A 57,671-nucleotide genomic window follows, 5' to 3' on the forward strand; every position below is an offset into this window, starting at 1 on the left:
GTTGTTACAGTCTTTTTGCTTTCTTGCTTCTTCTCTGTTTCACTATCAGTGATTTTAGTTTCATTATCTACTTCATTAGATTGTTCTACTGCTTTTGTTTCAGTATTATTCTCTTCTGGCTGTTTTTGCTCTTTTACTTCAGTATCTTTAGTTTCTTCTTCAGCCGTTTTTTCAGTTTTTTCTGTAGTTTTTTCCTTTGTTTCTTGATTATTACCAGCTGCTTTAGTTTCTGATTTTTCCTCAGGCATAGATTCTTTTTGTTCTTGTTCTTCGTTTTGTTCTTCTTCAGTCTTCTCTTTATTCTTTTCTTCTTCTTTATTTTCCTCTTTTGCAGTATCTTGCTGTGGTTCAACAACCTGAGTTTCTTCTTTTTCCTCTTGATTCTTATCATCTAAAGTTTCTTTATCCAATTCAACTAACTGAATTCTGCGTTGTTGAGCATTAGAAGAGGTTTTAAATCCAAATTGCCCTTTTGTAAATAAGGATAAAGAATATAAAATCACAATATGGATTAACGCAGACACAAGTATAAACTTAATTAATCCCGCATCAGAGTCATCTTTATCATTAGCAATGATTTTTCTCATAATTATCACCTAATTTAATTCATCTTTATTAGCTGCCAAAGTTAATCTGTAGCCCCCAGCTTGACGAACTAAGTCCATTACATTTATCACTTGTTTATATTCGACTTTTTCATCAGCCTTGATTACAAACACAGTTTCCGTGGATTCATTAACTGAAGTAGCTATATTTTCTTTTAATTCATCTATAGTAGTCAACTTAGAATTCATAAATATTTTCCCATCATATGCAATATTAATCTTAACCGTCTTATCTTCTTGCTGTTGTTCTACACTTTTAGCCTGCGGCAAGTTGATTTCTAAGCCGCTAGGAGTAGTTTTGAAAGTAGTAAACAACATAAAGAAAACTAATAAGAAAAAAACAACATCAATCATGGGTAAAATTTTAATATCAATTTGGTCTTTCAAATTTGACTCAAACATTTTTACCACCCTGACCTAACACTTCTACTACATCAGCAAACCAACGATTCATTTCTGAAGTTCGCTTATCTACTAGACCTGTTAAATAAGAGTACATTAACATAGTGGGAATAGCTACTATCAATCCGACAGCCGTACTAATTAGTGCTTGAGCAATTCCTACACTCAATGCCCCAGGATTAGCAACTCCTTGAGCAGCAGCTAAAATATTAAAACTATCAATTATTCCTAATACAGTTCCTAACAATCCAAGTAATGGAGATACGCTTGCTATAAAATTTAAAGCTTTTAGCCTCTTCTCTAATTTCTTAACTTGATTACTACCTATTAACTCTAAATTCTTTCTCAATTCTTCTTTTCCCTGCCCAATATAATTCAAACCTTCTAATAACATTCCAGCTACCGGCGCCTGTTTATCTTCTAAAATTGATTTGACTTCTTTAACTTTATCATCATTTAGCTTAACCCGCACTTTGTTAATTAAATTATAATTATTTGTTTTAGCCTTTTTCAAATAAATAATTCTTTCAATACTAATTGCTAAACTAATAACTGAAAAAATAATTAGCGGTATAATTGTAACTCCACCTTGCTTTAAAACATTTAACATTTTATAGTTTCCTCCTTATAGCAACACATTTCTTTCTTTTAATTTTTTTAATTTTGCATAGGATACTTTAACTGCCCCTAACAAGACTCCTTCTTTTCTTCTTGGCCCATGACAATCAGAACCACCAGTAATTAATAAATTGTGTTCCTTGGCAAATTTTAAATATTTTTCTTCTTTTTCCTTATTATGCTCAGTATGATAAACTTCAATACCTTCAGCACCCCACTTTATAAACTTTTTTAATAATTCATCATTATTAATTAAAGCAGGATGAGCTATCACTGGAATACCATTAGCCTGTTTAATTAAATCTATAGCTCCTTTAACATCTAATCTCTCTCGTTCTACATATGCTGGCGCTTTACGACCAATATATTTATCAAAAACTTCTCCCCACTGGTCTACATAGCCTTTTTCTAAAATGATTTGAGCAATATGAGATCTTCCAACAGCTGCTCCATCAGCTAAATTTAAAACTTCATCAAAATTAATCTCTATTCCTAAATCATTTAATTTATCAACTATCTTTTCCGCTCTAAAATAACGCGCTTTTTTTAATTCTTTAAGTTTATTTAATAAAACTTTATTTTCATAATCAATATAATATCCTAACACATGAACTTCTGTATCAGCATAATCAGTATTGATTTCAATCCCTGGAACTACTTCTAGGTCTAACTTTACTCCTTCTCTTAAAGCAGGCTTAATACCTTCTATTGTATCGTGATCAGTTATTGCAATAGCATTAAACCCTAATTGATCAGCTTTAGCTACAACTTCTTCTGGACTAAAATTACCATCAGAAGCAGTTGTGTGTAAATGTAAATCAATATAATTTTCTTGCACTATATTTCTCACTCCTGTTTACAATATTAATACTTAAACTCAATTTATTAATTACTGGCTTCCAACTTTATATATTCAATATTAGACTAAAAAATCCTGCTTTTTAATTGAATACTAACTGACAAATAAAAATAGCAGCAAAAAAACCAACTATATCAGCAATTAAACCTGCTAAAATTGTATGACGCGTATTCTTTATTTTTACTGCTCCAAAATAAACAGTTGCCACATAAAAAGTAGTTTCTGTACTTCCCTGCATAGTTGAAGCCAGTTTTCCAATAAATGAATCCGGACCAAACCTATTAATTATATCAGCTACTAATCCTAATGAACCAGTTCCTGATAAAGGTCTAATCAATCCTAAAGGAATAATTTCTTTTGGTACTCCTATTTTTTGCAAAGGAGCAGCTACTAATCCTAATAACAAATCTAAAGCACCAGAACTTCTAAAAACACTAATAGCCATCAACATTGCTATTAGACATGGTAGAATTTTTATTCCAATTGAAACTCCTTCCATTGCACCAGTAGTAAAAACATCATAAACATCAACATCTTTATATAATGCTAATAATATTATAAATACTATAAGAGCTGGTATAGCAGATTGTGATATTAAATTAATAATATTAACCATAATTATTCAACTCAAACTTCAACAAAACTTTATTAACTAAAATTCCTGCTATAGTAGAACAACAAGTCGCAAATAAAGTAGTACCAATTATTGCAGTTACTTCATTAGAATTTGCACTAACCCGCAACGCTAAAATAGTTGTAGGTATTAAGGTTAAACTAGAAGTGTTAATCACTAAAAAAGTACACATAGCATCAGAAGCAGTTCTCGAGTTTTGATTTAACTCTTGTAATTGATGCATAGCTTTAATACCTAATGGAGTAGCTGAATTTCCTAGTCCCAATAAATTAGCACTAAAATTCATCATAATAGCACCAAGGACTGGATGGTCAGCTGGTATCTTAGGAAATAAAAATTTAGCTAACGGTTTAAACAACCGAGCTAAAATATTTACTAGGCCTGCTTCTTCAGCCAACTTCATAATCCCCAACCATAAAGACATGGGACCAATAAGTTTAAGCACTGTCATAACACTTTCTTCCCCTGACTCTAAAATAGCAGTTGATAATTCTGTCATTCTACCGTTAATCACTGCTACAACAAAGCCGGTAATTACCATAGTTGCCCAAATGAAATTAAGCATATTATCCCTCCCTGATTAAAATTTATGCTTTATCAGGAAGGATATGAAAAAATAAACTCAAAACAAAGTCCTGACTATTAATAGTCAGGACTTGTTAAAACTACTTATTTAGTCAAAAAGTTCATCTAATTCATCACCGATTAAGTCACCAATTTTAGTACCTTTTTCTTTCTCTTTTTTCTTTTTCTTCGGTTTTTGTGACTTAGTATCTTTTTTCTTGGTTTTACTTTTATTTTTAGATTTTGGTTTAGATTCTAATTCTTTAATACTTAATCCAATCTTTCTATCATCAGCATTAATATTAATTACTTTAGCCTCAACTTCATCTCCCTCAGTAACAACTTCTTCTACAGTTTCTACATGGTCATGGGATAACTGAGAAATATGAATTAAACCTTCTACCCCAGGCTTAACTTCCATAAAGGCACCAAAATCAACTGTTTTAGTAATATTACCTTCAATTACATCTCCAACTTCATACTCATTAATAAATTCTTCCCAAGGATCTGGTTGAATTTGTTTTAAACCAAGAGAAATTCTCTTTTCATCTTTATCTACACCTAAAATCTTAACCTCAATTTCTTCTCCTTCTTCTAATACATCTTCAGGGTGATCAATACGCCCCCAAGAAATTTCAGAAATATGAAGTAGTCCTTCAATTCCGCCTAAATCAACAAAAGCTCCAAAGTCTACTAGCTTAGTAACAGTTCCTTCTACTACTGAATCTTCTTCCAAAGAATCTAAAATTTCTTCTTCTTTCTCTTCTTTTTCTTCTTCTAATAGAACTTTTCTTGATAATACAACATTATTATTTTCTCTTTCAGCTTCAATAACTTTTAATTTTAGAGTTTCTCCGACAAATTGACTCAGATCTTCAATATAGTCAATTGCTACATGAGAAGCAGGTACAAAACCTCTTAGTCCTACATCAACTACTAATCCACCTTTAACTTCTTTAGTAACTTCTGCTTCAATAATTTCTTCATTTTTCTTTGCTTCTTTAATATTTTCCCAAGCTTGCTCTTGCTCTACTTTCTTTTTAGACAAAATAGCATGTCCATCTTCGCCTTCAGGATTCAATACAGAAACTTCAATTTCTTCTCCTTCTTCTACTACTTCTTCTGGTTTAGAATTAGAATATGTTAATTCATCTGCAGGTACAAATCCTTCAGTTTTAGCACCTACATCAACATAAACTCCTTGTGCTGATATTTGTGAAACTGTTCCTTTTACTACATCACCTTTATTCAGCTCAGTAGCAGAGAAATTTTCCTCTTCTTCCATTTGTGTTTCTTCAGCAGTTTCCTCAACTGCTTCTTCATCCTTTGCTGTTGTTACATTTTCTTCTTGTTCTAATTCTTCTGTTTTTTCTTCACCTTCTGTTGTTTCTACTTGATTTTTCTCTTCATTAATCTCTTCCATTCTTTTCACAGCCTCCTTAATTATCCAGTTAGGGGTTGAAGCCCCAGCAGTAATACCTACCTTTTTAATATTAGTAAACCAATCTGTTTGCAGTTCTTCTGCTGTTTCTACATGGTGAGTATTAACACCATTCTCACAGCATATTTCTGCTAACCGATTGGTATTAGCACTATTATAACCACCAAGAACTATCATTAAATCTACTTTTTCAGCTAATTGAGCTGCTTCCTCTTGTCGTTGACTAGTAGTGGTACAAATAGTGTTATGAACTTTTAAATCTTTCACTTTTGGTAATAAATAATTGACTAAATTTTGCAGGTGGGAAATTGATTGTGTTGTTTGAGTTATAACACCAATTTTATCAGTATTGGGAACTTTAGAAAAATCTGATTCATCTTCAATCACTATAGCTTGCTCATTAGTAAAACCTAAAATCCCTGCAACTTCAGGGTGATTTTTATCACCACTAATTAAGACTTGATATCCATCTTCTTTTAATTTCTTAGCTTTTTCTTGAGCTTTCTTAACAAAAGGGCAAGTAGCATTAATAACTTCTAGCCCCTTTTTCTCAGCTTTCTCAATAACTTCAGGCGCTACACCATGAGAACGAATAATGATCGTTCCCTCTTCAACATCATTTATATCTTCAGCTAATCCAACTCCTACTTTATTCAATTTACCTACTGCCTGTGGATTATGTATTAATGGTCCTAATGTATAAACTTCATCAGTTTTGCTTTCTCCAGCCTCAAAAGCAATTTCCATCGCTCTGTCGACTCCAAAGCAAAAGCCAGCATAATCGCCTACCAAAATTTCCAACTTGATTACCCCTTCCTTAAGTCAACAAAAAATACAATTTTTCTTTATTATTATATCCAAGTATTTTTAAATTATTAAACAAGGATTCAAATAAACTCAAAATATAATTCATTAGTTTAGTTTAACAACAATTACCTTGACTATAATTATTATAACAAAAACATACTGGAAATAAAAGAAGTTTTGTATTTTTTCCTATTTAATCAGCTCCAATTAAAAAATCAAATTAAAGCAAGGAAATAATAGGCGTGATTAATCCCAATAAAAAACCTAATACAGCTCCAAACCAAGTGATTGCATTTAATTCAGTTTCAATTACATCTAGTAGTAGTCTTTCTACTTCTAAAACATCAAAAGAATTAATTTTGTCTTTAACTAACTTTTCGAAATCTAATGTTGCAAAAATAGTCCCTAAATGATGTTCCATAATATATTCAATCACATTTACTATTCCATTTTCTAAACGTTGTATTAAATCTTTATCCAATTTTTCAAAGTAATTAGATAAAGGAGTAACAAATAATTCTTCGACTTTAAAATCAACTATATCTGCTATAACCATCCTTATTAAATTATTATGCACTATTTTATCAACTATTACTTCTAAAAAATTATTTCCTTGTTCAGACTTTAATTTCTCTATAATTTTATTTTCAAATTTATCAAATAATTGATTGATATTTTCTTCTTTTACTAATTGGTCGACTATTTTCTTAGCAATCTGTTCTAAATCTTCTTCATCTAATCTTTCAATAATAGAAACACAAGAAGTATCCAATAAAGAATCAAGCAATCTATCAATTTCTTGCATAATTTGGACTTGATTTTCTTCTTCTTCAACATAAGAAATTAAATAATTTAAAAATTTTTCTACTATTTTGTCCTTGAATCCAGATAGCATAGATAGCATTGGATTATTATCAAAAAAGTTTTCTACTTTAGATTCAATTTGTTGCTTTAATTCTTCTGATTCCAAAAAAGAAATTAAATGATTGATCACTTCAGGTTTTTGCTCTTCTAACCACGCTTTACCAGATTGAATTAAAGAATCAGGTATTATTTCTCTCACCGTTTTATCTTCTTCGATATTATTTAATTCTGCTTTTAAATAAGTAACTACTTGCTCTTGCAGCCCCTCTACCATAGATTCTTCTTGGATTAATGCTATGATTTCAGTTTTTAGCTCATAATACTCTCTAGAATTTAGATAACTATTAATTTTTTTTATTGTTTGCTCAGAATTAAACTGAGACTTAATTAATTCTGTTACTTGGTCGCTAGATAATGATTCCTCTATGTTTTCATTAATCACTTTTTTCAAAAGTTCTTTTAGAGTTTCAACTTCTTTATCATCAGAGAAAATTTCGGTTAATATTTCTTCTAAATTTCTGTTTTCATTTTCTAAATTTTTAATTTTTTCTTTAATAAACTCTTGCACCTTAGTTTTCATATTAGGTCCTTGTAAAATCTTTTCAAAAGCATCAGGCGTTAATAATTTCTTTCCTACAGCCCCCCCAATACTTTCAGCTAACTCAGTTCTCCTCCGGGGAATAACTCCTGGAGTAAAAGGAATTTCAAAACCAAATATCTCTTTTTTAGTTAATGGTCTAAATAGCATTTTTATTGCTAACCAATTAGTCCAATAACCAATTAATGAACCTACTAAAGGACTAATAATAAATACTGAATCCACGACTAAATCACCCTCCTAAATTTAGTAGTTAATAAGTTATTAAATAAATTTTAATCCTTCAAGAATAAGTTAGCAGCTTTACGTCCTTTTCTAACATGGTAGAATGCTTTAAATAAGTTACCTTGCTTATAATAATTAACGCCTAATAAAAAGTGAGTATACTCATCATCTTTAATATCTAAAGATTTCTCTAAGCTTTCTTTAGCCTTACTATATTTCTTTAATTCATGCTGCGTTACAGCTAAATAATTATAGCTCCAAATATTCTCAGGATCTAAAGAAACTATCTCTTTAAATAACTTGTTAGCCTGCTTATAATTATCAGCAGTATAATGAGCAAAAGCTAAAAAATTAATTTCTCTTATATCATATTCTGAGTTTTGTAAATCACCTTTATAATTTTGGATTAACTCTTCTAACTTCTGATCTCGATTTTTAACTTTTTTTAAATCTTTAAATAGTTTAGTAGCTTTTTTTATTTCGCCCAAATTAGAGTATGCTACAGCTAATTCATATTTGATAATATAATCATTAGGTTTTTCCTCTAGCTTTTGCTTTCTTTTGTGTATTACATTTTTCCATTCAGCTTTATATTTACTTTCCCCTAATACAGTTTGAACATTCAATAACAAAATAATCAACATAAATAAAAGTAATATTCTTTTCATAAATATGGGCCATTATGTCTCAAATAAACAATGAGAAAACGACCTTCTCCCTACCTTTCTTTTAGTATTATTTACAGCTTAAGCACTTCCTTTATTTAAAATTAAACAAAAAACAACTAAATCCTCTATTGACATTACTTTCTTAGATTTTTAATAATTAAGTCGATATCTAAAACAAAAGAAATAAGAATTATAACTATGAATAGTTATCATTTTAGCTTGAGGAGGTGCGGCAGAACTAAAAGCAAAATTATAATCATTATTTAAGAACTTTGGCCCACCAGCATAAATACCCGCCTGATTCCAAAAAAGCTCATCCAAAAATTGATTTTGCATTAAATAATGAGCATAACTAGGAGTTTCAACCATTATTCTATCTAATCCTGCTTCTTTTAAACTATTAAATAATATTTTTTCATTTAATTCATAAGCATCTCCAGTGGCTAATACAATTACCTTATCTTTCTTAATATTTGTCCTGATTTGCTTTATGATATTAGATTCAGACTGTAAATTTATTAATTGATAAGGATAGTCAAGATTTTCAGTTACAACTTGAGACCCCTGCGGAGATGTAGCAATAATTATTGGGACCTCTTCTTCAGTAAAAATACGATGTTGATAAGGAATAGAGTCTCCTGTTTGGGAGACTATTATATTATATGGTACTGCTGATTTAGATAACAATTCAGTTCTAGCCTTAACTAGTTCTTGATCAAAAATATGACCTGTTAAATTAGGCTCAGCTGCTAAAGTTTTAGGGCCTAATATAATACCATCAGCAATTGTTCTTAATAAATTCAATATCCATAAATCAGATTTACCAGCCCCATTATCCAAATTATTATTACGAGCAATTTGTCCTGATTTAGGATTATCTTTAAAAGCAATAGTACCATCAATTGAAGCTACAAAGCAGGCAAATAAGAAAGGACGCTCTTTTTTTAGCTGCGGAAACTTTAGCTCACCATAAATTTGATCTATCTTTTCAAAATTAAGCTTAGTAACTTCATAATCAGAATCAAAATCAGAATAAATCTTATTTAATTTTATCTCATCTACTAAAAATTCTTTACTGACCAAAGACATCCTATTGCTCCTTTCTACTTGACCTTATCTTATAACCAATTTATTTTTCTTTACTATTTGCTTGCAAATTTTCATCTTGCAAATTATTATCTTCAGTAGATTCTGAACCATCCTCTTTTTGCTCACCGTTTTTTTCTTCATAAGTAGCATCTAATGCTTGTTTAGTTGAATTTAATAAAATCCTTTCAATTTTAAAAATATTTTCTTCTCCTACTTTATCTACTATTCCAGAGTTTTCAAGAACTTTATATAGTTTTTTATTAACGCCAGCAAATTTAACCAAACCATTCTTCTTATGGACTTTAGCAATAAATCCTTTTAGTTCTCGAATAATGGTTAAATCTATTCGTTCTATATTACGCATTCTAATTACAAAATTTTCACCAGTAGGCAATAATCGTTCTAATTCTTCTTTTAGATTATCTACTGAACTGAAATGTAAATTACCACTTAAATCAACTACAATACAATCTTTTTCTTCCCCTTTTTTATCTTCTTCTAAATCTTCTGCTAATTCATCAACATTCTCAGTTTGTCTTAATTCACCTTTTTTAGGATCTTCTTCATAATGAACCGGTTTAATATTTACTTTACTACTTTCTCTTAAGACCACAATTACTGATACTAAAACTCCAAAATAAATTGCATAATCAATACTTGGAGCAGTAATAGTAGCTATAAAAGTACTAATAAAAATCAGAGCATCTCCTTTAGTAGTTTGAAATGCCTGCTTTAATTCCTCGACATCAATCATGCTAACTGCTACTACAATGACTAAACCTGCTAAAGCTACAATCGGAATATACTTAAATACGGGACTAAATAATAACATAAATATCATAATTGCTAATGCTACAAAAAATTCCGATAATCTAGTTTTAGCTCCCGCTTGGTAATTAGCAAAAGATTTAGCAAAAGAACCTGCTATAGCAAAACTACTAAACAATGAACAACCAATATTTATAATTCCCTGCCCAATAAATTCTTTATTAATATTAGCTTCTTCACCAGTTTTAGCAGCTAATGATTTAACTACTGCTAAAGTCTGAATTAAACCTAATAGAGCAATTGATAAACTTTTAGTTATTATCTCTCCTAAATAAGGTACTGAAAGCGAAACTAAATTAAATTCAGGAATCGAAGCAGGCAAATCACCAATTACTTCTATTTGATTCTCTAAATTAAAGGTAAATACTATCACAGTAATCACAATTAAAGTGATTAAGTAAGATGGCAATTTAGAATTAATCTTTTGAATTATGAGAATAGTAACAATAGTTAATATACCCAAATAAACAGTTAATAAATTAACTTGATCTAAATTTACTGCTATTTTATAAATATTAGTAAATAAATTAGGCCCACCAGCTAATGATAGCCCAAGAAAATTTTGTAACTGTCCAACTCCAATTAACAACGCGGCCCCTGTACTCAATCCAATAATCACTGGATGAGAAACATAGTTAACTAAATTCCCCAAGTTTAATAATCCAAAAACAAGTTGAAAAACACCTACTAATAATGTTAGCAAAAACAACACTGCTAAATAATTTTCTCCTGTTACAAATTTCAAACTACTTGCTATAGCCATAGCCATCATATTAGTAGGACCTACTATCATATAACTAGAAACCCCACCTAAAGTAGCTAAAACCATAGATATAATTGAAGTGTAAATTCCATAGATAGGATTAACACCAATAATTAACGCATATGCCATATTCTGAGGTAATGCTATAGCTGCTACTGATAGTCCAGCGAGAAGGTCTTGCTTCAAAAATTCTGACTTATAATTTTTCATCATTTTGATAAAATTAATCTCATTTAGTAAATCTAAAGCTTTATTTTTTTTCATAATTACCTCCTTTTAGAGGTCTAAACATATATATTAATTTTATTATTAAATTATTTTATTATTAATAATTAGAATTTACTATTTCTCTTGAATAAACAATTTCCTGCAAAAATAATATCAGTAATTCTAATTAATTACAAGGAAGTTTTGTAAATATTCTTGTTCATAGATACAAAACAAGGCGATGATATATATCATCGCCTTGTTTTACATATTAACTTACTAAAAATTAAATGTTCCAGAAGCACTAATATAATCTTCAGAATCCATAGTTAAATTAAAATCAACAAACGGTAAATTAAAGCCTACCCCACCAGTATAAACTGCATCTTCCATATTATCAGAATCATAAGTTCCAGCTCGTAATGAGAACATACCCATTGTCCCTTCAAAGCCAAATCTTCTAATATCTGCTCCATCTTCAGGCATCTCTAAATCAGCTGCAAGTCGGGTAGAAAAAGCCTCAATTACTGGAAACTTAAAAGTAGCTCCTGCTCCAATGGTAGTTGTTCTTTCTAAAGAGTCTGTTTCCATATCCATTGTATTGATTATATTTTTAACAGTAGCTCCAGCCTTTAGATTTAAAACATCAGTATCAGTTAAAGTAGCTAACATACCTACATCTGCTCCTATGCCATTATCATCTTCTTCTGTGTAATCTGTAGTTAATGTATTATTATTATTATCTACTACTGTTTCAGCTTTATCATGTCTAGCATATAAATATTTACCACTTACTCCTACTGATAAAGACCCAACTATTGGAGGATCAATAACCTTACTTCCTAAACCCAAAATACCTTGGCCCGTAAAGTAATTATCAGCTGTTCCCTGAGGTAATTTATAAGTTTTTCCTCCCTCAGTATAAGTCTTTTTCTTTCCTTCGTCGAAATTAAAGCGACTATTAAACACTCCTCCTAAACCCATTTTACCTAAATTCAAAGCTGCAATTCCATTAATATTGGCAGTCGTATCACTAGGCAGTTCTATATTTTCTAAGTCAGAAGCTGAAGGATTAGCTTTTAACTTTTCTACTGCATCAATAAAATCAGCTATTTCTTCTATATCTTCTTGGTCCATCTGTCCTCCACCACTAACTTGTAGACCAACTAAGCTATTTTGGGTTAAACCAGCTGGATTCCAATAGATCGCACTAGCATCATCAGCTATAGCAGTAAATGCTCCCCCCATACCATAAGCTTTAGTACCATATCTACTAGCAGCAGCCACAGGATTAGCAACTATAAATAATACTCCTAAAATCAAAATAGCGCTTAAATATTTTTTCATTTTAATTCCACCTTTCGTAGTATTACATCTTGTCTTATTATATCTTTTTTTCTGTCATCTATTTATACTTATTCAATATTAAACTATTGATTCCTTCTTTAATTTACAGGGAAACAGGATACTTTACAAAAGTTTTCAAACACATTAAAACAAGGGCGATAAAATCGCCCTTGTTTTAATGTTCTTCAATTAACTTATTTTTTATTCATAATCACCTGTGCTCCTTGATTAGTAGGAGTAGTCACAACATACTTAGCTTCAACATCTTCTTCAGCAAAGAAGTCTACCATTTTTCTCCCAATTTCTTCTTCATCTTCTAAAGTTAAAGCTATAACTGTAGGACCAGAACCACTGAGTACAATCCCCAATGCTTTAGACTCTAATTGCGTTCTTATTTTTTCAAATCCCGGTAAAATCTTTTCCCTATATGGTTGATGTAACCTATCTTTTAAACCTTCTTTAATAATTTTATAATCTTGCTTTAAGAATCCCGTCAATAACAGCCCCATATGACTAACATTAAATACTGCATCATCAAATTGAACCTGTTGCGGTAATACTTCTCTTGATTTACTAGTTGATAGCTCATAATCAGGAATACAGACTACAATCTTTAATTCAGGCACAGCTATTTTTTCATAAATCACGCGATTGTTTTTATAATTAGAAACAACTATCCCACCTAATAAAGCAGGAGAAACATTGTCAGGATGGCCCTCTATTTTAGTAGCTAAATTAACTAATTCCGAAATAGATAACTTATCCTCTACTAACTCATTAGCAGCTAATAGCCCACCTACAATAGCCGCTGCGCTACTCCCTAGTCCTCTAGCCAGCGGAATATTGTTAATAGCTTTAATGTATAAACCATCTGGTTTATAACCTACTTTAGTAAATAATTGCTTCATTGCTTGATAAATCAAATTATCTTTAGTAGTAGGTAACTGAGTCCTACCTTCTCCTTTAATTTCTATTTCTAAATCTGAAGCTGTTTCTTTGACCTGTACTTCATTATAAAAACTTAATCCCATTCCTAAAGTATCAAAACCTGGGCCAAGGTTAGCAGTGGTTGCCGGGACTTTAACATCAATCATTATTCTTCATCAAGCTCAAATTCATTATGAATAGCTTCTACTGCTTGATCTGCCTCATTTTCCTCAATCAAACAAGAAACTTTAATCTCAGAAGTACTAATCATCTCAATATTAACTTCTCCCCGGCCCAATGCTTCAAACATTCTAGCGGCTACGCCTGGATTAGTAGACATTCCAGCCCCTACAATAGACACTTTAGCTACATTAACATCAGAAATTAATTCTCTATAATTCAATTTATCCTTTAACTCTTCTAAGATAGAATGAGCTTGTTCAAAATCTTCATGGTCAATAGTAAATGTAATATCATTAACATCATTATAGTGAATATTTTGGATAATCATATCCACATTAATCCCAACCTCTGCTAACTCAGAAAAGACCTTTGAAGCAATCCCTGGCTTATCTGGTACTCCTAGCAATGTAAACTTAACCTCATCTTTATTACAAGTAACACCACTTACAACATTAACTTTTTCCAATTCACTTACCTCCTTAATATAAGTCCCCTTACTATCATTAAAGCTAGATCGTACTGCTAACTTAATATTATATTCTTTAGCGATTTCTACTGAACGAGGATGCAGCACTTCCGCTCCTAAACTAGCTAATTCTAACATTTCTCCATAAGAGATATCATTTAACTTTCTTGCATTCTCTACAATTCTTGGATCAGCTGTATAGACTCCATCTACATCAGTATAAATTTCACAAACCTCAGCATCAATGGCTTTAGCCAAGGCTACAGCAGTAGTATCAGAACCTCCACGACCTAAAGTAGTAATATCATTATCAATAGTCACACCTTGAAAACCAGCTACTATTACAATCTTATCTTTAGCTAACTCTTCTTCTAAACGATCTGACTCTATCTCTAAAATTTTAGCTTTACTATGTAAATCATCAGTTATAATACCAACTTGATGACCAGTTAATGAAATCACATCTTCTCCTAATTCATTAATTGCCATTGCTAATAAAGCTACAGAAACTTGTTCCCCAGTAGAAATTAACATATCATACTCACGTTTTGGTGGATTATCTGTAATTTCACCAGCAAGGTCAATTAATTCATCAGTAGTATCTCCCATTGCTGAAACAACACTCACCACTTGGTCACCTGCTCTTTTACGCTCTACTATTCGCTGTGCAACATTCTTTATCCTTTCAGAGTCAGCTACTGAGCTGCCTCCATATTTTTGTACAACTAGTCCCATTCTAGTATCCTCCTTAAATAATTAACAATTTATAAACTTATTCTGTATTACTTCCTAGGTCTTCCCTCCGAGTTTTTTAGAGAACAAAAAACTCTCCGTGTCGCCCTAGGCACTCTGCTTCGAGCCAGTTAAGTGTCTCCGAGTTTTAACAAGCAAAACTCTTCGTGTAGCACAAAGCACTTAATTTTATTACTAATTACATCGCGCAATTAATATGCAGCACATTTTGCAAATTGCCTCTATCCCGCAATCTGTATGCAGTGTTTTATGCTAGTTGCTTACTCTTCTCACTACAAACAATAGCTTACTGCTTTATTATGCACTATCTCCTAGGTCTTCCCTCCGAGTTTTTTAGAGAACAAAAAAACTCTCCGTGTCGCCCTAGGCACTCTGCTTAGAGCTAATTAAGTGCGCAATCTGTATGCAGTGTTTTATGCTAGTTGCTTACTCTTCTACTCGAATCAGATTAGCTACTTCTTTCACAGGATCTAATTTGCTGATTTCTTCTAGAGCTGTGTTTATATCTCCTTCTTTCACCTTATGTGTAATTAATACTAATGGTACAGATTCATCACTTCTACCTTTTTGCATTACTGATTCCATACTTACATTATATTCGCCTAACAGATTAGTAATCTGCCCTAAAACACCTGGTTCATCTAATACTTCTAAACGAATATAATATCTCGTCTCTACTTCTGATGGTTCTTTCACTTTTTTATTTTCAAAACAAGTACAAGGTAATCTTCCTTGGGCACCAAGTTTTATATTACGAGCTACTTCAATAATATCACCAACTACTGCACTACCTGTCGGCATTTGCCCTGCCCCTGGACCATAGAACATTGTTTCTCCAATTGCATCTCCTTCAATAAAGATGGCATTAAAGACATCATTAACATTAGCTAGTGGATGATCTTCAGGGATTAAAGTTGGATGAACTCTAACTTCTACTCCGTCTTCTTCTTCTTTTCCAATAGCTAATAATTTAATTTTATAATCAAACTCTCGCGCATAAGAAATATCTTCTTTAGTAATTCCAGTAATTCCTTCAACATAAACCTTATCTATATCAATTCTTGACTCAAATCCAATTGATGATAAGATTGCCAATTTATAAGCAGCATCACAACCTTCAATATCAGAAGTAGGATCAGCTTCAGCATAGCCAAGCTCTTGGGCTTGTTTTAAAACAGAATCAAACTCTGCTCCTTCTTCATCCATTTTAGTTAAAATATAATTAGTCGTACCATTGACAATACCTAAGATTTTAGTTATCTTATTGCCAGCTAAACTACTTTTTAAAGGTTTAATAATTGGAATTCCACCGCCTACACTTGCTTCAAAATAAAAGTCAACATTATTCTCTTCTGCAGTTAATAAAATTTCTTCTCCATGTTTAGCTATTAATTCTTTATTTGCTGTAATAACACTTTTTCCATTCTTTAAAGACTGCAGAACAAATTCTCGAGCTGGATTAACTCCTCCAATCAATTCTACTACTATCTCAATTTCATCATCATTCAAAATATCTGTAAAATCTTCAGTTAATTCTTCATCGGGGACATCTACTGCTAATTCTTCATCTTTATCTTTAACCAAAACTTGTTTAACACTTAATTTAGCTCCTGCTTTATTAGTAATACTCTCTTCATTTTTATGCAATACTTTATAAACTCCTGAACCCACTGTTCCACAACCTAATAATCCAACTTGAATTTCATCTACTGACATAATTATCACTCCTGATTTATATTTTAAGTTCTCTCAACATAAAGAATTATAACTATATAATTACTTTTTGAAACTCTGCATTATTATTTCTACATTTCTAATACCTTCAATTGAGGCTAAATTATCTATTAACTGCTCTAAAGTTATAACTAAGTCATTAATCTCAATAGTTAAAGTAACATGAGCTACATCCTCCAAAGGAAGATCTTGATTGATTGTTAAAATATTTCCCTTATCCTGAGCAATCTCACCTAGTACTTGTGATAAAACACCTGACTTATCAATAGCTAATAAAGAAAGAGTAACTAGTTCTTCACGTTGTTCATCAGAAAAAAGAAAAATATAGTCTTTATATTTATAATAAGTACTACGACTTAATCCTACCCTTTCTACAGCTTCTTTAACCTGATTTTCAACTCCATTATTTAATAGCTCTTTAGCCTCGACTGTTTTTTTCATTGCCTCAGATAAAATTTCTTCAGAAACTATGTAAAACTTTTCTTCCATAATTTAACCCCTTTAATAGTGTTTCTGTTTCAGAAACATTTGTTCTTTATTTGTAGACACGAACTTCATTTTGAATTATAACACTGACTTTATTTTTTTGCAAGGAATTTTCAAAATAAAAAAGCACAACCTAATTTTGGTTGTGCTTAGAGCTTAATTTATTCATAAATTGGAGTTCCTGTGTTATTAGCTAAATCCCTAAATTTCTCAATTAATTGCTTAGTATAACCGCCTGGTTCTCCGGAACCAATTTGTCTATCATCAATTGTAACTACTGGTATAACTTCAGCAGCAGTTCCAGTTAAGAAACATTCATCAGCAGTATATAAATCATGTCTTGTAAATACTTCTTCGCTAACCTCTAATCCAAATTCAGGAGCTACTTCTAAAACAACTCCACGTTTAATCCCCTTTAGCGCTCCAACGTATGTAGGAGGAGTAATTAATTTATCATCCTTTATAATGAAAATATTATCTCCTGTACATTCAGCTACATATCCTTCATTGTTGAGCATAATCGCCTCTAAAACTCCAGCTTGATTAGCTTCAATTTTAGCTAAAATATTATTTAAGTAATTAAGTGATTTAATCCTTGGATTTAAAGCCTCAGGAATATTACGCCTTGTTGCTACAGTAGCTACCTCTAATCCATTTTCATAAAAATCTTCAGGATAAAGTTCTATATCACTAGCAATAATTAAAACAGTTGGCTCATCACATTTTTGAGGGTCTAATCCTAAATCTCCTACTCCTCTAGAAACTACTAATCTAATATAAGCATCTTCAAGTTCATTAGCTCTAATAGTCTCTAATACAGCTTCTTTCATTTCTGCTCTGTCTAAAGGAATATCAAGCTTAATTGCTTTAGCAGATTCATACAACCGTGTTAGATGCTCTTCAAATCGAAATACTCGCCCATTATAAGCTCTAATCCCTTCAAAAATACCATCACCATACAAAAAACCATGGTCAAAAACTGAAACTTTAGCTTCTTCTTTCTCAACTAATTCATCATTTAAAAATATTTTTTCACTACTCATACTACTCCCTGCTTATAAAAACCTATGCAAAACTATACACAGACCACAATCATACAGGATTAGATTGTGTTAGGTATAATCGCTTGATTATAATCTTCCCCACTGCCCTTAATATTTACAATATCAAGGTACTAGAAAGATACAGATGTTACCCGTCCCTAAATTTTACATTCTAAGCAAAGTCCTTTCTCTACGTGGTGCTTTACCCTATATAAGCTATTTGAAAATTGATTCTTCTTATCAGGTTATAATTATTAAGCAATTTCCAACAACCTTTCCCTGTATTTAGAATATGCATAGTCTTTGCTATAAGCAGGATTTTCACCACCTTCCTTTTTAATATTTTGGATTGATTTTTTATAGCTTTTAAAATATTTCATTCTATCACCTCCTAAATATAGGATGCCCTACATTTAGGCAATAAATTAAAATTTTTACCTTAATTTTAATAATTTTACATTACTATTTTGTAACTGCTTCAACCACCTTTCTGTTGACTATTATCTAATATTATAATTAAAAATTAAATTATTTTCAAATCAAAACTTAGTAATCCTATTCTACTAATATAAATATTCAATCAATTTATTCTTTTCATCTTTAGTTTTAAATTCAAAATGAATCCCATTAAAAAATTTATCTCTTTTTCTTTCCTTCCAAACAATCTTCCCCTGTAATTCATCAAGAGGAAAATTTAAAGAATTTGCATTTAAAATAATAGGATGTTTAGTATCTAAATCATGCTTAGTAATCAATTTAGCTCCTGAAGCACTTATATCTTCAATAATTCCTTTATAAAATTGTTGGATTCTATTTTCCACAACATAATACTCAATTTTCTTATTAATTGTAATCCGCTCATAATCTCTTCTTTCCACTAAACATAATACTTGTCCATCTTTTTTAACTTTACAAGTATAATCATTATTTTTTAAAAATTCTTTGACTATTACTGGAATATGATAAATTTCATTTTTTACTTTAAAAATTAAAATTAATTCTCTCTTTTTAGGAGTATACTTATTTAAACTAATTTTAATTTGATTACTACTTAATAATACAGTCTCATTAATTTCTACCATAGCTTGTCCTTTAGTTCTGATGTACTTTTTATAAATTTTATTTTGATTAAAGAAATCTCTAAAATTAAATTTATGTATTATTTTCACTTCAGACATCAAATTGCTAACTCCCTTCTTAATTAACTTACAACTATAAAATCTAATCTAATTATAACAAGCATTTATAAAAAAAGAAAACATTTAATACAAAAAAAGGAAGTTATAAAATAAAAATCAGAGAGGGTTACCCTCTCTGATCTAAAAAGTTATTTTACATTAACTTTTTCTTTTAGAGATTTACCAGCTTTAAATGCTGGAACAGTTCTAGCAGGAATCTGAATTTCCTCTCCAGTTTGAGGATTACGTCCCTTTCTAGCACTACGATCTCTTACTTCAAAACTACCAAATCCAATTAATTGGATTTTAGCTCTTTCATCTTCAGATTTTTTAGCTTCTGCCTCCAAATCTTCAGAAATAACGTCTAACATAGCATCAAGAGTTTCTTTAGTGTCTTTTTTAGTTTGACCAGTTTTGTCTGCAATCTGGTCTACTAGATCAGTTTTAGTAATATTGTTCGCCACAAAATTCACCCCCTATTAAGCCTTTGTTATTAGTATGCCACAGATAAATTTCTAGATACCCTCTATTATTCCTGCATTTTTTAATAATTTTTTTAAAAAAACCCAAAAAAAATAAAAACCCGGCCCACAAGACCGGAAAAAAATTACAATATAATACATATAAGTCCTCCGCTTCCTTCATTTACAATCTTTTGCAAAGTATCTCTTAATTTATCTTGAGCATTAACAGGCATCCTATATAACTTATTATTAATCCCATCTTTTACAAGTTCATGGAGGGAGCGCCCCAAAAAATCCGATTCCCAAACTGCTTCCGGATTTTCTTCAAATTCATTCTCAAAAAAAGCAATTAATTCTTCACATTGTTTTTCTGTACCTACAACAGGTGATACCTCCGTTTCTACATCAGCTCTTATCAAATGTAAAGAAGGAGCAGAAGCATGTAATTTAACTCCAAAATGACCTCCTCGATTAATCTTAGTTGGTTCATCAAATACCATATCTTCTAAATCTGGAGTAACAATCCCATATCCTTCTTGTTTAGCTTGATCTAAAGCCTCAGCAACTCTACTATATTCTTCTTTAACTTGGCTTAAATCTTGAATTAAATTAAATAAATGACGAGCATCATCAATTTGTAAATCAGTTTTCTCCTCCAGAATTTTATAAAATAAATTAGCTTCTAATTGATAATCAACTGTAGCAATACCATTCCCTAAATCTAAATCTATAACTTCAACCTCACCTGCATGTTCGTTTTCTCTTAAACTTCGTGCAAAATGATCTACATCTCGAATAGTATTGAGATTCACAATTGCTTCATTAAGTCCGTTATCAATTTCTTCATTCAACCAGTGGTCATTTTCTAATTCTTCTAACCAGATTGGTAATTCAATATTAACTTCTCTAAGGGGGAATTCATATAATACTTCACGTAGTAACTCATTAATATCTTTAGTCCTTAAATTAATACAGTCAACAGGAATTACTTTTTTATTATATTCCTCTTCTAATTCTGCAGCTAATTGCTGAGTTTTTTGACTTTCTGGCTGAGCAGAATTTAAAGCAATTATAAACGGCTTATCTATATTTTTTAATTCATTTATAACTCTTTTCTCTGCTGCCACATAATTATCACGTTCTAAATCAGTAATAGTACCATCAGTAGTTACTACTAAGGCAATTGTAGAATGATCATTTACAACTTTTTGAGTCCCAACTTCTGCAGCCTTTTGAAAGGAAATGGCTTCTTCAAACCAAGGCGTAGTTACTAATCGGGGACCAGATTCCTCTTCATAACCTAAAGCTCCTTCAACTTTATAACCAACGCAATCAACTAAGCGTACATTAAAATTAACATTTTCATCTAAAGCCACCTTAGTCGCCTGATTAGGCACAAATTTAGGTTCAGTGGTCATAATAGTTTTACCTTCCCCACTTTGGGGTAACTCATCTTGAGCTCTTTCCTTGTCATACTGATCATCCATATTAGGTAATACTAACGAATCCATGAATTTTTTAATAAAGGTCGATTTTCCCGTCCTAACAGGACCTACAACTCCAATATAAATATCACCATTTGTTCTATTTGCAATGTCTTGGTAAATATTAAATTTTCCCATTCTTTTTCCTCCTTTATACTACCACTTAGCGCTAATAACCTATCTAAGAAGTATCATTATATATATATGGCAGACAACTTAAAATATTACTTTATTATCTATATTTAGTTTCACCTAAGGGTGAAACTTAATAGTGATCAGTAATGAGAAAAGAGTGATGAGTAGAAAATCAAGAACAAAGTCAAAATCAAGTTCAAAACTTATTATCTTAGAGGTGTATATTTTTAAAGCGTTGATTTTATGGTTTTGACTCATTACTGATTACTATTTACTAGTTACTATAAAGTGTTACGACAGTGCCACTTCATATAAGTTTGGAGGAAAAAGAAAACGGAGCCCTTTTACAGGCTCCATTAAATAATTTACCAAGATTGTTCTTTGGCTACTTCTTCTATTTCATGTTTCTTTCCCCGCATCATCAAATCATTAACAGACTGACGAGGATCTTTATCATTAAATAATATATTATAAACCTGATTAGAAATTGGCATATCAATTCCATGTTTCTCTGCTACTTCATAAACAGCTTTAGCAGTTTTGACTCCTTCTGCTACCATTTTCATCTCATCTAAAGCTTCTTCCAAAGACTTACCGGCTCCGATTTTATAACCTAATCTTCTATTTCTACTGTGTTGACTAGTACAAGTAACAATTAGGTCTCCTAATCCAGTCAATCCAGCAAAAGTCATCGATTTAGCTCCCAGTTCTACTCCTAAACGCTTAATTTCAGTAATTCCTCGCGTTACCAAAGCTGCCAAGGCGTTATCTCCATAGCCTAAACCAGAAGCAATACCAGCACCAATAGCAATGATATTTTTTACAGCTGCACCTAACTCAACTCCTACTGCATCTGGATTAGTATAGACCCTTAGCTGGTCATTCATAAACATATCTTGAACCTGCTGGGCCATTTTTTTATCTTCATTAGCTGCTACAACTGTGGTTGGATGATTTTTAATTACTTCTTCGGCATGACTTGGTCCGCTTAAAACAGTAATTTTATCTTCAAACTCTGCTGGTAATTCTTGTGCTAATACTTCTGACATTCTTAAATATGTATTCTCTTCTAATCCTTTAGTAGCACTCACAACTAATGTATCTGTCTCTAATACCTCTGCTAAGTCTTTAGCAGCCTTGCGAACAGCATGAGACGGTACAACTACTACGACTGCTTCTGCTCCGTTCACAGCCTCTTTAAGATCCGTAGTAGCTTTTAATTGCTCAGGTAATTTAACATCAGGTAAATATGAATTTATATGGTCTTGATTTATTTCATCTACCTTTTCTTGTGATAAATCATAAATCTGAACTTGATAGTTATTATTATGCAGTACTTGGGCCAAAGCTGTACCCCAACTACCTCCTCCAATAACTGCAACTTTTTTGCTCATTAAAAAATCACTCCCAACTCATAATAGTTAAATATTGTCTATATAAAGTTTCACTTTCAGTGAAACTTTATAGCTAGAAGTAAGTAGCTAGGAGCTAGTAGTTAAAAACATAAAATTAAATTCAAAGCTGTGAACTGTTTTATGGTTTTGAATTTACTACTAGCTACTAGCTTTTATCTACTAGCTAGTGGCACGATAGTGCCACTTTATATAGATTAAAATTAATCATTCGGCCAGCTAATTTTATTTTCATTACCATTTAATAAACGATTGATATTGTCTTTATGACTATAAATTACAAAAGCCGAAATTAAAACCCCAAAAATGATTATAAAATTTGGTTTACCAAAAGCAAACATTAAAATAGGTAAAATTACTGCTCCTGTAATAGAACCTAATGAAACATATCGTGTTAACAAAATAATAGTAAACCAAATTGCTCCTACAATTAAAACTTCCACTGGAGCAAGACTTCCTAATACTCCTACTGAAGTAGCTACACCACGACCTCCATCAAATTTCAAGAAAATAGATAAATTGTGACCTACAATAGCCATAACTCCTGCTAATAAAATTAATAATTCAGATGATTGACCTAAAACCATTTGCGCTATTTTAACCGCCGCTACTCCTTTACCAATATCTAATAAAGCAACTAATAAGCCAAATCCTAACCCCATTAAACGATAAGCATTAGTAGCCCCAGTATTACCACTACCTTGATCACGAATATCTTTTCCGGTAACTAATTTACCTACTATTAAGCCAAAAGGAATAGAACCTAATAAATAAGCAACTGCTAGAACTAATAAAATCTTAATTTTAATCTCCCCCTCGTTTACCTATTTTTAAATTTCATGCGAATAGGTGTTCCTTCAAAACCAAAAGCCTCACGTAACTCATTTTCTAAATAACGTTTATAAGAAAAATGTACTAATTCTTTATCATTAACAAAGAAGACGAAAAATGGTGGTTTAACACTTGGCTGAGTAGCATAATAAATTTTTAATCTTTTCCCCTGCTTATTAGATGGTGGTTGATTCATTGCCACTGCTTCCTCTATTACATTATTTAAAACTTTTGTTTCTACTCTTTTAGCACATTGGTCCGCTACATAATCGATAATATCTAAAATTTCTATTACCCGCTGCCCAGTTAAAGCTGAAACAAAAGTTACTGGAGCATAATTTAGAAATCCTAATTCATATCTAAGACCTTCAATGTAGCGATCCATAGTTTTGTTATCTTTTTCAACTAAATCCCACTTATTAAAAACTACTATAACACCTTTCCCTTGCTCATGAGCATAACCTGCTACCTTTTTATCTTGGTGAGTAATCCCTTCATCAGCATCAATAACTACTAATGAAACATCAGAACGATCGATTGCTTTAAGAGCCCTTATTACACTATATTTTTCTACACCAGGTATTACTTTTCCTTTTTTTCTTATTCCCGCTGTATCAATAATTACATATTCATTATCTTGATCACGAAACGGTGTATCAATCGCATCTCTTGTGGTCCCTGAAACATCACTAACCACAACTCTATCTTCACCTAAAACCCTGTTCACTAAAGAAGACTTTCCTACATTAGGACGTCCAATCACAGAAAACTTCGTCTTATTTTCATCATAAGGGTCACTTTCTACATCAGAAAAATGACTAATTATTTTATCAAGCAAGTCACCTGTTCTCAATCCATGTTCTGCTGATACTAATTGTACATCTTCAAAACCTAATTCATAAAACTCATACTTATCCATTTCTGCTTGTTCATTATTTTCAGCCTTATTTGCAGTTAAAATAACCGGTTTTTCAGTCTGTCTTAAATAATTAGCAATTTCACGGTCATCATTAGTCAATCCCTCTCTAACATCTACTAAAAACAGAATAACATCTGCCTCTTCAATAGCAATTTCTGTTTGATAATGCATCTTATCTTTTAATTTTGTTTCTTTATTAAATTCAATGCCACCTGTATCAACTAACAAAAATGGTCTTCCTAACCATTCTGTCTCCTCATATAATCTATCTCTTGTGACATTAGGTGTATCCTCTACAATTGATCTACGTTCACCAATAATTCGATTAAACAAAGTTGATTTACCTACATTAGGTCGACCTACAATTGCTACTACTGGTTTTCTCATTTTAACCCCTCCTGCTTTCTAAAACTATTTCTACTAAATCTTGAGCAGTAGTATCTACTTTAATTACTTTTTGATCTATTTTTTCTTTAAACTGCTCCCAACTTAAATCATCTAAAAATAAATTATCATCATTTAATAAAATATCAGGTACTAACATTAAATCTCCCAAGTCACTTTCAGTTTCTTGAAGCTGCTTCAAAATATCTTGTCCTGTCAATAAACCTGTAACAGTTACTTGAGAACCAAAAAAATCATTTTCCATGACTAAGGCTTCTAATTCTAAATTATCTATTTTATTTAATTGATTAATAATCGGCTTTAGCGATTCAAATCCTAATTCACCTGTAAGTAAAGTTATTTTTCTCTCAGTTTCTATTTCTTCTGGAAGATTTTCTTTTAGTTCTTCAAACTCATTTCTTAATAATCTCACCATTCCTACCCCATTCTCTAACTGGGGAAAATCATCATAACGTTCTTCCTTAGGAATTTCTTCTCCTGCTAATAAATAAAATTCATCTGCTAAATAAACAAAACTACTACCAAACTCATCTTGAAATTGAGTTTGGTATTCTTCCACCATTGTAATTACTTCTTTTGCCTCTTCAGCAGTGAAAGAACGCAAGTCAGCTAAACCTTCTCTATATTTAGTTAAACCTACAGGTACAATAGCTAAAGACCTCACCTGAGGAGCAAATTCCCCTAAATCTTCAATTGTCTTTCTTAAATATTGTCCATCATTAACCCCAGGACAAAGTACAACTTGAGTATTGACTTCAATTCCTGCTGTCACTAATTCTTCGACCTGTTCTAAAATTTTCCCAGCATTTTTATTGTTTAGCATCTGCTTTCTTACTTCAGCATTAGTACTGTGCACAGAAATATTTATTGGGCTCAAATGCATTCGTTTAATTCTATTAAATTCTTCACTGGACAGATTAGTTAAAGTTGTATAACTACCTTTTAAAAAGGAAAAACGGTAATCATCATCTTTAATACTTAAAGTATTTCTACATTCATCTGGCATTTGGTCCACAAAACAAAAAATACAATTATTATGACAGGTTTTCAAACCATCAAAAACAATATCAGAAAATTCAATTCCTAATTCTTCATCAAAACCTTTTTCTACTTCTATAACCCAATATTCTCCACTTTCTTTGACTACTTCTAACTCCAAATAATTATCAGTTACTAAAAATTTATAATCAATATAATCACTTAATACTTGTCCATCAATTTTAACTAGTTTATCTCCTGCTTCTAAATCAATCTCGTCAGCAATACTATTTTCTTTTATTCCTTCTATTTCAATATAGCTATTTATTTCTTCTTGTTCCATCTTTCTCACCTCTAATTAATTCATATCCATTATTACATTATCTTATAATAATCGCTAATAGTCAAGGGATAAAGAGAAACTTTGTATTTAATCAATGTTTCTCAACTTGGCTTTAACTTGCGATACTAGATTATCATATTCTGGATATAACTTTTGTAATGTATAAGTTACTATTGGACGCCCTAAACTTACTAGTCCCAGCCGACGTGATAGAAAACCTCCTATTTTAGTAAAAGAACTAACATAAGGTAATGCTGCTACTAAAATTATTTCTTCCGTTTTAATATTAAATAACTTCAAATAATCTAGTAAAAACTCTTTAATTAATTCTCTTTTAGAACCTAATCCTAAAACATAAACTAAATTCCCAAATTCATCTGCTCCATAAAAAAAAGGACGCCCTAATTCTTTCTTAGAAATCTTATCATAAAGTGCTAAGTCATTAATCTGCTTTTTACTTGGCACTCCCTTGCTCACTAATTGACCAGTATGAATGGCAGCTGCTAAAACCGAAGAATGGGTTCCCCCATAACAATAATAAATGATTTTCATTAATCTATTTCTATCCTCTCTTTGATTTCTTCTACTAATTTGTTGATTTTAGATCTTTCAGCAATAATTCCTTTTTTAAGCAATAAAAATCCTAAACCTTGGAGTTTGAAATCAATTGCTTTTAAACCTAAATTAATAGATGAATTATAGATTGAATCAATATTTATCAAAATAACTTCTTCTTGAATAGAATATATATTATTTAAAGCAGTAATCAAATTAAGTATTATATTATTTTGTCCATAACATCCTAAAGCGATAACTTGACAATTATCAGAACTATTCCCTAAATAACAAAGATTATTCTTAAATAAATCATCATCTTCTAAAAATATATCCTCTATTTTTTTTGTTATCTGCTCTGAATTAATATAATTCAAATAACTGTAAGCAATCCATTTTGCTAATTTGTTGTCTCGACTACTATAAAAAATAATTTTCATTTTTTAAACTCCTAATGTTTAATTAAAATATAAACTCCATTACCTAAATCATGTACCATTGACATAGTTAAACGTGAAATCAACTGGGCAATATATTCTAATTCTTCTTGCTCATCAGCATAAAAAACAGGGGTAGAACCATTAGCAATTTTATCTTTATCTTCATTTGTAGTAACAATTGCTAAAATATAATTATTTATATCCATATTAATCCCTCTCTTAAATTAGTCAGCTGCTTCTTGTCCTACTTTTGACGCCAAAGGTCGACGTTTAACTCCTTCTAAAACTGGAGTATTATTAACTGCTTCTTTAATGCATGATGCATCTTTTTCAATAGGAATTACAATTATATATACTCGGCCGGTATTGAGATTTAATCGTGCCAGTGGTGTATAATCTTGCACACCAAGGTCTAATTGAACTCCTAATTGAGTCGTTACATCATGAATAATAGCTTGACGTTGACCTACATTTGCTAAAGTAGCCCGAGAATTATCATCTTTAGGAGCAATCACAATTCCTAAGCCATATTTCTTCCATTTTTCTAGTGATTCATTTAATCCTAAATTCATAATCACTACATTTTCTACTGCAATATTTTTATTCTCTGGTCCACAAAACTCTAATTCAACTACCTCAACTTCAGCAATATCGCCTATTGTTTTCTCTGACATTAATATATGCAATAAATAAGCTACTAATATTCCACTGCTTAAAGCACCTACTAATCTAAAAACTAAAGCATAATCTAATAAATCAAATACATAATAACCTAAAGTAGTAATAAATGAAGTAATCATAGCTAAATAGTTTCTAGCTTCAAAAACCTTAGAAATCCCTTCAATATACGCTTGCCCACGTTTTACTAGTTCCGTTTTTTCTAATTCTTGTAAAAAATCTCTTTCAGCTTCTCTAACAGCTCTAAATTGTTGAGCAGCAAGAGCTAAAAATGTTACTGCTACATAGCTTTCTTCTATTAAAGCTGGAATTACCAACCCGCCTAAAGCAGCAGCTATAAATCCCAAAGTTAAATGAATTATATATCCATGAGGATAACCAGGATATTGGCGATAATCAATTTTTAACATTATTAACCGAGCACAAGTTCCTACTACTACTGCCGCTATTATCATCTGCCAATGTTTCATAACTTACACCTCAATTTTTAATCATCTGAATCATCTATATTAGTAAGGTCTTCAATAGTTTCTTTTTTCTCTTCAATCCCCATTGAATCACTAAAACCTTTATCAATTACTCCCCTTTTATTTGCTATATATAAAAAACCACCTACTACAGAAACAACTAATAAAATAATAAAAATAGAACTAATAGAACTAGAATTTTGTTCCGATTTTGCTTTCTCACTATTTTTTCCATATAATAAATCATTAATAGTATCAGCTAAAAGATTAATACTGCTTACAGCCATATCTTGAGATATCACATGAGTTCCTGCTTCTATCAATAATGACCGGGGCGATAAATCCTGATTATACTTCCCTTTAGCATAAAAAATACCTTTAATTAAGCCAGGATATTTTTGATCTGTAACTGCTTTAACTTGTTTAGCAAATTTACTATTTACATTCAGCTGCGGATTTTGTCTTCCTATAACTAATCGTATTTTGGCTATTCTTTTCCCATTGATTTCAGTTACATATTCTTGTGGATTAGCTACCCCATCACGATGAATATCGAATAAGGCATCAGGTCTTTTTTTTATTAGTTTAACTGCTGTTCTTCTAGAGCGTTCATAAGCCCCTCCATCATGAGGATCATGTTTACTTTTATCTTGAATTACATTAACTCCCTTGTTTTCTAAAGCATTAGCAAAACTAGCTGCTATTTTATAAACATCTCCTCCCCCAGGTTCACTATGACTACCACTTGTAGGCTTATATGATTCATCACTATGAGTATTATAAATTGCTACTAACTTTTTAGCACCTTGAGCCAAAAGGCCTTGAGAAGAAGTTAATAATTTATCATCTTCCAACAGATCTACTTTAGCAATAAATTTGGCAATTCCTTTCTTTCCATTGACTTTAATTACTTTATATTTTTTATTTTCTTCATTGATATAGTAATCCCCCTTGCTGACTTCCATTGCTGTCTCAAATATAGTCTGCCCTTGTTTATCAACCACAGTAAAATGATTAACTTCTTCTGCTTGTAGTTTAGTTATTAATATTAAATTAAATAAAATAATAAAGATAACTACAATAATAATTTTTTTACTCTTCATTTTCTTCTTCCCTCCTGTTATCATCATCTTCTGTATTATTTTTTTCATCTTCTGTTAAACTTCCAAACTCCACATCTGGTCTTGTAAATTGCTGATTAAATTCTTGTTGCTTTTCTTGCTTGCGGTCAGAGATAAGCCGTTCAAAAATTTCTCCTACTACCTCACACAATAGTACTGCTAAAACTCCAGAAATAACAATCGAGTCAAAAATACCTGCTCCTCCAATTGCTGCTTGTCCAGGTACTCCTCCCAAAGTTATTTTAATTAAATGTATAATATCATAAATTAAAAATCCTAAAGTCCCAGCAATAAATGATGCTCTACGAGAATGCCCAATTAAATAAGCAGTTACTCCAGCAACAATAGGGAACAAATAATTACTATCAATAAAAGTATGCCCTTCTTCAAATTGATAAATTTGGGTTAAGGCATAAATAATACCACCTGTAATAATTACAGCAATTAAAGACCTTAAAATCTCTATATTATCATCTGCTTTAGATAATATATAAATTGCTAAAACTACTGGAACTATTGTACCACCAAGATTAATACTGATATCTGGGGTGGAACTAATAGGAATATCAATAAAACTTCCTACTATCATTAAGGTGAAAAATATTAATAATAGATTTTTACTTAGTCCTAATTTATTAATCACTCTTTCCGCCAAGCCAAAATAAATCAGTAATTCTAGTACAATTAAAATAATAATTCCTAATTCCATATTACCCCTCCATGATCTTCAATTTAAGTTACATCAATTATTATAAAACTATTCATCATAAATTATTCATGACTTTAAAATAAAAAAATGGGCTTGCACCCATCTAACTATTAAATATTAGTATTTAGCAAATCTCAAAGTTAACAACATAAAAAATCATCTGCATCTTTTTACGCAACATCAAAAAAATAAAAACACCCCCATTGGCTTGTGAGGGTGTTTTATGTACACATATTCAATTTACTTCCGTGGTTTCACAATTAACTTAATAGCCGTCCGCTCTTCTCCGTCAATCTCAATATCAGTAAAAGCGGGAATACAAATCAAGTCCATTCCACTAGGAGCAACATATCCTCGCGCAATCGCTACTGCTTTTATAGCTTGATTCAATGCTCCAGCACCTATTGACTGAAGTTCAGCTTCTCCTCTTTCTCTCAAAACTCCAGCTAAAGCTCCTGCTACAGATTTAGGTCTTGAATTGGATGATACTTTTAGTACTTCCATGTTAATACCTCCTCTTATTTTATAAATTATCCTGACTAATATACATATTTCAATATTTACAAAATAATTCCTGCTAAATAATTAAAAAAATTTAAATTTTTTTAATTATTATTGTGACATCGTTTTATGCGATTAATCAAACAGGCATCACCAGTCTCTTCATCGAACTCAATAATCACTCCCGAGAGTTCTGTATCCCCTGTTCCAACTTTAAATCTTTTTTTTATTTGAGTTAAAAATCCATTAATAGGTTCTTCGGCATCCATTCCTAAAATAGAATCTTGGGCTCCACTAAACCCTACATCTGTAATATAAGCTGTACCACCAGACAATATTTTTTCATCTGCTGTTTGAACATGAGTATGAGTCCCTACTACTGCCCCTGCTTTCCCATCTAAGTATCTGCCTAAAGCTTGTTTTTCAGAAGTTGCTTCAGCATGAAAATCTACTATAATTGCATCTACTTTATTATTTAGTTTTCTTATTATTTTATCAGCAACTTTAAAAGGACAATCATAATTTCCTAAATAAACTCGCCCAATCACATTCAAAACTCCTAATTTAAAATTATTCTTTTCTATAATCTTAAAACCTACTCCTGGAGTTGAAGAGGGATAATTATAGGGCCTGATCACATAATTACTCTCTTCAATAAAATCAAATATTTCTTTATTATCCCACACATGGTTACCAGTAGTTAATAAATCAATCCCATAACCAATTAATTCTTCTACTACATCTTTAGTTAATCCAAATCCTCCTGCTGCATTTTCTCCATTAGCAATTATAAAATCCGGTTCTAAATCTAAATTATCAAGTGTCTTTCTAACTGCTCTTCTTCCTGCTCTTCCAACAATATCTCCAATCATTAAAACTTCCACTACTTTAACTCCTTCCTTATTTACATTACCCCATATAAAATAATTTATTCATATTAAATGATATTTTTTATTCAAGTGTACCTTTGTGATAAACAAATATTTTATTTTCCTCTTTATAAGCTAAATAATTATTATTTGCTTCCCGCTTTACTAATGATAATAATTCAGTTAGTGAAGTTGATTTATATTCATACATATTTAAATCTTCTTGTACTAATTCAGATAAAAATATCTTTTCTAAAATAATAACAAGAATTTTAATTTGTTCTGAAGTTAAATATTTCAATCGAGTACTTAACTTTATTGTAGTTAAATCTTGATAATTATCCATCTTAATCTTCAAACAGGTATTTTTATATCCCTCTAATTTATTAAACACTCTATACTGCTGTTGAATTAATTTAACTGTTTCCCTCCATTCATTGTTAGTAATCTTTTTCTGGACTAAAAAAAATAAATCTAAATCATTACAATTAATATTAACTTTATTAATTACAGAATAATTAATTAATATGGTAGTTAATAAGTCAACACTATTATTGGATCCTTTAGTATTCAAATTATTTAATTGCATAACTAACTCCTTTAATTAATTTTTTAGTTAGATTAGAGATGACTAATTAATTGATTACATAGAAATAGATTAAATCCTGCCTTAGTCCTTAAGAAAAGATTTCATTATATAACAAAAATAATCTAACATCCATTTAAATGACAGTTGCCAGTTATCAACACTCAGCAAATAAAGTATACTTTATTCAATAAAAAAAGTGACCATCAAATGATGGTCACTTTTAGGACAAATTTAATAAGTTAAACTATTATTTAGCATATTCAATTGCTCTTGTCTCTCTAACTACTGTAACTTTAATTTGACCTGGATAATCTAAATCTTCTTCAATTTCATTAGAAACATCATAAGCTAATTTGCTTGCTTTAGCATCATCTATTTGATTAGGTTCAACCATAATTCTTACTTCACGGCCTGCTTGAATAGCATAAGCTTTTTCTACACCATCAAATGAGTCAGCAATGTTCTCTAAATTTTCCAAACGCTTAATATAAGATTCTAAAGTTTCTCTACGAGCTCCAGGACGAGCAGCAGATACAGAATCAGCTGCAGCAACTAAAACTGCTTCAATCGAATTAGTTTCTACATCACCATGATGAGCTTCGATAGCATGAAGCACTTCCTCTTTTTCACCATGTTTTCGAGCAATGTCAACTCCAATTTGAACGTGAGAACCTTCAATCTCATGATCAACTGCTTTCCCTAAATCATGAAGTAATCCAGCTCTTTTAGCTACTTTAACATTTACTCCTAACTCAGCTGCCATAATTCCAGCTAGGTGAGAAACTTCAATTGAGTGTTGTAACACATTCTGTCCATAGCTTGTACGATACTTTAATCTACCTAATAAAGTAATAATTTCATCATCTAAACCATGAACTTCTGTATCAAAAGTAGCTTGCTCTCCAACTTCATAAATTTTATCATCTAATTCTTCCTTAGCTTTTTCAACCATTTCTTCAATTCTTGCTGGATGAATTCTACCATCAGCAATTAATTTTTCTAAAGCAATTCTTGCTATTTCTCTTTTTACAGGATCAAAACCAGAAATAATAACTGCTTCTGGAGTATCATCAATAATTAAATCAATTCCTGTTAAGCTCTCTAATGCTCTAATATTTCTTCCTTCACGACCAATTATTCTACCTTTCATCTCATCATTAGGTAGAGAAACTACTGAAACAGTAGTTTCTGCTACATGGTCAGCAGCACATCGCTGTATAGCAGTGGAAATAATTTCGCGAGCCTTTTTATCTGCTTTCTCTTTAGCTTGCGATTCTAAATCCTTAATTAATTTTGCTGTTTCATGCTCAACCTCATTTTCAACTCGTTTCAACAATACATCCTTTGCCTCTTGAGTAGTTAGTCCTGCAATTTCTTCTAATTTTTCAACTTGTTCTTGATGTAATTCATTAATTTCTTCTTCTTTAGATTCTATCTTTTCTTCTCTTTCCTCTAATTCTTGCTTTGTAGCTTCTAATTTTTCAGCTTTGCTTTCTAAATTATCTTCTTTTTTGATTAATCTATTTTCAAAACGCTGTAATTCAGTTCTTCTTTCTCGGCATTCTTCTTCCACTTCATCTTTTATTTTATGGGCTTTTTCTTTAGCCTCCACCGTTGCTTCTCTTTTAATTGATTCTGCTTCTTTTTCAGCATCATTAATAATTCTTTCTGCTTCTTTTTCAGCAGAACCAATTTTACTTTCAGCAATATATTTCCTAACAGCAAAGCCGATTATACTTCCAATTAGTAAACCACCAATTGTTGCTAATAAAATCCACATCCTCTACTCACCTCCATTTTTTATTTACTTTATATCAGGGAGGTAATTAATTTTAAACTTTTATTCAGTCCTGCTAATTCTTAACCAATATCTCCCTGGAAATAAGCATACTTTATAAATATTTTATCTCCTACTACTATTTATGTCAAGAAAGTATAACTGATATTTGCAATTTACCACTATTTAATTAAAAATATTTGTATTTTTAATACTAATTCTACTAATCTTTCACTCATTATTAACCTTAACTTTGCTTTTACTACCAGATAATTCTACTAAAAATGCTTTATCAGCTACTTGAGATAAATGCTGTTGGTGCGTAACTACAATAATTTGACGTCCATACATTTCAGAAACATTTTTTAAAAATTTAGTTACTCTAGTAATATATTCTTCACTAACATGCTTAGTAGGCTCATCTAAAACTAAAGGCCCTAATATTTTAGGACGAGAAAAAGTCTGCAGTACTGCTATTCTTAAAGCAAGGGATACTACATCCACAACACCACCACCACGAGCATCTTGAGGTCGATTCTTTATTTTTTGTTCTCCATATTGTGAAACAACATAAAATTCTGCAGCTGGTCTACTTCTCTTTTCTTCTATCTCCACCTCAAAACTAAACTGTTCTCCAAATACAAATTGCAGAGCTTGAGTTACTAAGGCTTCAATTTGTTCTTTAGCTTGATGACGAGCATGATCAGAAACTTGCTGTAAATAAATATTAACTTGTTCTAATAGGTCTATATCTTCTCTACACTTTTCTAATTTTTTTATGATTTCTTCTTTATTTTTTTCTAACTGCTCTTTTTGTCCTTTTTGGTTATTATAAACAGCTTTTTTTTCTTCAATGTCCTTCTGCAAGGCTGATACTAATTGTTCTACTCCCATCATTTGAACTTTCCTTCTAAAATTTCATCTTCTGGTAATAAATTTTTAGCTTCTTCAATTAAATCATCTAATTCCTCTTCTAAATTTTCAATTTCTTCATCTAATTCATCTGGTTTTACTCCTTGTTCCTTAATTTCTGCTAACAGTTTTTCTCGCTCTTCTTCTAAATTTTCCAAGGTAGTTTCCGATTTAACTTTCAATCTATTTGCCTTATCTAATTTATTTTTAATTTCATCAATTTCCTCTTCATAATTTTCCATCATTTTAATCCTCCCTATATTTATTAATTAAACCATTAATTAATTCTTCATCCACTTCACTATAACAAGTAGGACATCTTCCTGCCTCTTTAAGCAATCGACTATATTCATCAACTAACTCTTCAACTTTACCTTGCTTTTGCTCTAACTGTTCTCGCTTGTATTTGAGCTTCTTCTTTAATTTTTCCTTATCTCTTTTTAAATTACGCAAAGATTGCAATTGACTCAGTCCGTCTGCTAACTTTCTCTTTAACTTTTTTTCTTCAGCAGAAGAAGGGAATTTTTTAATTAATTGTTGATTATTCTTAATACCATTATTGAATTCAACTAATTTATCTTTAAATTCTTTTAATTCTGCTAATTTATCATACTTTTCTAGTAATTCACTTTTTAATTCTCTTACTTGTTCTACATTTGAGAAGTTATTTAAATAACTTCTACCTTTAGTAATTCTCTTTTCTTTCAATTGATAATCTTTATTTAACTCTTTTAATTCGTGATAGCCTGCTAATTTATTTTCTGATTTTTTCACTATTTCTTTTACTTTTTCTATATCCTTAACCTCTTTTAAAACCTCTTTTAGCTTTTTTTCTTTCTCTTTAGAATTCTTAAATCTTTTTTTAAGTCTAGATAATCTTTCCAAAAATACTTTTTTATCTTTTAACTCAGATAATAAATCATTTATTTGAGATAAATTATTCAAAGAACTAATAATCTTTTTAGATTTTTTTATTTTATGATTAATCTCTGCTAAATTTTGCTGATAAGATTTAAACTTCTCTAATTTGAGTTTAACTTCTTTAATTTTATTAAGCAATTTTTCTTTCCGGCTTATTTCTTTTCTTAACTCAGGTAGATGATCAAATTTTTGCAGCTGAGTTTCAAGTTTTTCTTTTTCTTCTTCTAATTCTTTCTCTTTTCTTTTTTGATTAGTTATATCATTAGTAGTATCTCTAATAGCAGAATCAACTAAATGAACATCAAGTAAACCACCAATTACTTTCGCACTATTAGCTTGGCTACTATCTAGTAAAAAAGAGCCCCCTAATTGATGATCAAAATTCAAATTCATTTTGAAATCTTGATCAAATTCAATTTTAGGCATCCCATGAATATTAACTACTTCTTGTGGGACGTCACGACCTACTTTTTCAAAAACCTGTTTTTCCCCTTCAGGATCAATAATTTCATATCTATTCCTACTATTACTAGGGGTTCTGCTTCTGATTATTTGATAACCATTATCAAATTGTACCTTGACATCACAGCGGTTAGTTCCCACTCTAATATAATCTGTTCCTGAAGGTTCATTATAAAAAACCCAGTTTAAAGCTCTAATAATAGCAGATTTTCCTTCATCAGAAGGACCCGTAATTACATTAAAACCTTCATTTAATTTAATTACAGTCTCTTGATGAGATTGAAAGTTTTTGATTTCTACTTTCTCTATATTTTTCATTATTGATTCTGGCCTCCCAATCTTTCCTGTGCCTGTGAAATTCTACTTAACGCCTCTTCTTTGACATCTTGAGAAATATTTTGATTATTTGCTACTTCATCTAAAATATCATCAATTTTAAAATGTTTAAATTCACCAGCAGCACTGATTTGTTGATTAAAATCTGCTAATTTTTTCTCCCTGAATTTTTGTTTTTCTAATTCGCTCCGGTCTAATACTTCTTCACCTTGTTGAGCACTATCTAGCGTCATTAATTCTATATTAATTTCATCTTTCAAATCAATTAATGCCACTTGAGGCATCCGTGCTATCTCTTTTAAATCAGCACTAATTCTAACTATTGAACCCGGATTTAAAAAATAACTATTGTTAAATTCTTTAATCCCGTATCCTAAATGGTAGTGTCCTGTAATAGTAATATCAGCCTCAGTTTCTATATCTTCAATTAAAGTATAACCATCTTCAAAAACAGGTTTATCAAGTAACATCCCATGCACTAAATGAAGCGCATAATCAACATCTTCTCTTTTCTCAACTTCATATGCAGTAGTATTTTTATTATCTAAAGTATAATCAAAACTTCTTCCAGTCAATTGCAATTTTATATTATCTTTTTCTCTGATAATCCCATTTTCGCCAATCAAATTAACTATTCCTGAAGCTACTAACAAACCTAACATAGTCCGCGGTAAAGTTTCAGGGTTATGACCATATAAATCATGATTTCCCGCCACTATATAAATTGGCATCGAAAAATCACGTAATAATTTAACAAATTCACTAACAATTGAAGGAGCAGTATCAGGCCGGTCAAATAAGTCCCCGCTATGAAGTACCATATCAGCTTCTTCTTTCTCTGCTATTTGCTGTACTTCTTTTAGTTTATCTAACAATGTTTCTTTAAAATTATCAACTCTTCGACTAGGAGTTGTTCCCCGAATATGGGTATCATTAACTACTAATAACTTCATCAAATTAATCTCCTTCCGTCAATAAATCATCTAACACTAAATTAATAGTCTCAAAAGAAAAACCCTTTCGTTCTAGAACTTTGGATAACTTATATCTGCGCTCATGGTAATCTTCATCATTGTAACGAGATCTTTTTTTAGCAGCTAACTCAGCTGCTAAATCATACTCTAATTGCGAATCATATTCTTCAGCTAGACATTCTTCAATAATATTAGTATCTACACCTTTTTCTTTTAGTTGTCGCCTAATTCGATAGGGGCCATACCCTTTAGTAATTCGATCTTTTATCCAACTAGTAGCAAATTCTTTGTCATCTAAATATTCTAATTTATTTAAAACATGAATTACTTGATTAACTATCTCTATCCCATAATCTTTTCTTAATAATCTCTCTTTTAATTCTTGAGTACTACGCTGACGGTAAGATAATAAATTAAAAGCAGCTTGTTTAGCATTTAAAAGTTCTTCTTGGTCTAATAATTGATTTAGCATTTCTTCGGTCAAAACTTCTCCTTTTTCTAAATGAAATTCATAAACAAGTTCTGCTTCTATACCTAATAGAAATTTTCCATCTACAAAGATCGAACAACGCTGCTTATCGTTTTTTTGCACTTCTATTTTAGTAATTGTGCCGACTTTATCCATCTTTTTCCCCCTATAGAGAAAAATCAAAGGCCCTCCTTTGCAGAAGGGCCAAAAATTTATGCAGATTCTTTCTCTTCTTCAGTGCTTTCTTCATTCTCATCTTCAATTTCAGTTTCTACTTCTGCTTCTTCTTTCATACCAGCTTCAACTAGTATTTTTTCTTTGATTTCTTCCATCATTTCCGGATGTTCAGCTAAAAATTCTTTAGAATTTTGCCGACCTTGTCCTAAATTTTCATCTTGATAGGAATACCAAGAACCAGCTCGTTCAATAATACCATACTCTTCTCCCATATCTATAAGACAACCAGTTTGGGAAATTCCAGTACCATACATAATATCAAATTCTGCTGTTTTAAATGGTGGCGCTACCTTATTTTTAACAACTTTAGCTTTAGTTTTATTCCCTAATACTTCATCTCCATCTTTAATTGTTTGTCTTCTTCTAATATCTAAACGAACAGAAGAATAAAACTTAAGTGCTCGACCACCTGGAGTTACTTCTGGATTACCAAATCTAACTCCCACTTTTTCTCTGATCTGGTTAATGAATATACACGTACAACTAGACTTGCTTAAAATACCAGATAATTTTCTCATTGCTTGCGACATTAATCTAGCCTGCAATCCAACATGGGAATCTCCCATTTCTCCTTCAATCTCTGCTTTAGGTACTAAAGCAGCTACAGAGTCAATAACAACAATATCAATCGCTCCACTTCTAACTAAAGATTCACAAATTTCTAATGCCGCCTCTCCAGTATCAGGCTGAGAAACAAGTAATTCATCAACATCAACTTCTAAGTTTTTAGCATATTGCGGATCTAAAGCATGCTCAGCATCAATAAAAGCAGCCACTCCGCCTTCTTTTTGAGCTGCAGCTATCATATGCAAAGCTACTGTTGTTTTACCAGAAGATTCAGGTCCATAAACTTCTACAATTCGTCCCTTTGGTACTCCACCTACACCTAATGCTACATCTAATGGTAAAGCCCCAGTGGAAATGGATTCAACATCCATTGCCTGAGCATCACCTAATTTCATAATCGAACCTTTACCAAATTCTTTTTCAATTTGATTCATTGTTCTTTCTAATGCTTTTTCTTTTTCATTTTTTGCCATACATTTCACTCCTTATTTCTATAATAAACTGACTTTACATCAATTCCAAAATTGAATAATTAACTATCAGCATCTATAATTATATGATATTAATTACTAAAAAGCAATCATATAAGCAATGGAATTATTAAATCTAATTTCCTATGAACATAGTAAAAACAGTACTCTAATAATTATTATTTATTTCCAAATTCAAATTCAGCAACCGGACTATAGATTGGCCCTTGTGGCGTTAATTTACTTTTCATTACTGTAATTTTATCTACTATTTGACGAGCCTGAATTTCAAAAGGAAATTTTTCAATCTTTTCGCTAATCAATTCATAATTCTTTTCTTTTTTTCTAACCCTTCCTAAAGTAATATGGGGAGTATAATCATGTTTTTCTTCCTCAAAACCTAAATCAAACATCCGAGTTTCGATTGCTTCGTGCACATTAATTAATTGTCTTTTATTCTTTTCAACTCCAGCCCAAATCACTTTAGGATATTCTATATTGGGGAAAGCTCCTAATCCATCAATAATAATATCAAAAGGCAAACTTTTTTTAGCTATTGCTGCTACTTCTTCCTTAACTTCCATGATTTCAGCTTTAGTCAGATCTCCTAAAAATTTAAGAGTAATATGAAAATTTTCTTTCTCAACCCATTTGATATTTAAAGAGCAATCTCGCAACATGTTTTGTGCCTTATCTAATTTACCTTGTACAACATCGCTTAATTCTACCGCAATAAAAACCCGCTTAGTATCTTTCATTTTTCCACCCCACTTTAGGATAGATTTATAGTTGGCTTCATAATTAGAATTATTTATAAGATATAAATTTCCTGCTTAATTAATCATTTAAAAATTATTCAATTAATCTTCTTTCTAAAATAAATCCACTATGACGATTATAAAATTTAATAATATCTACAAATTTTAAATATAAATTTAAATCTGTTTTTTTAAAATGCAGCAAAGCTACAGAGTAAGGTATTCCTTTTTTACTTTTAAGTCCCCTAATACCTGCTGCACCTGTAGTACCAGCATCAATAATTAATGTTCCATTTTGATCATAAATTTTAAAGCTGTGATCATGACCATGAATTAATAATGGGATTTTACTTAACAAAGGTTTAGCTAATTCAAACTGATGTACAGCTACAATATCTGGAGGCGGCTTTGCTCGAGCGATTAATTTAACTAATTGTTGTTGAAAAGATACTAATTCTTCTCCAGCAACTACTTCAACTTGATTCCCTAGAGATGAAGGGTCCTCCCAGCCAGCAATTTTTATTCCTTTAATTTCTATTATATTTTTTCTTAAAACATGAACAGTAGAAAATTTCTTTAATTCTTCAATAATATTAGGAGAATCATGATTACCTGGAACAAAAATATAAGGCACCGATAACTGCTTTAATTCTTTGATTAATTTTACTTCTAAGGGAGAACCATAATCTGTAATATCCCCCGTATCAATTACCATATCAACTGCAAAACTATCAACTATCTGTTTAATAAAATTAATTGCCAGTGGATTATTGTGAATATCTGAAACATGTAAGACCTTGATATCTCCAGCAACCCTGCTTAAAGGTCTTAAACTATCTATTTTATTAAACAAAGTAGCCATATTAGATGCAATTAATTGCATTTCATAACTTAATTGCTCAATATCAGAAATTCCTTCTTCTATTAAACCTAGCATCCAAGGAGCTGCTTCAAGCATTCCTTCAAAATCAGGGTCTTGAAATTGATTAATATCATAACTATAATAAACTAAACTACTAATTATAATAATTATTAATGCACCAATAGTACCTCCTAAAAATAAAGAGGAATAATTAAATTCCACTATTCCTGCTCCAATTATGCCAGCAATTGTAGCTAAAAAAATTAATCGTAGCAGAAAAAATCTAAGAATTATTCGTCCCCGCTCCTGTAAAAAAGAAAATAACTCTTCTTTGTTTTCTAAATCAGAAATTATATCCTCTAATTTATCCTCGTGAATAGCTTTTAAAGTTAATTTTAAATTAACAGGGGGCCAATGAGTTACCGCACTTAATTCACCAATAGGAGGAAACTGTAATGTTGTCTGCGGTTGTCTCGATATAGCTAAATCTAATTCAACATCAAATGGAGTTAATTTATAAGTCTTAGCTGCAGTAAAATTAACTACCATTAGAGTTATAACTGTAATCAACAATATTTTTCCTATTATTTGCTTTCTCATAAGCTTTTCTTCCTCCTAATCTATATAAAGTGGCACTTTTTGTGCCACTAGCTAGTAGATAAAAGCTAATAGCTAGTAGTAAATTCAAAACCAAAAAACAGTTCATAGCTTTGAATTATTGAATACTAGGTTAATGTTTTAGGTTTTGAATTTAATTTTATGTTTTTAACTACTAGCTCTTAGCTACTTACTTCTAGCTATAAAGTTGCACTGAAAGTGCAACTTTATATAGATAGTATATAGGAATAATAGGAAAATTATACTTTATTTTAATTTTAAAACAAACTTTTCCGCAACAAATTTAAGATGATTTGTGAAGTCAAATACTTTACTCGGCGCCGATGGCCTTTAAATATCTTCTTATGTACTTCAACTCCATCATCTGTTGCTAAAGCTAAATACACTAAACCAACTGGTTTTTCTTCAGTCCCTCCTCCAGGGCCAGCAATCCCAGTAGTAGCTAACCCAATATCTACTCCAGCTCTATCTCTAATTCCACAAGCCATTTCTTGCGCTGTCTCTGCACTTACTGCTCCATACTCTTCTAATGTCTCAGCAGTCACTCCTAATAAGTCCATTTTAGCTTGATTACTATAACTAATAACTCCTCGTTCAAAATACCGAGAGCTTCCTGGCACCTTAGTTAAGCGATCTCCAATTAATCCACCAGTACATGACTCAGCAGTAGCTACAGTCAACTCTTGTTCCCATAATAAATTAGCAACTACTCCTTCTAAAGTATCATCATCATAACCATAAATATAATCTCCTATTCTTTTCTTTAGCTCTTCTTCTTTGGCAGCAATTAATTGCTGAGCTTGTTCTTCACTATTAGCTTTAGCAGTTAATCTAATTTTTACTTCTCCTTGACTAGCTAAAGGAGCAATAGTAGGATTGGTCTGTTCACGTAAAATATCATCTATTTTATCTTCTAAACTTGATTCTCCAATACCACAGGTCTTAATCACCCGTGATTGAATTACTTCTTTATCTAATTTATGTTCTTCTTGCAAATAGGGAATAATGAAATCACTAATCATTGCCTTCATTTCCAGGGGTACTCCCGGTACAGAAGCTAATATTATTTCTTCACTATCAATTAAAAAACCCGGTGCTGTACCATTATCATTACTAATTATTTGAGACCCTTTAGGTAAAAATGATTGAGTAATATTATTTTCTGTCATCTGTCGTCCGGTTTCAGAAAAATATGATTTTATTTCTTCTAAAGCTGCTTCATTTTTAATTAAATCTCGATTCAAAGCTTCCGCAACTACCTCTCTAGTGATATCATCTTGCGTGGGACCTAAACCTCCCGTAGTAATTACTAAATCAGCTCTCTCAACACTTTGTTCTAATACCTCTTTTAATCTTCCAACATTATCTCCTACAGTAGTTTTATAATATAAATCTATTCCCATTTCTGCTAATCTTTCAGCTATCCATTGGGAATTAGTATCCACAATTTGGCCCAATAATAATTCGGTTCCAATCGTTATAATTTCAGCTTTCATTTTTTATCCCTCCATCAATATAAAAAAATTAATTTTATCTAATATAATTATATTAGATATTAAAGGAAAATCAAAACAATCTGCTATAACTCCAAAATAAAAAAGCAACTTCAAATATCAGTTGCTTGTAAATAAATTGCTTTCTTTTATTTAATTTAGTATTCTATCACATCTTTTTTGAATACAAAACATAGTAATATCATCTTCTTGAGAATTATCTCCCAATAAGTTTTTAAAATCACTATATATAAAATCTAACAAATTATTATCCGCTTTGCTTTTTTTAACTACTTTTTTTAATCTTTCAATTCCATACATCTTATTATTAATTTCTTGTTCTATTAATCCATCAGTTAAAAACAAAACTTTATTTCCACATTCTAATTTGATTTTATTATTTGCAAAATTATAGTCAGATAAAGAAAACACATTGCTAATTGGTGGGTTCTCTTCAAATTTTTCTTTTATATTCTTATTCTCTATCAAAAATATGGGGATATGATTACCAGCATTATTATAATAAAGTACTCCACTTTTTTTATCTAAAACCCATAATGTGATACAAAGAGAATAATCAGCCGGAAAGTTTTCTTCCGAAAATTTTTCAGAAAGAAATCCTAATATGTTTTTAGAACTAACAGTTTTATTTTGATTAAAAAAATTATTAACCTTTTCTCTAATGAAAACATTTATCAATGCTCCATCTAAACCATGTCCTGTAACATCAGATACATATCCAATAACTTTATCTTTCAATTCAATATAATTATAATAATCTCCACTAACTATTTCTGCAGCTTGATAAAAAGAATTAAAATAAAAATTTTTAATTTTTGGTACATTTTGTGGGAGAAAAGATTTATGAACTCTTTTTACCTTTTTAAATTCTCTATTTAACTGCTGATTAGTCTCTTTTAGCTCTTCTTTAGTCTGACCTAAATCGTTAATTAAATTAATATAATATTTAATAAGCTTCCCAAATCCAACACTAATTATTAACAACATTAAAATAAAAGAAAATAACACTAATCTATCTACATCTATCATATTTAGTTTTAGAAAAATACTTAAAACAATCAAACTCCAAAAGCTTGCTAAAGGTCCACATTTACATAATCCAATATAGGTAGAATATATTACAAACATTGTTGATAAAATCCCAAAAAGTTTTAAATTAATATACGGTATAGCTATTAAAAGCATTGCAGCTGCTATAAACAATTGCATTCTTCTTTTTACAATTGAAAGGTCTAATTTTTTTAGTATTATAGCATCTACTTTGTGCCTGAAATAATCTATCACTCAACCTCCCCCCCTCTTTTTTATGGCTAATAAATCAATTTATAAAAACCTATAATTTGAAATTCTATATAAAAAGGTATACTCCTGCGAATTTGTAAAAAAATATTATTTATTTATTAAATATACAATGTTTCCAAAAGAAGATATTAGTTATCATTATTGATTGTAAACAATTAAAAAACAGCCCTTGCGGGCTGCTTTTTAAGCTAATTATATATCTCTACTACCAGGTTTATCAATTTTTTTACCGTCTTCACACATAGGACATTCTGATGGCTCATAAGCAGTCACATCTACTTTTAGTAATGATTTGACTGGAGCAGAAAATTCAACTTCTCCTCCACTACGATCTACTAATGTTGCCACTCCTGCTAATTCTGCACCTTCTTCATCTAAAACCTCAATCACTTCATTCACAGATTTCCCTGTCGTTAAGACATCATCTACTACTAACACTTTATCTCCAGGATTTAATTTAAACCCTCTTCTTAAAGTCATATCTCCCTCTTCTCGTTCAGTAAAAATTGTTTTCTTTTTCAGGGCCAAACCCACAGCATAAGACAAAGTAACGCCGCCCATTGCCGGACCTACTACTACATCAATCTCGACATCAGCAAATCTATCCGCTAATTCATCTGCTAACTCCTGCGCCTTAGCTGGATACTGTAGCACCTGAGCACACTGTAAATATTTATCACTATGTAAACCTGAACTTAATTTGAAATGTCCCTCCTGCAGCACACCAGTTTCTTCAAAAATTTCTACTACTTCTTCTCGATTCATTTTATCCACCCCTCTTTTTAGTTTAACAGTAAAACAATTGACCAGTTAAACAGTTAAAATCAAATTCAAAAAACACTCCGTGCAGCCCCATTTTCTCTACTTTTCGCTTTACTAACAGTCTACGAGTTTTAAACATACAAAACTCTCCGTGTAGCACACAGCGCTTAAATTTAATGCTAATCACTCTACGCAATAAATATACAATACATTTTGCAAATTGCTGTTTTTCCGCAATCTATATACAACTATTTTCCCTAATTTCACTACCAGCTACTGTCTTACTGCTTCACTTTTCACTCATCACTCATTACCCTTTACTCATTACTATTATTTTATCGCTTTCCCTACTATCTCTTCTACACTATCATAACCATTCTCTACTAAATAATCCTCTATTCCTGCTAAAATTTCCATACTTACTTCCGGGTTAACAAAATTGGCAGTACCAATTGAAATTGCATCAGCTCCTGCTAATAGAAATTCAACTGCATCTTCAGCATTACTAATGCCACCCATACCAATCAATGGCACATCAACTGCTTGAGCAACTTGATAGACCATTCTAACTGCTACAGGTTTAATTGCTGGTCCAGATAAACCGCCCATTTTATTCGCTAAAACAGGTTCTTGCTGCTGAATATCAATTTTCATCCCTAATAAAGTATTAATTAGAGAAATAACATCTGTCCCTGCATCTTCTACTGCTTCAGCAATAGCAGTAATATCAGCTACATTAGGAGACAACTTAGTAATTAAAGGTAAATCAGTCTCTTGGCGTACTGCTTCTACTACTCCCGCTGCCATAGCCGGTTGAGTTCCAAATGCTAAACCACCTTTCTTGACATTAGGACAAGAAATATTAATCTCTAACGCAGCAACTCCTGATTCATCTAATTTACTAGCTAACTTAGCATAATCTTCTACTGTATTGCCCGAAATGTTAACTATTGTTTTAAAATCATACTGTTTAGTTTCCGGTAATATATTTTTCAAGAAATAATCCACACCTGGATTTTGTAAACCAATAGCATTGAGCATACCGCTAGAAGTTTCAGCTATCCGCGGAGTCGCATTACCTTGTTTAGGATTTAAAGTAGTTCCTTTAACCATCACTGCTCCTAATTTATTTAAATCTACATAATCCTTATATTCTTCACCAAAGCCAAAAGTACCTGAGGCAGTAGTTACTGGATTAGCCAACTGCAACCCATTAAGATCTACTTTCAAATTTACATTACTCATCGAAAATCACCTCATTTAGAGCGAAAATCGGACCAGTAGTACATGTCTTTTGGTATTCCCAACCTGATTCAGTCTCTACCTTAATCTTACAGACACAAGATAAACAAGCACCTGTTCCACAGCCCATTCTTTCTTCTAAAGAAGCTTGCCCTGCAATTTCATTTTCTTGCGCCCACTCTTGAACTGTGGCCATCATTACCTCAGGACCACAAGTGTAAACATACTCTATAGCAGTTAAATCTGCTAATAAATCAGTCACAAAACCTTGATAACCAGAACTACCATCCATAGTAGCTGTCTTAAGATTAACATTCAGCTCTTGATACTGTTCTAAATTTAATAACTGTTCTTTCTTTTCTGCTCCTAATAAAACTGTAACCTCTTTATCAGCAACTAATAAATTTTCAACTAAATCTAATAAAGGAGCAATTCCCATTCCACCGCCAACAACTAAAAAGTTATTTTTTTCTTCAGGAATAGAGAAACCAGTTCCTAACGGTCCCATCAAATCTATTTTATCTCCTGCTTCTAAAGTTGATAATAATTTTGTGCCGCGCCCAATCACACGATAAACTATTATCAATTGACCATGTTCACGATCAATTTCATTAAAACTAATCGGTCTTCTCAACAATGGATCACTATTAGTTTCAGCTGCCCATTTCAAATGTAAAAATTGGCCCATTTCAGCCTCAGCAGCAATCTCTGGCGCATCAATTACCATTTGATAATGTCCAGGACAAATTTCCTTTTGACTGACTATGTTGCGAATACTTCTCTCTGGCATTATTATTCCTCACTTCCCTTAAATTCAGTGATCAGTTTTTAGTAATCAGCTAAAAACAACAACTATAAATCTTAGTTTAAGGCAGGGCTAAACCCTGCCTCTATTTTTTGATTTTTTCTTTTCATTACTTATTAATCTTTACTGCTTTATTCTAATTTTCTTTTTCTCATTACTTATTTATTGTTCTCATTACTACTCACTCTTTACTATTAATTATACGTAGTCTTGTAAAGCTTTAACATCTACTTCTACTCCACTCATCATTTCCTGCAGCACTTCTAAAATTGCTTCAGTAGTATCTAGAGAAGTTAAGCAAGGAATTCCCATTTCTACTGCATTTCTACGAATCTTAAATCCATCTCGTTCAGGGACTTTACCTTTAGTTAAAGTATTAACCACTAAATCAATTTCATCTTCTTGAATTAAATCAATCACATTTGGAGAACCTTCTGATAATTTCTTGACTTCTTCTACTTCTAATCCTTCTTCTCTTAAAGCTGCAGCTGTACCTTTAGTCGCTAAAATATCGAATCCTAAGTTAGCAAACTCTTGAATATGCTTAATTGCTTCATCTTTGTCTTTATCAGCGATAGTAGCTAGAATAGTACCTGACTTTGGAATATCCATTCCTGCTCCTACAAATCCTTTATATAGAGCATCCTCATAGCTATCAGCTAATCCTAATACTTCACCCGTTGATTTCATCTCTGGGCCAAGATTAGTATCAACTTTAGCTAGTTTAGAGAAGGAGAACACAGGCACTTTAACTGCTACATGGTCTTTCTTTGGTACTAATCCTAGTGGATAATCTGTATTCTTTAATTTATTACCAAGCATAGCTTTAGTAGCTAAGTTAACCATCGGTACGCCTGTTACCTTACTCAAATATGGAATTGTCCGGCTAGAGCGAGGGTTAACTTCAATCACATATGGTATTCCATCTGCTACTACAAACTGAATGTTCAACAAACCTTGTACATCCAATTCTCGAGCTAATTTGGCAGTGTATTCCTCAATTTCTTTCTCTAACTCCTCAGTTAATGTCTGGGCTGGATAAACAGCAATACTATCTCCTGAATGGACGCCCGCTCGTTCAATATGCTCCATAATACCAGGAATAATAATATCTTCTCCATCTGAAATTGCATCAACTTCAATCTCAGTTCCTGTAATATAATTATCTACTAAGATTGGATGGTCTGGCGATACTTTAACTGCATTCTCCATATACTGATTTAATTCTTCATCATTATAAACAACTTCCATCGCTCTTCCGCCTAGTACATAAGAAGGACGGACTAAGACAGGAAAACCAATCTCTGCTGCAATCTCTCGTGCTTCTTCTTGCGAAGCAGCTATATCACCAATTGGCGTTGGAATATCTAATTTATTTAACAGATTGCTAAATTTATCTCTATCTTCAGCAATATCAATTGCTTCTACAGAAGTTCCTAAAATATTAACTCCTTCTTCAGCTAGCGGTTTAGCTAAGTTAATAGAAGTTTGCCCGCCAAACTGCACCACAACACCTTCAGGATCTTCATTTTCTACTATATGCATCACATCTTCTTTAGCCAGTGGTTCAAAATACAATCTATCTGAAGTATCAAAGTCTGTACTTACAGTCTCAGGATTATTATTAGCTATAATTGACTCGTAACCTTCTTCATGTAATGCCCAAGCTGAATGCACACTACAGTAGTCAAATTCAATCCCTTGTCCAATCCGAATTGGACCAGATCCTAAGACTAATACTCCTTCATCATCCGTTGTTCTTGATTCATTAGTTCTTTCATAACTTGAATAATAATAAGGAGTTTCGGCTTCAAATTCTGCTGCACAAGTATCAACCATTTTATAAACAGGATTAATTTCATTTTCTTGACGAAATTCTTTAACCTCAGATTCAGTGTTAGCAGTTAAGAAGGCAATCTCTTTATCAGAAAAACCAAATTCTTTAACTTCTTCCACCAATTCTGGAGTCAATCCATTTTCTTCTAACTCCCATTCTAAGTTAATGATATTTTTCATCTTGTATAAGAAGAACTTAGTAATTCCAGTTAATTCGTGAACTTTATCAACACTCCAACCACGTCCTAATACTTCAGCAATGACCATCAATCTTCTATCATCTGCTACTTTTAATTTTTCTTTTAGCTTTTCATCATCCCAACTTTCTACATCGTCATGCTTTAATCCAGAAGCACCAATATCTAGAGAACGAACAGCTTTCAACATTGCTCCTTCTAGAGTCCGTTCAATGGACATTACCTCTCCTGTGGCCTTCATCTGAGTTCCTAGTTCTCTCTCAGCATAATGAAATTTATCAAACGGCCAGCGTGGTATTTTAAAGACTACATAGTCTAATGCCGGTTCAAAACAAGCTTTGGTCTCTTTAGTAATCGCATTATCAATTTCATCTAAGGTATATCCTAAAGCAATTCTAGCTGAAACCTGAGCAATTGGATAACCCGTTGCCTTTGATGCAAGAGCACTAGAACGACTTACTCGTGGATTTACCTCAATAATTGTATACTCCATACTATCAGGATCTAAAGCTAACTGAACATTACAACCACCTTCAATCCCTAAAGCTCTAATGATTTTTAAAGAGGCAGAACGAAGCATTTGATATTCTTTATCAGTTAATGTCTGACTCGGAGCTACTACAATACTATCTCCAGTATGAATTCCTACTGGATCAAAGTTTTCCATGTTACATACAGAAATACAGTTATCATTACTATCACGCATTACCTCATACTCAATTTCCTTCCAACCTTCTATACTTCGTTCAATTAACACCTGACCAATTAAACTGTGCTTAAAACCTCGCGAAGCTATTTTTTCTAATTCCTTTGCATCAGCAGCTACACCACCGCCGGCTCCCCCCATTGTATAAGCAGGACGAACTATGACTGGAAAACCAAGATTTTCAGCAATTTCTAAACACTCTTCATAACTTTCAGCAGTTTTACTCTCTAATACTGGTTCATCAATCTCATGCATTAACTCCCGGAAAGTATTTCTATCTTCCGCCTGCTGAATTGTATCTAATGGAGTCCCCAATAATTCTACGTCTAATTCATCTAAAATTTCTGTTTCTGCTAAATCAATAGCTAAATTTAATCCCGTTTGGCCTCCTAGAGTTGGTAATAAGCCATCTGGCTGTTCTTTCTTTAGAATTTTAGTAATCGTATCTATATTTAAAGGCTCAATATACACTCTTTCCGCCATATTCTCATCTGTCATAATTGTCGCTGGATTACTATTAACTAACACAACTTCTATACCTTCTTCTTGAAGTGCTCGGCAAGCTTGGCTCCCCGAATAATCAAACTCTGCTGCCTGACCAATTACGATTGGGCCAGAACCAATAACCATTACCTTATCTAAATCTTGTCGTTTCGGCATTATTAATTCATCTCCTTTCTAATTAATTCTACAAATTGATTAAATAAATATTTTGAATCTTCAGGTCCTGGTGCTGCTTCGGGATGATACTGCACTGAAAATGCTGGATATTCTTTATGTTTCAATCCTTCTACTGTATCATCATTGATATTCATATGCGTTATTTCTACATCTAAATCTTCAACAGATTCCTCTTTAATACAGAAACCATGATTTTGCGTAGTAATATAAACTCTCTCTGTAGCTAAATCTTTAACAGGATGATTTCCACCCCGATGACCAAACTTCAATTTGTAAGTTTCAGCTCCACAAGCTAAGCCTAACATCTGATGTCCTAAACAAATTCCGAAAATAGGAACTTCACCTAATAACTCCTGCATAGTTTCTACTACATAATAGGCATCTTGCGGATCTCCTGGTCCATTAGAAAACATTACTCCATCCGGATTGTGCTCTAAAATTTCTTCTGCTGAAGTAGTAGCAGGAACTACTGTTACTGCACAATCTCGTTTTGTTAAGGAATCAGTAATATTTCTTTTAGCTCCACAATCTACTAATACAACCTCATATTTATTTCCTGCTCCTTTTTTATACTTCTCATCAGTTGTTACTTCGCTTACTAAATCTCTACCTGACAATCCTGGAGCTTCTTTAGCTTCAGTGATTAATTTTTCATCTGATTCTTCAAAAGTAGTAATAATTCCCTTCATGGCCCCTTCAGTTCTTAACCTTTTTGTTAAAGCTCGAGTATCTATCCCCGCAATCCCTACTATTCCTTCTCTCTTTAGATACTCATCTATTTTTTCTTCAGCTCTGTAATTACTAGGTTCAGGACAAAATTCTTTAACTACAAATCCTTCTACATGAGATGTATAGGATTCAAAATCATCTTCATTAATACCATAATTACCAATCAGGGGATAAGTCATTGTTACTATTTCACCTTTATAAGACGGGTCAGTTAAAATTTCTTGATAGCCAGTCATTCCCGTATTAAAAACTATCTCTCCACTTGTTTTGCCTTCAGCTCCAAAACCCGTTCCTGTAAATATTGTACCATCTTCTAACACTAATTTAGCTTTCATTGTGTTCCCTCCTTATTTTATTTATCATTTATAAATATTAATTCATTTGTATAAATATACACGGTAACTTCATTTTATAAGCTCAAAGTCTTATTGTCAATTAAAAAGCAAATTTTTTATATTTTTTCAAAGCAGTATTTATATCTTGATTCATATTTATTACGGCTTGTTGAGCTGCTTTTTTATAATCTGCACTATACTCTTCTTTTTCATAAGCAAAGATGATTCCTCGTGATGAATTTACTACTGCACCATATCCATCTTCATTAAAGCAAGGTACAACGTCCTCAGCACCTCCACCTTGTGCTCCATAACCTGGTACTAAAAAATAACTATGAGGCATTAAATTTCGTAATTTTTCAGCTTCTTCTGGATAAGTAGCTCCTACCACAGCTCCAATAGAACTATAGCCTTTTTCTCCTACTACTTCTGTCCCCCATTCATCAACTAAATCAGCTAATTTCTCAAAGACCAACTCATCATCTTCAGCTTTAATGTCTTGCAGTTCATGAGCCGAAGAATTAGAAGTTTTAACTAAAATAAAAATTCCTTTATCATTCTTTTGACAATTATTCACAAATGGTTTAATGCCATCACAACCTAAATAGGGAGTAATTGTTAAAGCATCTGTATTCAAATCAACAGTAAGCCCTTCTAAAACATTTGCTGTTCCTAAATGACCATCAGCATAAGCTTTAGCTGTTGAACCAATATCATTACGCTTAGCATCACTAATAACTAATAGACCTTTCTCCTGTGCATAAGCTACAGTTTCCTCAAAAGCTCGAATACCTTGATGACCATATTGTTCATAAAAAGCAATTTGGGGTTTAACTACAGGTACATATTGGGCTACAGCATCAATTATTCCTTGGTTAAACTCAATTATAGCTTCTGCTACTGCTACTAATGTTTCGCCCTGTTCAGCTATTGCTTTATTTCTTATCTCTTCAGGAATTCGACCCCATCTAGGGTCTAATCCTACACAAGCATGACTCTCTTTTTGATTTACTGCCTTTATTAATTTATCAGCAAAATTCATGATGGCCCTCCTTTATAAATAAGATTTACTTGTTATTATAAACTATTTCTCCATTAACAACTGTCATTATATTTTGTCCTTTTAACTCTTCGTCAGCAAAAGGTGTATTCTTTCCTTTAGAAACAAAATCTTTGGGCTTAACTTCCCACTTATAATCTGGATCAATTACACTTAAATTTGCCACTGCTCCTTCTTTTAATTTTCCTTCATCTAATCCTAAAATTGAAGCAGGATTAGTGGTTAACTTCTCTACTGCTTGTGGCCAACTTAGAACTCCCGTTTCAACTAATTCAGTATTTATTAAGGCAATTGCTGTTTCTAAACCCGAAATTCCAAATGGAGCATAATCATACTCAACATCCTTTTCTTCTGTAGCATGAGGAGCATGGTCAGTAGCAATTACATCAATCGTACCATCTTCTAATCCCTCTTTAATTGCTTGTACATCTTCTTTACTTCGTAATGGAGGATGAACTTTAGTGGCAGTAGAAAAGGAAGTGATAGCTTGGTCTGTTAAGCTAAAATGATGAGGAGTAGCTTCACAAGTAACAGGAATACCCTGCTTCTTAGCGTCACGTACTAATTGAACAGCTCCTTTAGTACTGATATGCGCAATATGAACTGGATTATTAGTCTCTCTGGCCAAAGCAATATCTCGAGCGACCATGACTTCTTCTGAAGAAGCTGGAATAGGATCTAAACCAGTCACAGTGGAATAATAACCTTCATGAACAACTCCATCTCCAGATAAATTTTCATCTTCACAATGAGATATAACAGGCAAATCAAAATCTCCAGCATATTTCAAAGCTAAACGCATAATTTCTGAATTCATAACTGCATTGCCATCATCTGAAACTGCAACTATTCCTGCTTGACTCATACTTCCAATTTCAGCTAATTCTTTTCCTTGACTTCCTTTAGTAATCGCTCCAATAGGATAAACGTTGACTACTGCATCTTCAGCTATTTTCTGATTCAATCCTTCAATTAAAGTCTCTTTATCCAAAACTGGATTAGTGTTGGGCATGCAAGCAACACTAGTAAAACCGCCTTTAGCTGCTGCCTGAGTTCCAGTAGCAATTGTTTCTTTATGTTCAAAACCAGGTTCTCGCAAATGAACATGCATATCAATTAAGCCCGGTACAATTAACTTATTACTTAGATCCATTTTTTTAACATCTTCTACTTTTATATTACTAGCTATCTTTGCAATTTCTTCATCTTCAATTAAAATATCTTGCTGCTTTATTTCATTATTTCCCGGATTAACTACTTCAGCACCTTTTAATAATAATTTACTCATCTTGATTACCTCCTTCAATCAACAAATATAATAAAGCCATTCTAATGGCAACTCCATTAGAAACTTGATCTTCAATTACTGATTGTTCATCATAAGCTAATTGCGATGAAATTTCTATACCGCGATTGATTGGCCCAGGATGCATAATTAAAGCATCTTCCTTAGCTAATTTTAAGTGTTTTTCCCGCACACCATAAAATTTAGTATATTCTTTAATCGTAGGAAAAAAGCCTTTATCTTGTCTTTCTCTTTGAATTCTTAGTAAATAAGCTACATCTACATTTTTTAATCCTGCTTCTAAATCACTATATACTTCTACATCTAAATCTTCAATCTGTTCAGGCATTAAAGTAGACGGCCCAATCAACCTAACTTCAGCACCTAATTTATTTAATCCCCAAATATTTGAGCGGGCAACACGACTATGTTTAATGTCTCCTACAATTGCTACTTTTTGTCCTGCTATGTTTTTCTTTCTCTCTTGAATAGTAAATAAGTCTAATAAAGCTTGCGTTGGATGCTCATGTGCTCCATCTCCAGCATTTAAAACGGGAATGTCGATAGTTTCAGCTAACAATTTAGCTGCTCCTGGAACTCCATGACGCATAACTACTGCATCAGCTCCTAAAGCGCGCAATGTTCGAGCAGTATCTACTAAGCTTTCTCCTTTAACTACACTACTTCTTTTGGCTGACAAGCTCATTCCATCAGCACTTAACCTTTTAGCAGCTAAAGAAAAAGACGATTTAGTTCTCGTACTTGGTTCATAAAACAAATTTACAACTAGTTTACCTCTTAAAGTTGGTACTTTTTTTATTGATCTGCCTAATACTTCTTTCATTGATTTAGCATTATCTAAAATTATTTCAATATTCTCTTGCGTTAAATTTTCTAAACCCAATAAATCTTTTGTTGCTAATGACATCATTACACCTCCAGATTATAATTAAATTCTCATTACAACAGTAAAAAATATCTTAATTAAGCTTAGTCTTAGTTTTAAGAGTATTTCTTATACTAAAAAAACCTCTTGCCAGTAACACTGACAAGAGGCTAGAATTTATAGTAATCCCCTATTTCATCTTGGGATAAGTTCAAAATTTGCTTGACCCTTGCTAATCTCACTGGATTAGTTTAAAGGTTGATCTATTTAATTGTTGACAATAAAAAAATCTTCCCTACTAGACCAGGAAGAAGGTATAAATAGCCTATACATTTCTTCCTCTTTTCTAGTCTCACAGGACTAAGTTAAAAGAGAAATTTATTTAATTCTTGATTAAATCATAATATAAAATTTATACTTTGTCAATTAATTGTTAGTAATTTTTAGGCAAATAGCAAATGAATTTAGTCCCTAACTCTTTTTTACTTTCAGCTTTTATATCTCCCCCATAATCAGTTAATAAGCTTTTTACTATATACAAACCAAAACCCCGGTTATTTCCCTTGGTAGAAAAACCAGGTGAAAAAATATTTTTTAATACATCATCAGGAATAATCGGTTTAGAATTATAAACTATTAACTCTACATTATCTCCTGCATCAATTAATCTCACTTCAATATGTTTGTCTGAAGTAGAAATACCTTCAATAGCATCAATTGCATTATCAATTAAATTAAATAGTACTTTTAAAACTTTATTTTCGGGAACAATAATTTCCTCTAAATCAGTCCGTATATCGGTTGTGAACTCTATATTCTTTTGCTTAGCTTCTTGTTTCTTAGAGATTAAAACTGGGGCCAAATCATTATCTGCTGTTTTACCCTTGCCTTGTGTATCATTTAAATCTAAATGTAATCTCTTAATATACTCTCTAGCCTTTTTTGCTTTTCCTAATTGCAACATAGTAAAAATTGTCTGCAATTCATTTTTGAAATCATGTCGCTGAGCTCTTAAATCTTTAATCCGATCTTGATGTAGTTTTAATTTAGTATTTTTTAGCTCCAGTTGATTTTGGGCAGAAATACCATCTTTTAGTTCTTTACTAAAATTACTCTGAAAAATATAAATAAAACCAACTAATTTAATAGACTGGGCCATAAAATAAGGCTTAGTAAAAATTTGTACTTCATCAGTATATAACATCTCAGCAATAAATAAGAACATAAACCCTTTTAATAAAATTAGTATTGTCTCATCATTATTAATCAAATACTGTCTTAGATAAAATAAAATATTAAAAGTTAAAATCACAATTATGATTATATTCACAACATCCGAAGTAAAACTTAAATCATTCCATAAATTATTTAAAATCATAAATACAGCAACAGAAAATAATACACTTGTAATTATTAAAGACCATGAATAATATTTTTCTTTATTACCATATCTTTTAAGAATTAAGCTTAGTAATAAAATCAAGCTCACAATTATTTTATTATAGATTGCAAACATTTCTGAACTACTTCCATAAGCCAAGTATTTATTATAAACTAAAATAGCATGAGCTAAATTACTAATTCCAGCAAATAAAAAACCTACTGCTAAAAACAAATTCTCTTTTTTATCAGTAATCTTATAATTATAAATAGATATTAAAAAAATATTAAGACAAATAAACACAATAATTAACTCCATAATAAATTCAACAAAAAAATTAAGACTATCCGGATTGGAAATTATATTTGAATTATATAAAAAATCTTCAACTGGCAATACAACTATTAAATTAATTAATATATAGATCCCAAATAAAATCCAAATCAAATCAAATTTTTCAAAGTTATTGGCTAGCTTCTCCATCTAAGCCCTCCTTTCTTTTTTAACTATTAATTACTAATCTTAATATTTATTACTAAAAGTTTCCTTTTATTGATTATTTAAACATTTTAGTGGAATCTCCTGCATAATTATTGAAAAAGAAATTTTTATCTAAAAAAAGAGTCTTTGCTAATATATTAGCAAAGACTCTATCAGTTTAATTACTATTTTTCACTTGGTAAAATAAGATTAATTACGATTCCTACTATAGCCGCTAAACCCATTCCTTCAAATTTAATCACTTTAACTGCATTAGCAAAATTTTTAATTATAGCAATTCCATTTAAATTTAATAATTTTGCTAAATCAACAAAATTAATTTTAAATACAATCCCGCTAATCCCTGTTACTAAAATAGTTGATACAATAACTAAATTTCTATTTTCACTAAGATCAACTTCATTTTCAATTAAAGTTCTCAAACCAATAGAAGCAATCATTCCAAATAAGAGAATCACAATTCCTCCCATTACTGATTGAGGAATAGTTCGGATTAAAGCTCCCATTTTCTCTACAAAACTAATAGCAATTACAAATATAGCTGCTACTTCAATAATTAGAGGATTATGAACTCCTGTAATAGCTAATACACCTATATTTTCACCATAAGTAGTATTTGGTGGTCCTCCTAAAAAAGAAGCAAACATAGTTGCAACACCATCGCCCATCAAAGTTCTATGTAAACCAGGGTCTTCAATAAAATCTTCTTCAACAGTTTTAGATAAAGCTAACATATCACCTAAGTGTTCAACCATAGTTACTATAGCAATCGGCCCTATTAAAGCAATAGCAGAAATTCCATCTCCCCATGATTTTAAATTAAAGACCGAATTGAAGTCTGGTACCGCTAACCAACTAGCTTCCATAATTAATGAAGTATCTACTACTCCTGTTACT

The 57,671-nt window shown here is 31.5% G+C and carries 55 protein-coding genes (2 of these 55 running past the window's edge); all 55 read right to left on the reverse strand.

Annotated elements, in window-relative coordinates; genetic code table 11:
• Positions 1 to 587, reverse strand: partial view of an energy transducer TonB gene (locus JOC47_RS04050; protein ID WP_204700695.1) — the 5' end (the start) only. 751 nt of this gene lie to the left of the window's left edge; 587 of the gene's 1,338 nt are visible here — the first part of the coding sequence; it begins with the start codon at positions 585 to 587; its stop codon lies off the left edge, out of view.
• A gap of 9 nt (positions 588 to 596) precedes the next feature.
• Complete coding sequence (locus JOC47_RS04055) at positions 597 to 1,007, reverse strand: ExbD/TolR family protein (protein WP_204700696.1); 411 nt, start codon at positions 1,005 to 1,007, stop codon at positions 597 to 599.
• Positions 1,000 to 1,617 carry a MotA/TolQ/ExbB proton channel family protein gene (locus tag JOC47_RS04060; RefSeq protein ID WP_204700697.1) on the reverse strand — a complete coding sequence of 206 codons (618 nt, stop codon included), beginning with the start codon at positions 1,615 to 1,617 and terminating at the stop codon, positions 1,000 to 1,002. Before JOC47_RS04060 ends, JOC47_RS04055 begins: the two co-directional genes overlap by 8 nt.
• A gap of 15 nt (positions 1,618 to 1,632) precedes the next feature.
• Positions 1,633 to 2,463 (reverse strand): PHP domain-containing protein, encoded by an 831-nt coding sequence (locus JOC47_RS04065; protein WP_204700698.1) that lies wholly within the window; start codon positions 2,461 to 2,463, stop codon positions 1,633 to 1,635.
• 103 nt (positions 2,464 to 2,566) lie between these two features.
• Positions 2,567 to 3,100, reverse strand: coding sequence for a spore maturation protein (locus JOC47_RS04070; RefSeq protein ID WP_204700699.1), 534 nt, complete (start codon positions 3,098 to 3,100; stop codon positions 2,567 to 2,569).
• Positions 3,093 to 3,683, reverse strand: coding sequence for a nucleoside recognition domain-containing protein (locus JOC47_RS04075; protein ID WP_204700700.1), 591 nt, complete (start codon positions 3,681 to 3,683; stop codon positions 3,093 to 3,095). Before JOC47_RS04075 ends, JOC47_RS04070 begins: the two co-directional genes overlap by 8 nt.
• 108 nt (positions 3,684 to 3,791) lie before the next feature.
• Positions 3,792 to 5,924 (reverse strand): bifunctional 4-hydroxy-3-methylbut-2-enyl diphosphate reductase/30S ribosomal protein S1, encoded by a 2,133-nt coding sequence (locus JOC47_RS04080; RefSeq protein WP_204700701.1) that lies wholly within the window; start codon positions 5,922 to 5,924, stop codon positions 3,792 to 3,794.
• Between the two features lie 226 nt (positions 5,925 to 6,150).
• Positions 6,151 to 7,617, reverse strand: coding sequence for a DUF445 family protein (locus tag JOC47_RS15880; RefSeq protein WP_204700702.1), 1,467 nt, complete (start codon positions 7,615 to 7,617; stop codon positions 6,151 to 6,153).
• Positions 7,618 to 7,667: 50 nt separating this feature from the next.
• Positions 7,668 to 8,285, reverse strand: coding sequence for a tetratricopeptide repeat protein (locus JOC47_RS04090; protein WP_204700703.1), 618 nt, complete (start codon positions 8,283 to 8,285; stop codon positions 7,668 to 7,670).
• 150 nt (positions 8,286 to 8,435) lie between these two features.
• The gene (locus tag JOC47_RS04095) at positions 8,436 to 9,374 is read right to left on the reverse strand and encodes a dihydrofolate reductase family protein (protein ID WP_204700704.1); all 939 of its coding nucleotides are present in this window, start codon (positions 9,372 to 9,374) and stop codon (positions 8,436 to 8,438) included.
• A 40-nt stretch (positions 9,375 to 9,414) separates the two neighbouring features.
• Positions 9,415 to 11,229, reverse strand: a complete 1,815-nt coding sequence (locus tag JOC47_RS04100; RefSeq protein WP_239550902.1) for a SulP family inorganic anion transporter — start codon at positions 11,227 to 11,229, stop codon at positions 9,415 to 9,417.
• Between the two features lie 222 nt (positions 11,230 to 11,451).
• Positions 11,452 to 12,519, reverse strand: coding sequence for a hypothetical protein (locus tag JOC47_RS04105; RefSeq protein ID WP_204700705.1), 1,068 nt, complete (start codon positions 12,517 to 12,519; stop codon positions 11,452 to 11,454).
• A gap of 194 nt (positions 12,520 to 12,713) precedes the next feature.
• Entirely contained in the window at positions 12,714 to 13,613 is a 900-nt protein-coding gene (gene thrB, locus JOC47_RS04110; RefSeq protein ID WP_204700706.1) for a homoserine kinase, read from the reverse strand.
• Entirely contained in the window at positions 13,613 to 14,830 is a 1,218-nt protein-coding gene (locus tag JOC47_RS04115) for an aspartate kinase (protein WP_204700707.1), read from the reverse strand. The genes thrB and JOC47_RS04115 overlap by 1 nt, the downstream gene beginning before the upstream one ends.
• A gap of 444 nt (positions 14,831 to 15,274) precedes the next feature.
• Positions 15,275 to 16,564, reverse strand: a complete 1,290-nt coding sequence (locus JOC47_RS04120; RefSeq protein WP_204700708.1) for a homoserine dehydrogenase — start codon at positions 16,562 to 16,564, stop codon at positions 15,275 to 15,277.
• A gap of 60 nt (positions 16,565 to 16,624) precedes the next feature.
• Positions 16,625 to 17,071, reverse strand: a complete 447-nt coding sequence (locus JOC47_RS04125; protein WP_204700709.1) for an ACT domain-containing protein — start codon at positions 17,069 to 17,071, stop codon at positions 16,625 to 16,627.
• Between the two features lie 158 nt (positions 17,072 to 17,229).
• Positions 17,230 to 18,111, reverse strand: coding sequence for a branched-chain-amino-acid transaminase (gene ilvE, locus JOC47_RS04130; protein WP_204700710.1), 882 nt, complete (start codon positions 18,109 to 18,111; stop codon positions 17,230 to 17,232).
• A gap of 254 nt (positions 18,112 to 18,365) precedes the next feature.
• Positions 18,366 to 18,491 carry a hypothetical protein gene (locus JOC47_RS15665; RefSeq protein WP_275579364.1) on the reverse strand — a complete coding sequence of 42 codons (126 nt, stop codon included), beginning with the start codon at positions 18,489 to 18,491 and terminating at the stop codon, positions 18,366 to 18,368.
• Positions 18,492 to 18,674: 183 nt separating this feature from the next.
• Positions 18,675 to 19,289 (reverse strand): PilZ domain-containing protein, encoded by a 615-nt coding sequence (locus JOC47_RS04135; protein ID WP_204700711.1) that lies wholly within the window; start codon positions 19,287 to 19,289, stop codon positions 18,675 to 18,677.
• A gap of 149 nt (positions 19,290 to 19,438) precedes the next feature.
• Positions 19,439 to 19,741, reverse strand: coding sequence for an HU family DNA-binding protein (locus JOC47_RS04140; RefSeq protein WP_338035315.1), 303 nt, complete (start codon positions 19,739 to 19,741; stop codon positions 19,439 to 19,441).
• A gap of 155 nt (positions 19,742 to 19,896) precedes the next feature.
• Entirely contained in the window at positions 19,897 to 21,375 is a 1,479-nt protein-coding gene (spoIVA, locus tag JOC47_RS04145) for a stage IV sporulation protein A (protein WP_204700713.1), read from the reverse strand.
• A 362-nt stretch (positions 21,376 to 21,737) separates the two neighbouring features.
• Positions 21,738 to 22,766 (reverse strand): NAD(P)H-dependent glycerol-3-phosphate dehydrogenase, encoded by a 1,029-nt coding sequence (locus JOC47_RS04150; protein WP_204700714.1) that lies wholly within the window; start codon positions 22,764 to 22,766, stop codon positions 21,738 to 21,740.
• 221 nt (positions 22,767 to 22,987) lie between these two features.
• Positions 22,988 to 23,593, reverse strand: coding sequence for a glycerol-3-phosphate 1-O-acyltransferase PlsY (plsY, locus tag JOC47_RS04155; RefSeq protein ID WP_338035316.1), 606 nt, complete (start codon positions 23,591 to 23,593; stop codon positions 22,988 to 22,990).
• Positions 23,594 to 23,604: 11 nt separating this feature from the next.
• Complete coding sequence (gene der / locus JOC47_RS04160) at positions 23,605 to 24,921, reverse strand: ribosome biogenesis GTPase Der (RefSeq protein ID WP_204700715.1); 1,317 nt, start codon at positions 24,919 to 24,921, stop codon at positions 23,605 to 23,607.
• Position 24,922: 1 nt separating this feature from the next.
• The gene (locus JOC47_RS04165; RefSeq protein WP_204700716.1) at positions 24,923 to 26,260 is read right to left on the reverse strand and encodes a DUF512 domain-containing protein; all 1,338 of its coding nucleotides are present in this window, start codon (positions 26,258 to 26,260) and stop codon (positions 24,923 to 24,925) included.
• 87 nt (positions 26,261 to 26,347) lie between these two features.
• Positions 26,348 to 26,812, reverse strand: coding sequence for a DUF3189 family protein (locus JOC47_RS04170; protein WP_204700717.1), 465 nt, complete (start codon positions 26,810 to 26,812; stop codon positions 26,348 to 26,350).
• Positions 26,812 to 27,255, reverse strand: a complete 444-nt coding sequence (locus tag JOC47_RS04175) for a DUF3189 family protein (protein WP_204700718.1) — start codon at positions 27,253 to 27,255, stop codon at positions 26,812 to 26,814. The genes JOC47_RS04170 and JOC47_RS04175 overlap by 1 nt, the downstream gene beginning before the upstream one ends.
• Positions 27,256 to 27,266: 11 nt before the next feature.
• Positions 27,267 to 27,461 (reverse strand): capping complex subunit for YIEGIA, encoded by a 195-nt coding sequence (locus JOC47_RS04180; protein WP_204700719.1) that lies wholly within the window; start codon positions 27,459 to 27,461, stop codon positions 27,267 to 27,269.
• 18 nt (positions 27,462 to 27,479) lie between these two features.
• Positions 27,480 to 28,403, reverse strand: coding sequence for a YIEGIA family protein (locus JOC47_RS04185; protein WP_204700720.1), 924 nt, complete (start codon positions 28,401 to 28,403; stop codon positions 27,480 to 27,482).
• Positions 28,404 to 28,420: 17 nt separating this feature from the next.
• Positions 28,421 to 29,503, reverse strand: coding sequence for a stage II sporulation protein P (gene spoIIP / locus JOC47_RS04190; RefSeq protein ID WP_204700721.1), 1,083 nt, complete (start codon positions 29,501 to 29,503; stop codon positions 28,421 to 28,423).
• A complete protein-coding gene (locus JOC47_RS04195; protein ID WP_204700722.1) occupies positions 29,493 to 30,230 on the reverse strand; it encodes a DUF1614 domain-containing protein in 738 nt (245 codons plus the stop codon). The genes spoIIP and JOC47_RS04195 overlap by 11 nt, the downstream gene beginning before the upstream one ends.
• A gap of 240 nt (positions 30,231 to 30,470) precedes the next feature.
• On the reverse strand, positions 30,471 to 30,734 hold the full coding sequence (locus tag JOC47_RS04200) for a stage V sporulation protein S (protein WP_204700723.1): 264 nt from the start codon (positions 30,732 to 30,734) through the stop codon (positions 30,471 to 30,473).
• A gap of 101 nt (positions 30,735 to 30,835) precedes the next feature.
• Positions 30,836 to 31,615: a TIGR00282 family metallophosphoesterase gene (locus JOC47_RS04205; RefSeq protein WP_204700724.1), complete on the reverse strand. Its 780-nt coding sequence runs from the start codon at positions 31,613 to 31,615 to the stop codon at positions 30,836 to 30,838.
• A gap of 67 nt (positions 31,616 to 31,682) precedes the next feature.
• Entirely contained in the window at positions 31,683 to 32,189 is a 507-nt protein-coding gene (locus tag JOC47_RS04210) for a hypothetical protein (RefSeq protein WP_204700725.1), read from the reverse strand.
• A 247-nt stretch (positions 32,190 to 32,436) separates the two neighbouring features.
• Positions 32,437 to 33,969 carry a ribonuclease Y gene (gene rny, locus JOC47_RS04215; protein ID WP_204700726.1) on the reverse strand — a complete coding sequence of 511 codons (1,533 nt, stop codon included), beginning with the start codon at positions 33,967 to 33,969 and terminating at the stop codon, positions 32,437 to 32,439.
• A gap of 228 nt (positions 33,970 to 34,197) precedes the next feature.
• On the reverse strand, positions 34,198 to 34,863 hold the full coding sequence (locus tag JOC47_RS04220; RefSeq protein ID WP_239550903.1) for an ATP-binding protein: 666 nt from the start codon (positions 34,861 to 34,863) through the stop codon (positions 34,198 to 34,200).
• Positions 34,860 to 35,123: a hypothetical protein gene (locus JOC47_RS04225; RefSeq protein WP_239550904.1), complete on the reverse strand. Its 264-nt coding sequence runs from the start codon at positions 35,121 to 35,123 to the stop codon at positions 34,860 to 34,862. The genes JOC47_RS04220 and JOC47_RS04225 overlap by 4 nt, the downstream gene beginning before the upstream one ends.
• A gap of 1 nt (position 35,124) precedes the next feature.
• Complete coding sequence (locus tag JOC47_RS04230) at positions 35,125 to 36,579, reverse strand: AAA family ATPase (RefSeq protein WP_204700727.1); 1,455 nt, start codon at positions 36,577 to 36,579, stop codon at positions 35,125 to 35,127.
• Entirely contained in the window at positions 36,579 to 37,550 is a 972-nt protein-coding gene (locus JOC47_RS04235; RefSeq protein WP_204700728.1) for a metallophosphoesterase, read from the reverse strand. Before JOC47_RS04235 ends, JOC47_RS04230 begins: the two co-directional genes overlap by 1 nt.
• 4 nt (positions 37,551 to 37,554) lie before the next feature.
• Positions 37,555 to 38,196 (reverse strand): RecX family transcriptional regulator, encoded by a 642-nt coding sequence (locus JOC47_RS04240; protein ID WP_204700729.1) that lies wholly within the window; start codon positions 38,194 to 38,196, stop codon positions 37,555 to 37,557.
• A gap of 56 nt (positions 38,197 to 38,252) precedes the next feature.
• Positions 38,253 to 39,317 carry a recombinase RecA gene (recA, locus tag JOC47_RS04245; RefSeq protein WP_204700730.1) on the reverse strand — a complete coding sequence of 355 codons (1,065 nt, stop codon included), beginning with the start codon at positions 39,315 to 39,317 and terminating at the stop codon, positions 38,253 to 38,255.
• A gap of 176 nt (positions 39,318 to 39,493) precedes the next feature.
• Positions 39,494 to 40,072 (reverse strand): RNA 2',3'-cyclic phosphodiesterase, encoded by a 579-nt coding sequence (thpR, locus tag JOC47_RS04250; RefSeq protein WP_204700731.1) that lies wholly within the window; start codon positions 40,070 to 40,072, stop codon positions 39,494 to 39,496.
• Between the two features lie 94 nt (positions 40,073 to 40,166).
• Positions 40,167 to 41,534 (reverse strand): metallophosphoesterase family protein, encoded by a 1,368-nt coding sequence (locus JOC47_RS04255; protein ID WP_204700732.1) that lies wholly within the window; start codon positions 41,532 to 41,534, stop codon positions 40,167 to 40,169.
• A gap of 275 nt (positions 41,535 to 41,809) precedes the next feature.
• Positions 41,810 to 43,048, reverse strand: a complete 1,239-nt coding sequence (locus JOC47_RS04260; protein WP_204700733.1) for a competence/damage-inducible protein A — start codon at positions 43,046 to 43,048, stop codon at positions 41,810 to 41,812.
• A gap of 150 nt (positions 43,049 to 43,198) precedes the next feature.
• The gene (locus tag JOC47_RS04265; RefSeq protein ID WP_204700734.1) at positions 43,199 to 44,350 is read right to left on the reverse strand and encodes a SpoIIE family protein phosphatase; all 1,152 of its coding nucleotides are present in this window, start codon (positions 44,348 to 44,350) and stop codon (positions 43,199 to 43,201) included.
• A gap of 210 nt (positions 44,351 to 44,560) precedes the next feature.
• On the reverse strand, positions 44,561 to 45,133 hold the full coding sequence (gene pyrE / locus JOC47_RS04270; RefSeq protein ID WP_204700735.1) for an orotate phosphoribosyltransferase: 573 nt from the start codon (positions 45,131 to 45,133) through the stop codon (positions 44,561 to 44,563).
• Positions 45,134 to 45,460: 327 nt separating this feature from the next.
• Positions 45,461 to 46,375, reverse strand: coding sequence for a dihydroorotate dehydrogenase (locus JOC47_RS04275; protein WP_204700736.1), 915 nt, complete (start codon positions 46,373 to 46,375; stop codon positions 45,461 to 45,463).
• On the reverse strand, positions 46,368 to 47,162 hold the full coding sequence (locus tag JOC47_RS04280) for a dihydroorotate dehydrogenase electron transfer subunit (protein ID WP_204700737.1): 795 nt from the start codon (positions 47,160 to 47,162) through the stop codon (positions 46,368 to 46,370). Before JOC47_RS04280 ends, JOC47_RS04275 begins: the two co-directional genes overlap by 8 nt.
• Before the next feature lie 213 nt (positions 47,163 to 47,375).
• Positions 47,376 to 50,576: a carbamoyl-phosphate synthase large subunit gene (carB, locus tag JOC47_RS04285; RefSeq protein ID WP_204700738.1), complete on the reverse strand. Its 3,201-nt coding sequence runs from the start codon at positions 50,574 to 50,576 to the stop codon at positions 47,376 to 47,378.
• 2 nt (positions 50,577 to 50,578) lie between these two features.
• On the reverse strand, positions 50,579 to 51,661 hold the full coding sequence (gene carA / locus JOC47_RS04290; RefSeq protein WP_204700739.1) for a glutamine-hydrolyzing carbamoyl-phosphate synthase small subunit: 1,083 nt from the start codon (positions 51,659 to 51,661) through the stop codon (positions 50,579 to 50,581).
• A gap of 100 nt (positions 51,662 to 51,761) precedes the next feature.
• Positions 51,762 to 52,703 (reverse strand): orotidine-5'-phosphate decarboxylase, encoded by a 942-nt coding sequence (pyrF, locus tag JOC47_RS04295; protein WP_204700740.1) that lies wholly within the window; start codon positions 52,701 to 52,703, stop codon positions 51,762 to 51,764.
• A 25-nt stretch (positions 52,704 to 52,728) separates the two neighbouring features.
• A complete protein-coding gene (locus tag JOC47_RS04300) occupies positions 52,729 to 54,009 on the reverse strand; it encodes a dihydroorotase (protein WP_204700741.1) in 1,281 nt (426 codons plus the stop codon).
• Complete coding sequence (locus tag JOC47_RS04305; protein ID WP_204700742.1) at positions 54,002 to 54,934, reverse strand: aspartate carbamoyltransferase catalytic subunit; 933 nt, start codon at positions 54,932 to 54,934, stop codon at positions 54,002 to 54,004. Before JOC47_RS04305 ends, JOC47_RS04300 begins: the two co-directional genes overlap by 8 nt.
• A gap of 391 nt (positions 54,935 to 55,325) precedes the next feature.
• A complete protein-coding gene (locus tag JOC47_RS04310) occupies positions 55,326 to 56,756 on the reverse strand; it encodes an ATP-binding protein (RefSeq protein ID WP_204700743.1) in 1,431 nt (476 codons plus the stop codon).
• A 182-nt stretch (positions 56,757 to 56,938) separates the two neighbouring features.
• A protein-coding gene (locus JOC47_RS04315) for a uracil-xanthine permease family protein (RefSeq protein ID WP_204700744.1) crosses the window boundary here: on the reverse strand, positions 56,939 to 57,671 show its 3' portion. 563 nt of this gene lie beyond the right edge of the window; only the last 733 of its 1,296 coding nucleotides appear in the window; its start codon lies beyond the right edge, outside the window; the stop codon is at positions 56,939 to 56,941.

The organism is Halanaerobacter jeridensis (assembly GCF_016908315.1).
GTDB classification, from domain to species: Bacteria; Bacillota; Halanaerobiia; order Halobacteroidales; family Halobacteroidaceae; genus Halanaerobacter; species Halanaerobacter jeridensis.

Bases quoted from the DNA above. Each gene is read 5' to 3' on its own strand.
- JOC47_RS04060 (WP_204700697.1), bottom strand. From the start codon at position 1,617: ATGTTAAATGTTTTAAAGCAAGGTGGAGTTACAATTATACCGCTAATT.
- JOC47_RS04210 (WP_204700725.1), bottom strand. From the start codon at position 32,189: ATGCAATTAAATAATTTGAATACTAAAGGATCCAATAATAGTGTTGAC.
- JOC47_RS04230 (WP_204700727.1), bottom strand. From the start codon at position 36,579: ATGAAAAATATAGAGAAAGTAGAAATCAAAAACTTTCAATCTCATCAA.
- spoIVA (WP_204700713.1), bottom strand. From the start codon at position 21,375: ATGGGAAAATTTAATATTTACCAAGACATTGCAAATAGAACAAATGGT.
- thrB (WP_204700706.1), bottom strand. From the start codon at position 13,613: ATGATTGATGTTAAAGTCCCGGCAACCACTGCTAACCTTGGCCCAGGT.
- pyrF (WP_204700740.1), bottom strand. From the start codon at position 52,703: ATGAATTTTGCTGATAAATTAATAAAGGCAGTAAATCAAAAAGAGAGT.
- JOC47_RS04200 (WP_204700723.1), bottom strand. From the start codon at position 30,734: ATGGAAGTACTAAAAGTATCATCCAATTCAAGACCTAAATCTGTAGCA.
- JOC47_RS04135 (WP_204700711.1), bottom strand. From the start codon at position 19,289: ATGTCTGAAGTGAAAATAATACATAAATTTAATTTTAGAGATTTCTTT.
- JOC47_RS04185 (WP_204700720.1), bottom strand. From the start codon at position 28,403: ATGAAACATTGGCAGATGATAATAGCGGCAGTAGTAGTAGGAACTTGT.
- JOC47_RS04255 (WP_204700732.1), bottom strand. From the start codon at position 41,534: ATGAGAAAGCAAATAATAGGAAAAATATTGTTGATTACAGTTATAACT.
- recA (WP_204700730.1), bottom strand. From the start codon at position 39,317: ATGGCAAAAAATGAAAAAGAAAAAGCATTAGAAAGAACAATGAATCAA.
- JOC47_RS04300 (WP_204700741.1), bottom strand. From the start codon at position 54,009: ATGAGTAAATTATTATTAAAAGGTGCTGAAGTAGTTAATCCGGGAAAT.
- JOC47_RS04100 (WP_239550902.1), bottom strand. From the start codon at position 11,229: ATGAAAAAAAATAAAGCTTTAGATTTACTAAATGAGATTAATTTTATC.
- JOC47_RS04305 (WP_204700742.1), bottom strand. From the start codon at position 54,934: ATGTCATTAGCAACAAAAGATTTATTGGGTTTAGAAAATTTAACGCAA.
- JOC47_RS15665 (WP_275579364.1), bottom strand. From the start codon at position 18,491: ATGAAATATTTTAAAAGCTATAAAAAATCAATCCAAAATATTAAAAAG.
- JOC47_RS04115 (WP_204700707.1), bottom strand. From the start codon at position 14,830: ATGGGACTAGTTGTACAAAAATATGGAGGCAGCTCAGTAGCTGACTCT.
- spoIIP (WP_204700721.1), bottom strand. From the start codon at position 29,503: ATGAAGAGTAAAAAAATTATTATTGTAGTTATCTTTATTATTTTATTT.
- JOC47_RS04220 (WP_239550903.1), bottom strand. From the start codon at position 34,863: ATGATGGGAGTAGAACAATTAGTATCAGCCTTGCAGAAGGACATTGAA.
- JOC47_RS04165 (WP_204700716.1), bottom strand. From the start codon at position 26,260: ATGGAACAAGAAGAAATAAATAGCTATATTGAAATAGAAGGAATAAAA.
- JOC47_RS04260 (WP_204700733.1), bottom strand. From the start codon at position 43,048: ATGAAAGCTGAAATTATAACGATTGGAACCGAATTATTATTGGGCCAA.
- JOC47_RS04150 (WP_204700714.1), bottom strand. From the start codon at position 22,766: ATGAGCAAAAAAGTTGCAGTTATTGGAGGAGGTAGTTGGGGTACAGCT.
- JOC47_RS04125 (WP_204700709.1), bottom strand. From the start codon at position 17,071: ATGGAAGAAAAGTTTTACATAGTTTCTGAAGAAATTTTATCTGAGGCA.
- carB (WP_204700738.1), bottom strand. From the start codon at position 50,576: ATGCCGAAACGACAAGATTTAGATAAGGTAATGGTTATTGGTTCTGGC.
- rny (WP_204700726.1), bottom strand. From the start codon at position 33,969: ATGTGGATTTTATTAGCAACAATTGGTGGTTTACTAATTGGAAGTATA.
- JOC47_RS04280 (WP_204700737.1), bottom strand. From the start codon at position 47,162: ATGCCAGAGAGAAGTATTCGCAACATAGTCAGTCAAAAGGAAATTTGT.
- JOC47_RS04310 (WP_204700743.1), bottom strand. From the start codon at position 56,756: ATGGAGAAGCTAGCCAATAACTTTGAAAAATTTGATTTGATTTGGATT.
- JOC47_RS04095 (WP_204700704.1), bottom strand. From the start codon at position 9,374: ATGTCTTTGGTCAGTAAAGAATTTTTAGTAGATGAGATAAAATTAAAT.
- JOC47_RS04070 (WP_204700699.1), bottom strand. From the start codon at position 3,100: ATGGTTAATATTATTAATTTAATATCACAATCTGCTATACCAGCTCTT.
- JOC47_RS04175 (WP_204700718.1), bottom strand. From the start codon at position 27,255: ATGAAAATTATTTTTTATAGTAGTCGAGACAACAAATTAGCAAAATGG.
- ilvE (WP_204700710.1), bottom strand. From the start codon at position 18,111: ATGAGTAGTGAAAAAATATTTTTAAATGATGAATTAGTTGAGAAAGAA.
- der (WP_204700715.1), bottom strand. From the start codon at position 24,921: ATGAGAAAACCAGTAGTAGCAATTGTAGGTCGACCTAATGTAGGTAAA.
- JOC47_RS04075 (WP_204700700.1), bottom strand. From the start codon at position 3,683: ATGCTTAATTTCATTTGGGCAACTATGGTAATTACCGGCTTTGTTGTA.
- thpR (WP_204700731.1), bottom strand. From the start codon at position 40,072: ATGAAAGATACTAAGCGGGTTTTTATTGCGGTAGAATTAAGCGATGTT.
- JOC47_RS04055 (WP_204700696.1), bottom strand. From the start codon at position 1,007: ATGTTTGAGTCAAATTTGAAAGACCAAATTGATATTAAAATTTTACCC.
- JOC47_RS04195 (WP_204700722.1), bottom strand. From the start codon at position 30,230: ATGGAATTAGGAATTATTATTTTAATTGTACTAGAATTACTGATTTAT.
- pyrE (WP_204700735.1), bottom strand. From the start codon at position 45,133: ATGAATCGAGAAGAAGTAGTAGAAATTTTTGAAGAAACTGGTGTGCTG.
- JOC47_RS04170 (WP_204700717.1), bottom strand. From the start codon at position 26,812: ATGAAAATCATTTATTATTGTTATGGGGGAACCCATTCTTCGGTTTTA.
- JOC47_RS04235 (WP_204700728.1), bottom strand. From the start codon at position 37,550: ATGAAGTTATTAGTAGTTAATGATACCCATATTCGGGGAACAACTCCT.
- JOC47_RS04105 (WP_204700705.1), bottom strand. From the start codon at position 12,519: ATGAAAAAATATTTAAGCGCTATTTTGATTTTAGGAGTATTATTTATA.
- JOC47_RS04090 (WP_204700703.1), bottom strand. From the start codon at position 8,285: ATGAAAAGAATATTACTTTTATTTATGTTGATTATTTTGTTATTGAAT.
- JOC47_RS04275 (WP_204700736.1), bottom strand. From the start codon at position 46,375: ATGAGTAATGTAAATTTGAAAGTAGATCTTAATGGGTTGCAGTTGGCT.
- JOC47_RS04225 (WP_239550904.1), bottom strand. From the start codon at position 35,123: ATGATGGAAAATTATGAAGAGGAAATTGATGAAATTAAAAATAAATTA.
- carA (WP_204700739.1), bottom strand. From the start codon at position 51,661: ATGAAAGCTAAATTAGTGTTAGAAGATGGTACAATATTTACAGGAACG.
- JOC47_RS04180 (WP_204700719.1), bottom strand. From the start codon at position 27,461: ATGGATATAAATAATTATATTTTAGCAATTGTTACTACAAATGAAGAT.
- JOC47_RS04240 (WP_204700729.1), bottom strand. From the start codon at position 38,196: ATGGATAAAGTCGGCACAATTACTAAAATAGAAGTGCAAAAAAACGAT.
- JOC47_RS04120 (WP_204700708.1), bottom strand. From the start codon at position 16,564: ATGTCAGTAGATGAAATTCAAGTTGGATTATTAGGTTGTGGAACAGTG.